The sequence below is a fragment of the Ruegeria sp. BHSC029 genome, assembly GCF_059613085.1.
In genome coordinates this window covers 330,946-386,369 of the sequence record NZ_JBXWRU010000006.1, presented here as the reverse complement: position 1 = coordinate 386,369, position 55,424 = coordinate 330,946, and the positions used below count along the sequence as shown (strand labels likewise).

At 61.6% G+C, this 55,424-nt stretch carries 58 protein-coding genes (2 of these 58 only partly in view); 35 read left to right on the top strand and 23 right to left on the bottom strand.

What is annotated here, in order from left to right:
• Positions 1-590, bottom strand: partial view of a substrate-binding domain-containing protein gene (locus AC2FML_RS16920; RefSeq protein WP_170367770.1) — the 5' portion only. It extends 409 nt beyond the left edge of the window; the window shows 590 of its 999 coding nt (coding positions 1-590); it begins with the start codon at positions 588-590; its stop codon lies off the left edge, out of view.
• Between the two features lie 245 nt (positions 591-835).
• On the opposite strand from AC2FML_RS16920, the gene AC2FML_RS16915 reads away from it, so the two are divergent.
• Together AC2FML_RS16915 and amaB are read left to right on the top strand one after the other, a co-directional pair.
• The gene (locus AC2FML_RS16915; RefSeq protein WP_496783922.1) at positions 836-1,942 is read left to right on the top strand and encodes a saccharopine dehydrogenase family protein; all 1,107 of its coding nucleotides are present in this window, start codon (positions 836-838) and stop codon (positions 1,940-1,942) included.
• A gap of 17 nt (positions 1,943-1,959) precedes the next feature.
• A complete protein-coding gene (amaB, locus tag AC2FML_RS16910; protein WP_437436358.1) occupies positions 1,960-3,459 on the top strand; it encodes an L-piperidine-6-carboxylate dehydrogenase in 1,500 nt (499 codons plus the stop codon).
• A 44-nt stretch (positions 3,460-3,503) separates the two neighbouring features.
• On the opposite strand, the gene AC2FML_RS16905 is transcribed toward amaB, so the two are convergent.
• Entirely contained in the window at positions 3,504-5,081 is a 1,578-nt protein-coding gene (locus AC2FML_RS16905) for a DUF5928 domain-containing protein (protein ID WP_496783921.1), read from the bottom strand.
• A 143-nt stretch (positions 5,082-5,224) separates the two neighbouring features.
• On the opposite strand from AC2FML_RS16905, the gene AC2FML_RS16900 reads away from it, so the two are divergent.
• The gene (locus AC2FML_RS16900; RefSeq protein WP_170359822.1) at positions 5,225-6,043 is read left to right on the top strand and encodes a sulfotransferase family protein; all 819 of its coding nucleotides are present in this window, start codon (positions 5,225-5,227) and stop codon (positions 6,041-6,043) included.
• 199 nt (positions 6,044-6,242) lie between these two features.
• On the opposite strand, the gene ilvD is transcribed toward AC2FML_RS16900, so the two are convergent.
• A complete protein-coding gene (gene ilvD / locus AC2FML_RS16895; protein WP_170342535.1) occupies positions 6,243-8,075 on the bottom strand; it encodes a dihydroxy-acid dehydratase in 1,833 nt (610 codons plus the stop codon).
• 105 nt (positions 8,076-8,180) lie between these two features.
• Between ilvD and AC2FML_RS16890 the strand changes: the two genes are divergently transcribed.
• The 4 genes from AC2FML_RS16890 to AC2FML_RS16875 all read left to right on the top strand — a co-directional run bounded on the left by AC2FML_RS16890 (position 8,181) and on the right by AC2FML_RS16875 (position 11,155).
• Positions 8,181-8,744 carry a helix-turn-helix domain-containing protein gene (locus tag AC2FML_RS16890; RefSeq protein WP_170436370.1) on the top strand — a complete coding sequence of 188 codons (564 nt, stop codon included), beginning with the start codon at positions 8,181-8,183 and terminating at the stop codon, positions 8,742-8,744.
• Positions 8,745-8,766: 22 nt separating this feature from the next.
• Positions 8,767-9,036, top strand: a complete 270-nt coding sequence (locus AC2FML_RS16885) for a CBU_0592 family membrane protein (protein ID WP_496783920.1) — start codon at positions 8,767-8,769, stop codon at positions 9,034-9,036.
• Positions 9,037-9,116: 80 nt separating this feature from the next.
• On the top strand, positions 9,117-9,971 hold the full coding sequence (gene sseA, locus AC2FML_RS16880) for a 3-mercaptopyruvate sulfurtransferase (RefSeq protein ID WP_170372517.1): 855 nt from the start codon (positions 9,117-9,119) through the stop codon (positions 9,969-9,971).
• Entirely contained in the window at positions 9,971-11,155 is a 1,185-nt protein-coding gene (locus AC2FML_RS16875) for an amino acid aminotransferase (RefSeq protein ID WP_496783919.1), read from the top strand. Before sseA ends, AC2FML_RS16875 begins: the two co-directional genes overlap by 1 nt.
• A 67-nt stretch (positions 11,156-11,222) precedes the next feature.
• Here AC2FML_RS16875 and AC2FML_RS16870 read toward each other — a convergent pair whose 3' ends face one another.
• Complete coding sequence (locus AC2FML_RS16870) at positions 11,223-12,551, bottom strand: ammonium transporter (RefSeq protein WP_170359834.1); 1,329 nt, start codon at positions 12,549-12,551, stop codon at positions 11,223-11,225.
• 34 nt (positions 12,552-12,585) lie between these two features.
• Positions 12,586-12,924, bottom strand: coding sequence for a P-II family nitrogen regulator (locus AC2FML_RS16865; RefSeq protein ID WP_093963790.1), 339 nt, complete (start codon positions 12,922-12,924; stop codon positions 12,586-12,588).
• Between the two features lie 255 nt (positions 12,925-13,179).
• Here AC2FML_RS16865 and AC2FML_RS16860 point away from each other — a divergent pair, with 255 nt between their 5' ends.
• Positions 13,180-15,366, top strand: a complete 2,187-nt coding sequence (locus AC2FML_RS16860; RefSeq protein ID WP_496783918.1) for a transglycosylase domain-containing protein — start codon at positions 13,180-13,182, stop codon at positions 15,364-15,366.
• Positions 15,367-15,414: 48 nt separating this feature from the next.
• Here the strand turns inward: AC2FML_RS16860 and leuB are convergent, their stop codons facing one another.
• Positions 15,415-16,518: a 3-isopropylmalate dehydrogenase gene (gene leuB / locus AC2FML_RS16855; RefSeq protein WP_496783917.1), complete on the bottom strand. Its 1,104-nt coding sequence runs from the start codon at positions 16,516-16,518 to the stop codon at positions 15,415-15,417.
• Positions 16,519-16,661: 143 nt separating this feature from the next.
• A complete protein-coding gene (locus AC2FML_RS16850; RefSeq protein WP_170461234.1) occupies positions 16,662-17,555 on the bottom strand; it encodes a LysR family transcriptional regulator in 894 nt (297 codons plus the stop codon).
• 96 nt (positions 17,556-17,651) lie between these two features.
• Here AC2FML_RS16850 and AC2FML_RS16845 point away from each other — a divergent pair, with 96 nt between their 5' ends.
• Positions 17,652-18,563, top strand: a complete 912-nt coding sequence (locus tag AC2FML_RS16845; RefSeq protein WP_496783916.1) for a Rossmann-fold NAD(P)-binding domain-containing protein — start codon at positions 17,652-17,654, stop codon at positions 18,561-18,563.
• On the opposite strand, the gene AC2FML_RS16840 is transcribed toward AC2FML_RS16845, so the two are convergent.
• The 5 genes from AC2FML_RS16840 to leuC form a co-directional block, all read right to left on the bottom strand.
• Positions 18,558-19,604: an endonuclease/exonuclease/phosphatase family protein gene (locus AC2FML_RS16840; RefSeq protein WP_496783915.1), complete on the bottom strand. Its 1,047-nt coding sequence runs from the start codon at positions 19,602-19,604 to the stop codon at positions 18,558-18,560. The genes AC2FML_RS16845 and AC2FML_RS16840 overlap by 6 nt on opposite strands.
• Complete coding sequence (locus tag AC2FML_RS16835; protein ID WP_170359843.1) at positions 19,601-20,431, bottom strand: hypothetical protein; 831 nt, start codon at positions 20,429-20,431, stop codon at positions 19,601-19,603. The genes AC2FML_RS16840 and AC2FML_RS16835 overlap by 4 nt, the downstream gene beginning before the upstream one ends.
• A 332-nt stretch (positions 20,432-20,763) precedes the next feature.
• Entirely contained in the window at positions 20,764-21,369 is a 606-nt protein-coding gene (gene leuD, locus AC2FML_RS16830; protein WP_170343177.1) for a 3-isopropylmalate dehydratase small subunit, read from the bottom strand.
• 43 nt (positions 21,370-21,412) lie between these two features.
• Complete coding sequence (locus tag AC2FML_RS16825; RefSeq protein WP_496783914.1) at positions 21,413-21,961, bottom strand: HdeD family acid-resistance protein; 549 nt, start codon at positions 21,959-21,961, stop codon at positions 21,413-21,415.
• Between the two features lie 38 nt (positions 21,962-21,999).
• A complete protein-coding gene (gene leuC, locus AC2FML_RS16820; protein WP_170373252.1) occupies positions 22,000-23,403 on the bottom strand; it encodes a 3-isopropylmalate dehydratase large subunit in 1,404 nt (467 codons plus the stop codon).
• 266 nt (positions 23,404-23,669) lie between these two features.
• Between leuC and AC2FML_RS16815 the strand changes: the two genes are divergently transcribed.
• The 4 genes from AC2FML_RS16815 (at position 23,670) to AC2FML_RS16800 (ending at position 26,561) form a co-directional block, all read left to right on the top strand.
• A complete protein-coding gene (locus AC2FML_RS16815; RefSeq protein ID WP_496783913.1) occupies positions 23,670-25,031 on the top strand; it encodes a mechanosensitive ion channel family protein in 1,362 nt (453 codons plus the stop codon).
• 164 nt (positions 25,032-25,195) lie between these two features.
• Positions 25,196-25,555 (top strand): ribosome silencing factor, encoded by a 360-nt coding sequence (gene rsfS / locus AC2FML_RS16810; protein ID WP_093963679.1) that lies wholly within the window; start codon positions 25,196-25,198, stop codon positions 25,553-25,555.
• Positions 25,556-25,599: 44 nt separating this feature from the next.
• Positions 25,600-26,070, top strand: coding sequence for a 23S rRNA (pseudouridine(1915)-N(3))-methyltransferase RlmH (gene rlmH, locus AC2FML_RS16805; RefSeq protein WP_170359847.1), 471 nt, complete (start codon positions 25,600-25,602; stop codon positions 26,068-26,070).
• Between the two features lie 5 nt (positions 26,071-26,075).
• Positions 26,076-26,561, top strand: a complete 486-nt coding sequence (locus tag AC2FML_RS16800; RefSeq protein WP_170445207.1) for a flavodoxin family protein — start codon at positions 26,076-26,078, stop codon at positions 26,559-26,561.
• 3 nt (positions 26,562-26,564) lie between these two features.
• Here the strand turns inward: AC2FML_RS16800 and AC2FML_RS16795 are convergent, their stop codons facing one another.
• Both AC2FML_RS16795 and AC2FML_RS16790 read right to left on the bottom strand, forming a co-directional pair.
• On the bottom strand, positions 26,565-26,912 hold the full coding sequence (locus tag AC2FML_RS16795; protein ID WP_149775950.1) for a hypothetical protein: 348 nt from the start codon (positions 26,910-26,912) through the stop codon (positions 26,565-26,567).
• A gap of 35 nt (positions 26,913-26,947) precedes the next feature.
• Complete coding sequence (locus AC2FML_RS16790; protein ID WP_170421054.1) at positions 26,948-27,658, bottom strand: DUF599 domain-containing protein; 711 nt, start codon at positions 27,656-27,658, stop codon at positions 26,948-26,950.
• A gap of 81 nt (positions 27,659-27,739) precedes the next feature.
• Between AC2FML_RS16790 and AC2FML_RS16785 the strand changes: the two genes are divergently transcribed.
• The 6 genes from AC2FML_RS16785 (at position 27,740) to AC2FML_RS16760 (ending at position 33,959) form a co-directional block, all read left to right on the top strand.
• The gene (locus tag AC2FML_RS16785; RefSeq protein ID WP_496734964.1) at positions 27,740-29,188 is read left to right on the top strand and encodes an FAD-linked oxidase C-terminal domain-containing protein; all 1,449 of its coding nucleotides are present in this window, start codon (positions 27,740-27,742) and stop codon (positions 29,186-29,188) included.
• Between the two features lie 25 nt (positions 29,189-29,213).
• Positions 29,214-30,314, top strand: a complete 1,101-nt coding sequence (locus AC2FML_RS16780) for an FAD-binding protein (protein WP_496783912.1) — start codon at positions 29,214-29,216, stop codon at positions 30,312-30,314.
• A 4-nt stretch (positions 30,315-30,318) separates the two neighbouring features.
• A complete protein-coding gene (gene glcF / locus AC2FML_RS16775; protein WP_496734966.1) occupies positions 30,319-31,641 on the top strand; it encodes a glycolate oxidase subunit GlcF in 1,323 nt (440 codons plus the stop codon).
• A 119-nt stretch (positions 31,642-31,760) separates the two neighbouring features.
• Positions 31,761-32,552 carry a trypsin-like serine peptidase gene (locus AC2FML_RS16770; protein ID WP_093963788.1) on the top strand — a complete coding sequence of 264 codons (792 nt, stop codon included), beginning with the start codon at positions 31,761-31,763 and terminating at the stop codon, positions 32,550-32,552.
• Positions 32,549-33,367: a trypsin-like serine peptidase gene (locus tag AC2FML_RS16765; RefSeq protein ID WP_170359854.1), complete on the top strand. Its 819-nt coding sequence runs from the start codon at positions 32,549-32,551 to the stop codon at positions 33,365-33,367. The genes AC2FML_RS16770 and AC2FML_RS16765 overlap by 4 nt, the downstream gene beginning before the upstream one ends.
• 124 nt (positions 33,368-33,491) lie before the next feature.
• Complete coding sequence (locus AC2FML_RS16760; protein WP_170372489.1) at positions 33,492-33,959, top strand: Hsp20 family protein; 468 nt, start codon at positions 33,492-33,494, stop codon at positions 33,957-33,959.
• A 141-nt stretch (positions 33,960-34,100) separates the two neighbouring features.
• On the opposite strand, the gene AC2FML_RS16755 is transcribed toward AC2FML_RS16760, so the two are convergent.
• Complete coding sequence (locus AC2FML_RS16755) at positions 34,101-35,576, bottom strand: NAD-dependent succinate-semialdehyde dehydrogenase (RefSeq protein ID WP_496783911.1); 1,476 nt, start codon at positions 35,574-35,576, stop codon at positions 34,101-34,103.
• 289 nt (positions 35,577-35,865) lie between these two features.
• On the opposite strand from AC2FML_RS16755, the gene AC2FML_RS16750 reads away from it, so the two are divergent.
• The 7 genes from AC2FML_RS16750 to AC2FML_RS16720 all read left to right on the top strand — a co-directional run bounded on the left by AC2FML_RS16750 (position 35,866) and on the right by AC2FML_RS16720 (position 42,844).
• Positions 35,866-36,945 carry a hypothetical protein gene (locus tag AC2FML_RS16750; protein ID WP_496783910.1) on the top strand — a complete coding sequence of 360 codons (1,080 nt, stop codon included), beginning with the start codon at positions 35,866-35,868 and terminating at the stop codon, positions 36,943-36,945.
• A gap of 251 nt (positions 36,946-37,196) precedes the next feature.
• Positions 37,197-38,315, top strand: coding sequence for a hypothetical protein (locus tag AC2FML_RS16745; RefSeq protein ID WP_480633923.1), 1,119 nt, complete (start codon positions 37,197-37,199; stop codon positions 38,313-38,315).
• 21 nt (positions 38,316-38,336) lie between these two features.
• Positions 38,337-40,268 carry an AAA family ATPase gene (locus AC2FML_RS16740; protein WP_496783909.1) on the top strand — a complete coding sequence of 644 codons (1,932 nt, stop codon included), beginning with the start codon at positions 38,337-38,339 and terminating at the stop codon, positions 40,266-40,268.
• 100 nt (positions 40,269-40,368) lie between these two features.
• Positions 40,369-40,587, top strand: a complete 219-nt coding sequence (locus AC2FML_RS16735; protein ID WP_170445238.1) for a hypothetical protein — start codon at positions 40,369-40,371, stop codon at positions 40,585-40,587.
• Positions 40,584-41,921 carry a DUF6638 family protein gene (locus tag AC2FML_RS16730; RefSeq protein ID WP_496783908.1) on the top strand — a complete coding sequence of 446 codons (1,338 nt, stop codon included), beginning with the start codon at positions 40,584-40,586 and terminating at the stop codon, positions 41,919-41,921. The genes AC2FML_RS16735 and AC2FML_RS16730 overlap by 4 nt, the downstream gene beginning before the upstream one ends.
• A gap of 1 nt (position 41,922) precedes the next feature.
• A complete protein-coding gene (locus AC2FML_RS16725) occupies positions 41,923-42,189 on the top strand; it encodes a hypothetical protein (protein ID WP_093963662.1) in 267 nt (88 codons plus the stop codon).
• Positions 42,190-42,199: 10 nt separating this feature from the next.
• Positions 42,200-42,844 (top strand): DUF1523 family protein, encoded by a 645-nt coding sequence (locus tag AC2FML_RS16720; RefSeq protein ID WP_170359868.1) that lies wholly within the window; start codon positions 42,200-42,202, stop codon positions 42,842-42,844.
• 50 nt (positions 42,845-42,894) lie between these two features.
• Here AC2FML_RS16720 and AC2FML_RS16715 read toward each other — a convergent pair whose 3' ends face one another.
• The 6 genes from AC2FML_RS16715 to AC2FML_RS16690 form a co-directional block, all read right to left on the bottom strand.
• On the bottom strand, positions 42,895-43,989 hold the full coding sequence (locus AC2FML_RS16715; protein WP_170359870.1) for a flagellar basal body P-ring protein FlgI: 1,095 nt from the start codon (positions 43,987-43,989) through the stop codon (positions 42,895-42,897).
• Entirely contained in the window at positions 43,986-44,993 is a 1,008-nt protein-coding gene (locus AC2FML_RS16710; protein WP_496783907.1) for a flagellin, read from the bottom strand. The genes AC2FML_RS16715 and AC2FML_RS16710 overlap by 4 nt, the downstream gene beginning before the upstream one ends.
• A 2-nt stretch (positions 44,994-44,995) precedes the next feature.
• Complete coding sequence (flgK, locus tag AC2FML_RS16705; RefSeq protein ID WP_496783942.1) at positions 44,996-46,435, bottom strand: flagellar hook-associated protein FlgK; 1,440 nt, start codon at positions 46,433-46,435, stop codon at positions 44,996-44,998.
• Between the two features lie 38 nt (positions 46,436-46,473).
• Positions 46,474-47,769 carry a flagellar hook protein FlgE gene (locus tag AC2FML_RS16700; protein WP_170343156.1) on the bottom strand — a complete coding sequence of 432 codons (1,296 nt, stop codon included), beginning with the start codon at positions 47,767-47,769 and terminating at the stop codon, positions 46,474-46,476.
• A gap of 97 nt (positions 47,770-47,866) precedes the next feature.
• Positions 47,867-48,706 (bottom strand): flagellar motor protein MotB, encoded by an 840-nt coding sequence (locus AC2FML_RS16695; protein WP_496783906.1) that lies wholly within the window; start codon positions 48,704-48,706, stop codon positions 47,867-47,869.
• Positions 48,707-48,799: 93 nt separating this feature from the next.
• Positions 48,800-50,137, bottom strand: coding sequence for a FliI/YscN family ATPase (locus AC2FML_RS16690; RefSeq protein WP_496783905.1), 1,338 nt, complete (start codon positions 50,135-50,137; stop codon positions 48,800-48,802).
• Positions 50,138-50,224: 87 nt separating this feature from the next.
• On the opposite strand from AC2FML_RS16690, the gene AC2FML_RS16685 reads away from it, so the two are divergent.
• Genes AC2FML_RS16685 through AC2FML_RS16645 form a run of 9 tightly spaced genes read left to right on the top strand, consistent with a single transcriptional unit; the run spans position 50,225 to position 54,788 of the window.
• Positions 50,225-50,614 carry a FlgB family protein gene (locus AC2FML_RS16685; protein ID WP_170391727.1) on the top strand — a complete coding sequence of 130 codons (390 nt, stop codon included), beginning with the start codon at positions 50,225-50,227 and terminating at the stop codon, positions 50,612-50,614.
• A 10-nt stretch (positions 50,615-50,624) separates the two neighbouring features.
• A complete protein-coding gene (gene flgC / locus AC2FML_RS16680; protein WP_170367525.1) occupies positions 50,625-51,011 on the top strand; it encodes a flagellar basal body rod protein FlgC in 387 nt (128 codons plus the stop codon).
• 12 nt (positions 51,012-51,023) lie between these two features.
• Positions 51,024-51,314, top strand: a complete 291-nt coding sequence (gene fliE / locus AC2FML_RS16675; RefSeq protein ID WP_170359884.1) for a flagellar hook-basal body complex protein FliE — start codon at positions 51,024-51,026, stop codon at positions 51,312-51,314.
• Positions 51,315-51,317: 3 nt separating this feature from the next.
• A complete protein-coding gene (locus AC2FML_RS16670) occupies positions 51,318-51,590 on the top strand; it encodes a flagellar biosynthetic protein FliQ (protein WP_093963653.1) in 273 nt (90 codons plus the stop codon).
• Positions 51,590-52,300: a flagellar hook-basal body complex protein gene (locus tag AC2FML_RS16665; RefSeq protein ID WP_170359886.1), complete on the top strand. Its 711-nt coding sequence runs from the start codon at positions 51,590-51,592 to the stop codon at positions 52,298-52,300. The genes AC2FML_RS16670 and AC2FML_RS16665 overlap by 1 nt, the downstream gene beginning before the upstream one ends.
• Before the next feature lie 24 nt (positions 52,301-52,324).
• Entirely contained in the window at positions 52,325-53,110 is a 786-nt protein-coding gene (gene flgG, locus AC2FML_RS16660) for a flagellar basal-body rod protein FlgG (protein ID WP_170343153.1), read from the top strand.
• Positions 53,110-53,526, top strand: coding sequence for a flagellar basal body P-ring formation chaperone FlgA (gene flgA / locus AC2FML_RS16655; protein WP_496783904.1), 417 nt, complete (start codon positions 53,110-53,112; stop codon positions 53,524-53,526). The genes flgG and flgA overlap by 1 nt, the downstream gene beginning before the upstream one ends.
• 2 nt (positions 53,527-53,528) lie before the next feature.
• Positions 53,529-54,257, top strand: coding sequence for a flagellar basal body L-ring protein FlgH (gene flgH, locus AC2FML_RS16650; RefSeq protein WP_496783903.1), 729 nt, complete (start codon positions 53,529-53,531; stop codon positions 54,255-54,257).
• 9 nt (positions 54,258-54,266) lie between these two features.
• Positions 54,267-54,788, top strand: a complete 522-nt coding sequence (locus tag AC2FML_RS16645) for a flagellar basal body-associated FliL family protein (protein ID WP_496783902.1) — start codon at positions 54,267-54,269, stop codon at positions 54,786-54,788.
• 28 nt (positions 54,789-54,816) lie between these two features.
• Here the strand turns inward: AC2FML_RS16645 and AC2FML_RS16640 are convergent, their stop codons facing one another.
• Both AC2FML_RS16640 and flhB read right to left on the bottom strand, forming a co-directional pair.
• Positions 54,817-55,203, bottom strand: coding sequence for a hypothetical protein (locus AC2FML_RS16640; protein ID WP_496783901.1), 387 nt, complete (start codon positions 55,201-55,203; stop codon positions 54,817-54,819).
• Positions 55,200-55,424, bottom strand: the 3' portion of a protein-coding gene (gene flhB / locus AC2FML_RS16635; protein ID WP_496783900.1) for a flagellar type III secretion system protein FlhB. 864 nt of this gene lie beyond the right edge of the window; 225 of the gene's 1,089 nt are visible here — the last part of the coding sequence; the start codon falls outside the window, past its right edge; the stop codon is at positions 55,200-55,202. The genes AC2FML_RS16640 and flhB overlap by 4 nt, the downstream gene beginning before the upstream one ends.

Sequence of the window (55,424 nt, the reverse complement as noted above, 5' to 3'; positions counted from 1 at the left end):
CGTTGCCGGTCCCGTGCCGAGGTCGCATCGATCGGCCCGCCCAGATAGCCCACGCTGGCATAGCCTCGCGAGACCAACTCGCGCGCGGCCATGCGTCCGCATTCCACATTGTCGATGCCCACCACATGCACCTCGGGCGAGGTCGCCGAGCGCCCGAAGGTGTGCACCACCGGCACGCCGGCATCGTGGAACGCCTTGGCAAAGCTGGGCGGCAAGGTCGACGAGGCGACGATCACCGCATCCACCGAATATTGCCGCAGCATGCGCACGGAATTGGCGGGCTCGGTCTCGTCGGTCAGGTTCACGATCAGGGGGCGCAGCCCGCGTTCCTGCAGGGCGCGGGTGAACTGGTCGAAAACCTCAAGAAAGATGGGGTTGTGGAAGTTGTTCGAGATCAGCCCGATCAGCTTGGTCCGCCCCGTCGTCAACGACGAGGCCAGCGCGTTGGGGCTGTAGCCCAGTTCCTTGGCGGCCTTTTCCACCTTGGCGCGGGTCTTGGCCGAGACCGAGGCGCCCGGCGTGAAGGTGCGCGACACCGCCGACCGCGACACCCCGGCCAAGGCCGCAACTTCCTTCAGCGTAACGCCCACTTGCCTGGTCTCCTTCGTGAGGTCGATCGGGTCTGTTGAATGTCGCATCATTGCAAAAATGGTGCAATCGGTTGCAAGGCATTTCCACCCGTGACGTCAGGTTCCAAGACGCTGCGGCCGTGATCCGACATTATGATTCAATTTTCGTCATTATGGCGGAAAAGCCGCCCGTTTCGTCAACTCGATTGCTGTGCCCGGACGGCGGCGCGGTCATACTGGAACCAGAGCAGAGGAGGAGGCGCGCAATGAGTTGGAACATCTGCGTCGTCGGGGCCGGAAAGATCGGACAGATGATCGCCGCCCTGTTGAAGAAATCGCACAATTATACCGTAACCGTGGCCGACCATGACCTGACGGCCTTGTCGGCGTTGAACAGGCAGGGCATCACCACCCGCCAGATCGACGCGGGCGACGAAGCCGGGCTGGCACAGGGGCTTGCGGGGTTCGATGCGGTGATCTCGGCCGCACCGTTTTTCCTGACGTCTGCCATCGCCAAGGCGGCCAAGGCCGCGGGTGCGCATTATTTCGACCTGACCGAGGATGTCGCCGCGACCAACGCCGTGCGCGAACTGGCCCGCGACAGCGGCACCGCCTTCATGCCGCAATGCGGATTGGCCCCGGGTTTCGTCGGCATAGCGGGAGCCGCACTGGCGGCCGACTTCGACACGCTGGACAGCCTGCACATGCGAGTGGGCGCGCTGCCGCTCTATCCGACCAATGCGCTGAAATACAATCTGACCTGGTCCACCGATGGGCTGATCAACGAATACTGCAACCCCTGCGACGCCATCGTGAATGGCGAACGGGTCAAGACCGCGCCGCTCGAGGATTACGAGATCATCGGCCATGACGGTGTGGAATACGAATGCTTCAACACTTCGGGCGGCCTGGGCACCTTGCCCGAGACGCTGGCCGGCAAGGCGCGGGCGGTGTCCTATCGCTCGATCCGCTATCCCGGCCATCGCGACATCCTGAAGCTGCTGTTGACCGATCTGGGCCTGGGCCAGCGCCGCGACCTGTTGAAGGACATCTTTGAAACCGCGCTGCCGCGCACCGATCAGGATGTGGTTCTGGTCTATTGCACGGCCAAGGGCATGATCGACGGGGCCCTGCGCGAGAAATCCCTGATCAACAAATCCTTTGCCCGCACCATCGACGGCCAGGTCTGGAGCGCGATCCAGATCACCACCGCCGCCGGCGTTCTGGGCGTGGTCGACCTGATGCGCACCGGCGCGCTGCCCACCCAAGGCTTTGTCCGGCAAGAGCAGGTCGGGCTGGATGACTTCCTGAACACCGAATTCGGCCAGCTGTACCGCGCTGGCGAAGTGACCCCCCAGAACAAGGCGGCCTGAACATGAAAGACGTAGTCATGACTGCAGAACACACACTCGAAAAACTGGGCCTGACGGCAGCCGAGCTGACCGGCGGGACGCTGGAGGTCCGCTCGCCCATCGACGGGCGCGTGCTGGCGCGGGTGCATGAAACACCCGTTGCCGACATGGATGCGGTCTTGGCCCGCGCCACGGCGGCCTTCAAGGCTTGGCGCACCGTGCCCGCCCCGCGCCGGGGCGAGCTGATCCGCCTGCTGGGCGAGGAATTGCGCGCTGCCAAGGAAGACCTGGGCGCGCTGGTCAGCTGGGAGGCCGGCAAGATCACCTCGGAAGGTCTGGGCGAAGTGCAGGAGATGATCGACATCTGCGATTTTGCCGTGGGCCTGTCGCGCCAGCTGTATGGCCTGACCATCGCCTCGGAACGCCCCGGCCACCGGATGATGGAGACCTGGCACCCGGCCGGTCCGGTCGGCGTGATCTCGGCCTTCAACTTCCCGGTCGCGGTCTGGTCGTGGAACGCGGCGCTGGCGCTGGTCTGCGGCGACCCGGTGATCTGGAAACCGTCCGAGAAAACGCCCCTGACCGCGATGGCCTGTCAGAAGATCTTTGAAAAGGCCGTGGCCCGGTTCGGCGATGCGCCCGACGGGCTGCTGCAACTGCTGATCGGCGGTGCCGATCTGGGCAAGACGCTTGTGGCCAGCGAGGCGGTGCCGATCATTTCGGCTACCGGCTCGACCCGGATGGGCCGCGCGGTCGCACCGATCGTGGCTCAGCGGTTCGGCAAATGCATCCTGGAACTGGGCGGCAACAACGCCATGATCGTGGGCCCCTCGGCCGATCTGGAAATGGCGGTGCGGGCCATCGTGTTTTCGGCCGTGGGCACCGCGGGTCAGCGCTGCACCACGCTGCGGCGGCTGATCGTGCACAACTCGATCCGCGCCGATCTGGTTGCGCGGCTGAAAAAGGCCTATGCCGGTCTGCCCATCGGTGACCCGCTGGCCGAAGGCACGCTGGTCGGGCCGCTGGTGGACGAGGCCTCGGGGCAGGCGATGGAGGCCGCGCTGAAGGCGGCCGAGGCCGAGGGCGGTACCGTCTTTGGCGGCAAGCGCGTCATTGAAGGCGTGCCCGAGGGCGGTGTCTACATGCAGCCCGCGATCGTCGAAATGCCGGGCCAGACCGAGATCGTAAAGACCGAAACCTTTGCGCCGATCCTCTATGTGATGGGCTATGACGGTTTCGACGAGGCGCTCGAGATGCAGAACGACGTGCCGCAGGGCCTGTCGTCTTGCGTGTTCACGCTGAACATGCGCGAGGCGGAACAGTTCCTGTCGCCCGCCGGGTCCGATTGCGGCATCGCCAACGTGAATATCGGCCCCTCGGGCGCCGAGATTGGCGGCGCGTTCGGCGGTGAGAAGGAAACCGGTGGCGGACGCGAAAGCGGCTCGGATGCCTGGAAGGGCTATATGCGGCGCCAGACGAACACCGTGAACTACTCGGCCGAACTGCCGTTGGCGCAGGGCGTGAAGTTCGACATCTGAGAACCCGGCCCGGCGGCCTAGCGCGGCCGGGCCAACACATGCGTTCAGTCCGTGAACAGGTAATCAAGCCGCATGATCGACTGGGCGGTCTCCTCCGAAACCCCAAGGAATTCTGCGATCGCGGCCACGTTCTCAGCCGGGTCAGCGGTTTCGCGCAATCGGAAGAACCTCTCGATCCCGGCACCGCGCAGCTGTTCGGATTCATAGGCCAGATCGCTGCGTATCGTCGGTAACAGGCGTTCGACGGTTGCGGCTGGGCTGTTTTCTCCGGCCAACCCGACCCTGTGGGCGTGGCCGACAAGATACGCGTCCGAATAGGTGCACTCGATTTCAAGCACATGGGTGCGCGCCTTGTCCGAGCAGAAATCCTGTACGATATCCAGACTGGCGGGATCCAGGCAGATCAGCAGCCGGTCGGTGCCGAAGTGATCGTACAGCATCCGGGTGACCGCCCTGCGATGCCGGGATCGTTTGACCAGCGTGGTCTCCAAGCCCCCCAGATCGGGCAGGGGGGCGGCTTCTTCGTTGAACAGGTATTCGATGCAGGGCAGGTTGGTCTCAGAGGCGATCTGGTCGATCAGCCGCTTGGCCACATGCCACTTCTTGCAGACGACCATGTACAGATCGCGATCGGCGCCAAGCGTGTTGGCCGTCTCCCAGAAGCGGGGCGCATACCGGCGTCCCACTCGGCCACGGCCGGTCAGAAATCCGTGCAGATTCCGTCCCTCGTTCGATATCTGGAATTCGACCCCTTCGCTGGCATAGAGCGCACCCAATTTCTGCTTCAGCAACTGCGCCTCGGGGCTGATCTTGCGGGCGAACAGGTAATCTTGGGTCAGCAGCAGGTCGTAGTGATCGTTGTGAAACGTTACCGGCATCCCGTAATCCGAGAACATCAGGAAAGTCAGCGTACGGTTTTCGATTTCGGTTTTCGGGATCAGGTGGCGCACGAGGGTCTGAAAGAACGTCTCGTCCGGAATCCAGGTGGTCGAGAAAAAACGGACCACGTCCCGACGCTGGCGCAGGAAATCCAGGATCATCTCGATTGTCCGGCGGCGCAGGCACCACCACTGGCTGCCGATCATGATCTGGAGATCCTCCGGGATCTCGCGGGTCAGGCCGAGACGTTTCTGGGCCTCGTAGGCGGCATAGAACAGTTTGCTCTGCGTGCGCTCGTTGAAATAGTGACGGTAGATCAGCCGGTCTTCCTTCATGCCGGTCTTGATCCAGTCGCTTTCGAAAAAGTCGTGGCTTTCGATGAAATCCTTGTCGGTTTCATCCAGAAACCGATGCGCATATTCCGCGGTCTTTATCGCCATGCAGTCGCCCGACAGCATGTAGAAATGGGTCGCTCGCGGGAAGGCCTCGACCGCAGCTTGCACCGCGTTCAGTGTTGCCTGCACCAGCGACCATTCCCCCCAGCCACATTTGATCCGCCTGGCCGCGAAGGTCACATTGGGATTGCTTTTCAGGGCCGTCTGGATCCGGTCAAAGTCCTGTGCGGATGCGCTGGCATCGAAATGGATGGCCATGCAGTCCCCTGCGGCCGTCAGCCGTTCGGCCTGTGCGATAATCGCGTCAGGGTCTTTGTGACACAGCAGAATGTAGGCGATCTTGGCCATTGGCGTTGCATGAAGTCCGTTACTGCCCGGTTCCAACCGTGATACTGAGGATGAGCGATTGAATAAACAGAATATTTTTGCTTCTCTGGCGTCAAAAGCTGGCGCATCACCTTGAGACTCGGCCGGCTAAGGAGGCATGGCAGATGGGATTTCCCGGTACATGGATGACCGAAAGCGAAAGCATGGTCTATCGCGTCGTGCCCAAATGCGCCTGCTCGACCATCGGGCAGATCATGTATTACTCCGATCACGGTCGGTTCTTTGACGGCGATATCCACGACGCCAAAGACGGGATGCACAAATGGGCGTTTGACCACAGCCAGGATGTGATCTCGGCCAATGTGCGCGGGCACAAGTCGTTCGCCTTCACCTGCGTGCGCAACCCTTATACGCGGATCCTCAGTTCGTTCTTCGACAAGATCTGCGGCATTCAGCGCAACGGGAAACGGTACCGGGGCAATCTGGTGCCGACGCTGATCTACAATTACGGGATCGAGGTCGGGGGCGAGGACGGCAAGGGCGAATTCGACCAGATTGCCAGTTTCCGCCGGTTTCTTCTGTTTGCCCGCGACACGATCCGTTGGCGGCGGCCAATGGACCCGGACATTCACTGGTCGGCCATGTCGGGGCATGTGTCGACCTTCATCGTGAATGGCGGACGCTATGACCGGGTTTTCTGGACCGAGAAATTCAACGACGGGATGCAAGGCGTGCTGGACGCGCTGGAAACCCCGCATCCCGTGACCCTGTCCGAAATTCCGCGCTTCAACGAATCCGAGGGCCACGGCCCCAAACGTGCGCACCCGGTCGAGGACTATTTCGACGACCTGTCGATGCACCTGGTCTATGAGATCTACAAACAGGATTTCGAACTGTTCAAATACGATTTCGAGAACCCGGCCAACAAGATGCCGACAGGTGAAATCGACCTGGATGAGATTCACGCCAAGCTGGGTGATTGATCCCACAGGCAGGGGCGCTCCCGCCCATCGTCGAGGTCTCTGGCGAGACATCTCCTCTGGTTGGGCCGGGCGCCGCGCACAGCGCGGCGCCCGGCCCAAGACTGAAGGAGGCAGCGGCGCAGCCGATGGGTCCTGTCAGGCGCGGGAGCACTTCGGTTTCAGGCAACGGACCGGCCCGCATGACGCGGGCCGTCAGCGTTCAGACCTGACGCACCGCGCCTTTTGCAGCGCTGGTGGCCAGCTTGGCATAGGCCTTCAGTGCTGTGGACACCTTGCGCTTGCGCGGTGCAGCGGGAACCCAGCCTTTTTCGTCCTGGACTTCCCGGCGGGCTGCCAGCTCTTCGTCGGACACGGCCAGGTGGATCGAGCGGTTTGGGATGTCGATTTCGATCGTGTCCCCGTTCTGCACCAGACCGATCTCACCGCCTTCGGCCGCCTCGGGCGAGACGTGCCCGATCGACAGACCCGAAGTGCCGCCCGAGAAGCGACCGTCGGTCAGCAGCGCGCAGGCTTTGCCCAGACCTTTGGATTTCAGGTACGAGGTCGGGTACAGCATCTCTTGCATACCAGGCCCGCCGCGTGGGCCTTCATACCGGATCACGACCACGTCGCCTTCCTTGACCTTGCCAGTCAGGATGTCGTTCACCGCCTGGTCCTGACTTTCGCAGACATAGGCGGTGCCGGTGAATTTCAGGATGTTCTCATCCACACCTGCGGTCTTCACGATGCAGCCGTCGCGCGCGATGTTGCCGAACAGAACGGCCAGACCGCCATCCTGACTGAACGCATGGTCCTTGGATCGGATCACGCCGTTTGCCCGGTCGGTGTCCAGTTCCTTGTAGCGGTTCGACTGGCTGAACGCCTGGGTCGTGCGCACGCCACCGGGGGCGGCCTTGAACAGATCTTGCGCTTTGGGGTTGTTGGTCACCGTGATGTCCCAGTTGGCGATGGCCTCGGCCATGCTGGCCGAATGCACCGTGCAGCAGTCGTCATGCAGCAGACCGGCGCGGCTCAGCTCGCCCAGGATCGAGAAGATGCCACCCGCGCGATGCACATCCTCCATGTGGACGTTTTCGGTGTTGGGCGCGACCTTGCACAGGCAGGGCACCTTGCGGCTCAGCCGATCCATGTCGGACATGGTGAAATCCACCCCGCCCTCATGCGCGATGGCCAGCAGGTGCAGCACCGTGTTGGTCGAGCCGCCCATGGCGATGTCCAGGCTCATGGCGTTTTCGAAGGCCTCGAAGGTCGCGATCTCGCGCGGGAGGAAGCCTTTTTCGTTCAGCTCATAGTGGCGCTTGGTGATTTCGACGATGCGGCGGCCGGCCTCCAGGAACAGCTCCTTGCGGTCGGCATGGGTGGCTAGCGTCGAGCCATTGCCCGGCAGCGCCAGACCCAGCGCCTCGGCCAGGCAGTTCATCGAGTTCGCGGTGAACATGCCCGAGCACGATCCGCAGGTGGGGCAGGCGTTTTCTTCGATATGTTTGACCTGCTCGTCGGTGTATTTGTCATCGGCGGCGGCGACCATGGCATCGACCAGGTCGATCTTCTTCACATCCAGATCGGCGATGTCGATCTTGCCGGCCTCCATCGGCCCGCCCGAGACGAAGATGGCCGGGATGTTCAGGCGCATCGCTGCCATCAGCATGCCCGGGGTGATCTTGTCGCAGTTCGAGATGCAGACCATCGCATCGGCGCAGTGTGCGTTGACCATGTATTCGACGCTGTCGGCGATGATCTCGCGCGAGGGCAGCGAATACAGCATCCCGTCATGGCCCATGGCGATGCCGTCATCCACGGCGATGGTATTGAACTCTTTGGCCACACCGCCGGCGGCCTCGACCTCGCGGGCGACCATCTGACCCAGATCCTTGAGGTGGACGTGCCCCGGCACGAATTGCGTGAACGAGTTGACGATGGCGATGATCGGTTTGCCGAAATCGTCGTCGCCCATCCCGGTGGCGCGCCACAGGCCGCGGGCACCGGCCATGTTGCGGCCATGGGTCGAAGTTCTGGATCGGTACATTGGCATGATGCTGTTTCCCTTTTGCCCGGTTGCAAAACCAGTGTTGCGTGCGTTATAGCGCACGTAGCACATGTGCGTTATAACGCACAAGGTAAATCGCGGGACTTGGCCATGGACTCGGACGACATCACCCTGAAACTCAGAGACGTCCGGGCGGCATCGGGGCTGAGCCTGGCCAAAGCGGCCGAGTTGACCGGAGTCAGCAAGGCCATGCTGGGCCAGATCGAGCGCGGCGAATCAAGCCCCACCATCGCGACGCTGTGGAAGATCGCCAAGGGGTTCCAGATGCCGCTGAGCGCGCTGATCGGCACCAGCGCCCTGCGCGATCCGGCGGATGCGGCCCGGTTCCGCACCGTGACCTTTCCGGGCAGTCTGAAGGTCAAGATCGTCTTTCCTTTCGACCCGGTTCTGGGGGCCGAGACCTTTCACGTCGAACTGGACCGCAACCAATGCCACGAATCCCCCGCCCATGCCGCCGGCGTAACCGAGGAAGTCTTTGTGCTGAGCGGCGCGCTCGAGGTGCTGCGGAACGGCGAATGGGTGCCGCTGAGCGCGGGCCAGGGGTTGCGCTTTCCGGCCGACCTGCCGCATGGCTATCGCGCCGGGCCCGAGGGCGCGGCGTTTCTGAACATGCATCACTACGGACATCGGCCCGCCACCGCCGCGGCCGGTTGATACGGCAGAAGGAGATGACCCTATGACGGACTTACTGAACGCCCTGACGTTGGCCGATGGCATCGGGTCCTTCGGGGCGCTGATCGTGGTCGCGGCTTATTTCGCCACCCAGATGCGGATGATGAATTCCGACGATCTGGCCTTTCCGGTGGTCAACCTGGTGGGGTCGGTTCTGATCGTCTATTCGCTGCTGCAGAACTTCAACCTGGCCTCGATGCTGATCGAAAGTTTCTGGATCGCCATCAGCGTGATCGGCATCATCCAGCATTTCCGCCTGCGACGGGCGCGATAGGGCCGCAGGGACCCGATCCAGCCTTGAACCCGCACCTTTGCGCGTATAGGGAAATCCCTGCGCGTAAAGGGGAGGCTTTGATGCTGGACGATCCAAAAACCCTGGTTTCCACCGAGTGGCTTGCCGCCCACCTCAAGGACCCGGATCTGAGGATCCTCGATGCCTCGTGGTACCTGCCGCAGCAGGGGCGCGACGCCCGCGCCGAATACGAGGCCGGACATATTCCCGGCGCGCGGTTCTTCGACATCGACGAGATCTCGGACCACCGTTCGGACCTGCCGCACATGGCGCCTCCGGTCGAGAAATTCATGTCGCGCCTGCGGGCCATGGGCGTGGGCGACGGTCATCAGGTCGTGGTCTATGACGGCGCGGGCCTGTTCTCGGCGGCGCGTGTCTGGTGGCTGTTCCGCCTGATGGGGCAAGAGAACATCGCCGTTCTGGACGGCGGCCTGCCCAAATGGGTTGCCGAAGGGCGCGAGATCGAGGATCTGCCCCCCGTCATCCGCGACCGCCACATGACCGTGCGCGTGCAGAACCACCTGGTCCGCGACGTGACCCAGGTCTCAGCCGCCGCCAAGCTGGCCGATCACGAAATCATCGATGCCCGCGCCGCCGACCGTTTTGCCGGATCGCAGCCCGAACCGCGCGAGGGGCTGCGGGCGGGGCACATCCCCGGTTCGCGCAACGTGCCCTTCGGACAGTTGCTGAGTGCCGATGGCACCATGAAATCGCCCGAGGACTGCCGCGCGGTGTTCGAAGCCGCAGGCGTCGATCTGTCGAAACCCGCCATCACCACCTGCGGGTCAGGCGTGACCGCCGCGATCCTCAGCCTTGCGCTCGAGCGCATGGGCAAGAAAGACCATTCGCTTTATGACGGCAGCTGGGCCGAATGGGGCGCCTTCCCGACCCTGCCCGTCGCAACCGGAGACTCCTGATGTTTGAAAACCTCAAGTCGCAGCCAGCCGACAAGATCCTGGCCCTGATGCAGATGTATCGCGAGGACCCGCGCGAGCAGAAGATTGATCTGGGTGTCGGCGTCTACAAAGACGCCAATGGGGTGACCCCAGTGATGCGGGCGGTCAAGGCCGCCGAGCAGCGGATCTGGGAAGAGCAGGACTCAAAGGCCTATACCGGGCTGGCCGGTGATCCGGTCTATGCCGATGCGATGATCAGCCTGATCCTCGGCACCAGCGTGCCGCGCGCCAACATCGCCGCCGTGGCCACCCCGGGCGGCACCGGTGCCTGCCGGCAAGCGTTCGAGCTGATCCGCATGGCCAACCCCTCGGCCCGGGTGTTCGTGTCGAACCCGACCTGGCCGAACCACATCTCGATCCTGAACTATCTGGGCATCGAAACCGTCGCCTACCGCTATTTCGACGAGGAAACCCGTGGCGTCGATTTCGACGGCATGATCGAGGACCTCAAGACTGCCAAGGCGGGCGACGTCGTGTTGCTGCACGGCTGCTGCCACAACCCGACCGGCGCCAACCTGAACATGGTCCAGTGGCAAGAGGTGGTGAACCTGATCAACGACCGTGGTCTAGTGGCGATGATTGACATCGCCTATCAGGGCTTCGGCGACGGTCTGAGCGAGGATGCCCAGGCGACCCGGCTTGTCGCTGCGTCGGTCAAGGAATGCCTGATCGCGGCGTCCTGTTCGAAGAATTTCGGTGTCTACCGCGAGCGGACCGGCCTGCTGATGGCCGTCAGTGCCGATGCGGGCCAGACCGCGTTGAACCAGGGCACGCTGGCGTTTCTGAACCGCCAGAACTACTCGTTCCCGCCGGATCACGGCGCGCGCGTGGTGACCGCGATCCTGATGGATGAGGGTCTGCGCGCCGACTGGATGGCCGAATTGGAAGAGGTGCGCCTGTCGATGCTCGGCTTGCGCCGCCAACTGGCGGACGAACTGCAGCGGCTGAGCGGATCGGACCGGTTCGGCTTCCTGGCCCAGCATCGCGGCATGTTCTCGCGCTTGGGCGCCGCGCCCGAGCTGGTCGAGAAGCTGCGGGTCGAGCACGGCATCTACATGGTCGGCGACAGCCGCATGAACATCGCCGGGTTGAACGAGGCCACCGTGCCGATCCTGGCCAAGGCCATCATCGACGTCGGCGTCTGAGGTAAGGCATTTCAAAAAAGAAACCCGGGCACGAATGCCCGGGTTTTTTGTTTGGATTGAAGGGAGCTCAGCCCTTCGAGAACTCGGGATAGGCTTCCATGCCCAGCTCGCCCATGTCGAGGCCGTTGATCTCTTCTTCCTCGCCAACCCGCAGGCCGACAGTGGCCTTGAGGATCGAGAACAGGATGTAGCTGACCACGAAGACGAAGATCCCGATGGCCGCAAAGCCGATGATCTGGGTCACGAAGGACGCGTCGCCGTTGGTCCAGGCCACGATGAAGGTGCCCCAGAAGCCTGCGATCAGGTGAACCGGGATGGCGCCGACCACGTCGTCGATCTTCATCTTGTCCAGCAGCGGCACGGTGTAGACCACGATCACGCCACCGATGCCGCCGATGATCAGTGCCTGGAATAGCGAGGGTGCCAGCGGTTCGGCGGTGATCGAGACCAGCCCGGCCAGCGCACCGTTCAGCACCATGGTCAGGTCGACCTTGCCGTACATCACCTGGGTCAGGATCAGGGCAGCTACTGCGCCGGCGGCAGCGGCCATGTTGGTGTTGGCGAAGATGCGGCTGATGTCAGCCATGTCGCCGATCGTGCCCATGGCCAACTGCGAGCCGCCATTGAAGCCGAACCAGCCCAGCCACAGGATGAACGTACCCAGGGTGGCAAGCGCCAGGTTCGAGCCGGGGATCGGAACGACCTTGCCGTCCTTGCTGTATTTGCCGATCCGGGGGCCCAGCACGATGGCTCCGGCCAGCGCGGCAAAGCCACCTGCCGCATGCACCAGGGTCGAGCCCGCGAAATCGCTGAAGCCCATTTCGGACAGCCAGCCGCCGCCCCACTGCCACGAGGCTTCGATCGGGTAGATGACACCGGTCAGGACGATCACGAAGATGAAGAAGGGCCACAGCTTGACCCGCTCGGCCATGGTGCCCGACACGATCGAGGCCGTGGTGGCGCAGAACATCAACTGGAAGAAGAAGTCCGAACCGACCGACGCATAGGAAAGATCGGTTTCGACACCATCAAGGCCGACCGGTTCCAGCGAGGTGGGCGAGAAGGCGCCCAGAATGCCGGTTATGGTCCAGCCGTCGCCCGGATACATCAGGTTGAAGCCGACCAGCCAGTACATGATGGCGGCAAAGGAAAACAGGCCGATGTTCTTGACCAACTGCATGGCCACGTTCTTGGAGCGCACCAGACCGGCCTCGAGCATTGCAAAACCCGCGGCCATCCAGAACACTAGGAAGCCGCCCATCAGGAACAGCAGCGAAGTCAGGATGTATTGCGTATGCTGCGCGGTTTCGCCGGATGCGGCGGCCTCCTGCGCCAGGCCCATCTGCGGCAGCGCGACGATCGCGGCGGCTGGGATGAGGGATTTCATCAGGTTCATGTTCAGTCCTCGAATGATTGTCGGTCGCGGCGCCTTACAGCGCCTCTTCGTTGAGTTCCCCGGTCCGCACGCGCAGGGCCTGCTCGACATCGAGGACAAAAATCTTGCCGTCGCCGATCTTGCCGGTCTTGGCGGTTTTGGTGATGGTCTCGACGATCTGGTCGGTCATCGCGGCGGGCACCACGATTTCCAGCTTGATCTTGGGCACGAAGTTCACCGCGTATTCGGCGCCCCGATAGATTTCGGTGTGACCGGATTGCGAGCCGAAGCCCTTGATCTCGGTCACCATCATGCCGCGCACGCCCGCCTCGGTCAGTGCCTCGCGCACCTCCTCGAGCTTGAACGGCTTGATTGTCGCAATGATCAGTTTCACGTCTTTCCCCTCTTCTGTTCCGGTGGGTCCGGCTTTGCACCTGCAGAAAAAGAGCCCGACATGGCCGCGCAAGGAACGATTTCGGCAAAAAGACGCTGGGGAAGAGGGGTAAAGTTGCACATTTTTTGCACAAAAACGGCAAAGTGATTAAAAAATACGCAAGTGTGAGAGGGGAATTCGCGCTATTTCACACCTCTACATGGGCGCGACAGCGCGGTATGGTGCCACAAAAGCAAAAACGGGCAGAGTTTGAGCATGACTGAGTCCAAGCGTCGAAAACCGCTGGTGGCGGACAAACGGTATCCGTCCGGAGGCCGCAAGACCTCGTCTGCCAAGCGGACGGCGAAACCGGCGGGCAAGAAGGCGACGGCGCGCAAGACCACGACCCGAAAGACCAGCCGCAAGCCCTGGGGCAAACGTTCGGGAGGCGGGCAGGGCGGCTTCTTTCGCCGGCTGTTCCGCTGGATAGGGCGCCTGATCTGGGGGCTGACCTGGCGGGTGGGTGCGATAGCCGCTCTGCTGCTGGCGCTTGCCGTTGGGGTTGTGTACTCCACCCTGCCCGAGGTCGATGCCCTGCTGGACGGGCGCGCGCGCGGGTCGGTCACGCTGCTGGACCGGGACGGCAAGGTCTTTGCCTGGCGCGGGGATCAGTTCGGCGGCGTTATCACCACCGACACCGTGTCGCCGCATCTGAAGAATGCGGTTGTCGCGACCGAGGACAAGCGCTTTTACCGTCACTTCGGCGTAAGTCCGCGCGGTATTGCCAGTGCGGTGAAAATCAACCTGTCCGAGGGGCGTGGCCCACTGTCGGGGCATGGCGGTTCGACCATCACCCAGCAGACGGCCAAGCTGCTGTGTCTGGGCGTCCCGTACGACCCGACCGAGTGGGAATCGGAAGCGGCGTACGAGGCCGATTGCCGCCAGGGGTCGCTGTGGCGCAAGGCCAAGGAAGCGATCTACGCGATGGCGATGGAGGTCAAATACTCCAAGGACGAGATCCTTACCATCTATCTGAACCGGGCGTTTCTGGGGGCCGGGGCCCGCGGGTTCGAGGCGGCCAGCCAGCGCTATTTCGGCAAGTCCGCCGCCGAGGTGGACCCGGCCGAGGCGGCGATGCTGGCGGGGCTGCTGGTGGCGCCCACGCGTTATGCGCCCACTAACAACCTGCAACGCTCGCAGGACCGGGCCAAGGTGGTCATCAGCCTGATGGAGGATCAGGGTTACCTGACCACGTCACAGGCAACCGCGGCGCGCAACAACCCGGCCGAGTTGTCCGAGGCCGCCGCCGCCCGTGCTGGCGGGTATTTTGCCGACTGGGTCATGGCCAGCGGCCCCGAGTTCTTTACCCGCAACACCACCGAGGACGTGGTGATCAAGACCACGCTGGACCAGCGGATCCAGCAGGCGGCCGAGGCGGCGCTGAAACAGGTGTTCGACGAAAAGGTCAGCGAAGGCTCGAAAGCGCAGGCCGCGATCGTGGTGATGTCGGCCGATGGTGCGGTCCGGGCCATGGTGGGTGGACGCAAGACCAAGGTGTCGGGCGCGTTCAACCGCGCGACGCAGGCGCTGCGCCAGACCGGGTCCTCGTTCAAACCCTTCGTCTATGCCACCGCGCTGGAACTGGGTTATTCGCCGCTGGCCACGGTGGTGGACGAGCCCTATTGCATCGACATCCCGGGGTCCGGCCAGTGGTGCCCAAAGAATTACACCAACAAGTTCTACGGTCGCGTGACCCTCGCGGATGCGCTCAAGAACTCGCTGAACATCCCGGCCGTCAAGGTGGCCGAGGTTGCTGGGCTGGACAATGTGCGCACCGTTGCCAGCGGGTTCGGCATCGAAAGCGATCTGGCGGCGGGCCCTGCGCTGGCGCTGGGCGCCTCGGAAAGCACGCTGATCGAAATGACTGGCGCCTATGCCGGTATCCTGAATGGTGGCTCGTCCGTGGAACCATACGGCCTGACCGAGTTGAAACTGCTGGGTGACGATGCCCCGATGATGGTGACGACGACCGGGATCGGCGAGCGGGTGATCCGCGACGAAGCTGCCAAGCAACTGACCTGGATGATGGAACGCGTGGTATCCGAGGGAACTGGACAACGCGCCAAGTTGCCGGGATGGCAGGTTGCAGGCAAAACAGGCACGACCCAGGCCGCCCGGGATGCGTGGTTCATCGGCTTTACCGCAGACTATGTGGCCGGTGTCTGGATGGGCTATGACGACAACACACCGTTGTCGGGCGTGACCGGCGGTGGGCTGCCAGCCGAGATTTGGAAGGAAACCATGGTGCGGGTTACCGAAGGTATGACTCCGACCCCTCTGCCGATGTTGGCTCCGGCCGCTCCGGTCCAGACGACTCAGCAATCCCAGCCACGCCGCAGGCAGCAGGGTGGCTTTGCCAAGGCCGTCGACAGTCTGTTGAAGGATCTCTTTGGCGGCAACTAGACCGCAGATGATCAGACGGGCGGCGCTGGGCGCCGCCCGGATCGGTCGTTACAGGCTGGCGTCCAGTGCGGCGACGATCGCATCGCCCATTTCGCTGGTCGAAACCGGCTGAACGCCTTCTTCGGCCAGCAGATCAGCCGTGCGGACACCATCGGCCAGAACCTTTTCGACCGCGGCTTCCAGACGATCGGCCTCGGAGCCTTGGTCAAAGCTGTAGCGCAGCGCCATCGCAAAGCTGAGGATACAGGCGATCGGGTTGGCCTTGCCCTGACCGGCGATGTCGGGGGCCGAGCCGTGGACGGGTTCATACAGCGCCTTGGGTCGGCCATTGGCCATCGGCGCGCCCAGCGAGGCCGAGGGCAGCATGCCCAGCGAGCCGGTCAGCATCGCCGCGCAGTCCGACAGGATATCGCCGAACAGGTTGTCGGTCAGGATCACGTCGAACTGCTTGGGTGCGCGCACCAGCTGCATGGCGCCGTTGTCGGCATACATGTGGCTCAGCTCGACCTCGGGATAGTCCTGGCCCACGCGGGTCACCACCTCGCGCCACAGGATGCCCGATTCCATCACGTTGGCCTTCTCCATCGAGCACAGCTTCTTGTTGCGGCGCATTGCCAGTTCAAAGGCCGAGCGCGCGGCGCGTTCGATCTCAGATTCGGTGTAGCGCTGGGTGTTGATGCCCACGCGCTCGTTGCCTTCCTCGAAGATTCCGCGCGGCTCGCCGAAATAGACGCCCGAAGTCAGTTCGCGGACGATCATGATGTCGAGACCGGCAACCACGTCCTTTTTCAACGACGAGAAATCGGCCAGCGCGTCAAAGCACTGGGCCGGGCGCAGGTTCGAGTACAGGTCCATCTCCTTGCGCAGGCGCAGCAGGCCGCGCTCGGGCTTCACGCTGAAATCCAGATCGTCGTATTTCGGGCCGCCCACGGCGCCCAGCAGAACCGCGTCGACCTCTTGCGCCTTGGCCATCGTCTCGTCCGACAGGGGCTTGCCGTGCACGTCATAGGCGGCACCGCCGACCAGATCCTCGCTCACGTCGAATTCAAGGCCGCGCTTGGCGCCGAACCAGCCGATAATCTTGCGCACTTCGGCCATGACTTCGGGGCCAATTCCGTCTCCGGGCAGGATGAGGAGCGAGGGGTTGGACATGAACGGTCTCCTTGCGTTTTTCAGCATCGGGCCTAGCGTTTGCGGTGCATCTGGTCAATGAGGCGTTCTGGTCAAAATGCGCGGAATCAGGGCCGTACAGCGCGAAAAACGCCGCTGAACATGCGCCGGTCACCCGATCTGGGTCACAGGCTGGCTTTCAGCCCTTCTGCCAGCAGGTCCCAGACCCGGCGAATGCGCGGTGTCTGCCGCATGGCCTGCGGCGCAGCCAGCCAGACCGGCAGAACCGGGATGTCCACATCCAGCGGCAGAATTTCGACCGCAGGATCAGCCTCGGCCACTTGAACCTGGCTGAAACCGATGCCGCAACCCGCACGGATCAACTCCCAATAGGCGCTTTGAAGATCGCAACGGGTGGCAAAGTTTTCCTTGCTGGCAGGCCAACCCTTGGCCTGCATTTTCGAGATGATCAGGTTGTTGGAGTCGAAACCCACCAGGTCATGCTGAAACAACTCTTCGGGGGTGGTTGGCCGACCGGCGCGGTCCAGATACGACCGGGCTGCGCAGAAACACAACGGTACGTCGCCCAGATGCCGGGTCACGATATCGACCTGCTCGGGGCGATACATGCGAACTGCGATATCAGCTTCGCGGAACAGCAGGTTTTCGCTGGTGTCGGTGGCGACCAGTTCCAGCTGGATTGAAGGTTCTTGCCTGCGGATGTCCGCCAGAATGGACGGCAGGATATGGTGCGATGCGAAGACCGAGGCGGTGATGCGGACCGTACCGCCCAGCTGTTGCGACTGCCCGGCGGCGGCCAGGCTCAGCTGGCGCATGGCCGTGTGCATCTGTTGCGCCATCGGCAGCAATTGCTGGCCGGCTGCGCTGAGCTTGAGGCCTCGCGCATGGCGATCGAACAGCGACACGCCCAAATCCGTCTCGAGCGCCTGCACCTGGCGACCAAGCGTCGGCTGACTGCGCCCCAGTTCCCGCGCAGCCGCCGACAACGATCCCGTTTCCGCAACTGCCAGAAAGCTCTGCACCAAAGACCAATCAGAAAGTGCCAAGGTTTTATCCATGCGCAGATGAATACATGCTCTGCGTTTTTCGGCAATTCCCAAAGGTGAGTGAATGGATATCTTTTGTTCAACCGCCAGGGCTGACAGGAGGTTGTGATGACGGGAAAGGTGCTGATCCTGGGATCTTCGGGGCGTTTTGGCCGCAATGCCGCAGACGCGTTTCAAGCGGCCGGATGGACGGTGCGGGGATTTGACCGCGCGAGGGATGATCTGTCCACCGCAGCCCGGGGTGCGGATGTCATCGTGAATGGCTGGAACCCGCCATACACCGAGTGGGCGCGGCAGGTGCCGGATTTGCACGCTCAGGTCATCGGTGCGGCGAAGGCAACCGGGGCGACCGTGATCGTGCCCGGGAACGTCTATGTTTTCGGGGCCGACACGCCCGGGCCGTGGGCGGCAGATACGCCGCATCTTGCAACCAACCCTCTGGGCCAGATTCGGATCCGTATGGAGGAGGCCTATCGGTCGTCGGGTGTGCGCACCGTGATCCTGCGCGCCGGGGATTTCCTTGACACGCAAGCCTCCGGCAATTGGTTCGACCAGATCATGATCAAGCCCCTGGCCAAAGGACGTTTCGTCTATCCCGGTGACCCTGACATTGCCCATGCCTGGGCCTACCTGCCGGATCTGGCCCGCGCTGCGGTTCAGTTGGCCGAGATGCGGCATGACTTGCCGCGCTATTGCGACATTCCTTTTGCCGGATACACGTTGACCGGCCGCCAATTGGCACAGGCCTTGTCGGAAGTGACCGGGGCTCCGGTGCGCCTGAAGCAGATGAACTGGTGGCCAATTGTTCTGGCCCAGCCGTTCTGGAAACTGGCCCCGCATCTGCTTGAGATGCGCTATCTGTGGGACACGCCGCACCGCTTGGATGGCTCGTTCTTCGACTCGTTGATCAGCGATTTCGCATCCACGCCGCTGCACGAGGCATTGAAAACCGCTGTGTCTGACCTGTCGCATGATAGCCCGCGAACCACAGACGTGGATCGAGTTCAGGGCCTGTCATAGGCCCGGCGGCATGTCAGGGTGTGACAAGTCAACCCAAATCAGGCGATGTCGGCTGGCCTTGCGGGCCGCGGCAAGGGGCGCGCCTTTGGCGTCAGTCCAGCGGATGCCGGCGTTTTCAACCACCCAGTCGACCGATGGCAGCAGATAGTCAACACGCCGTTCACCCACCGCCTTCCAGACCACCGTTACAGCCGAGCCTGCGCCATCCACGGGTCGCGGATCCTGCAGGCTGGGGTGCTGTAACAGATCGCGGATGGCTTCATTGCGCCCCTCGCCCAGGTTCGGGTCAAGATTGGCGTCACCGGCAATGATGAAACGACTTTTCGGGGCTGGACCCAGCCCGCCGTCAAGCAACACCGACCACAGCCGGATCTCATCGCGATTGCGCAATCCGTTGCGATCCTCAGGCCCGTCGAAGACAGGAGGGGTGGCGTGAAAGGTCATCAGGTTCAGGCGGCCTTGAGGTGTCTCCACCGGCACGATCCAATGGGCGGTCGACGACAGGCGCTGAACAGCGTGGGCTTGTTCGGACGGGAAAGGCAACCCGCCAAGGGTGGGTAGCGTCGCGCCGGGCAGGTCCTTCCAAAGCAGCGCTGAAAGGTCACGAACCTCATCCTTTGCGATCGGATAACGGGACAGCACGGCCAGCCCGCCATTTCCGGTGAAACGGCCCCATCCCTGGGCGTCTCCGGGTCCGCCCCGTTCTCCGTCTCCGTCCAGATCAAGCGACGTCATCAGCCCCGAGTTGGGCTGACCAGCGAAGAGATGCGGGTAATCCAGCCCTGCCGCGCGCAACCGATCAGCCAGAGCGGACAGGGCCAGGTTGTTATGGTCCCAGTCGATGCCTTGCAGGGCCAGAACATCGGGGGCAGCGGTAGTCAGAACGTCAATCACGGCCTGCACCTGGGGATCATCGCGCCGAATATCACGCAGCAGCAGGCCCGGACCTTTCCGGCCTAGCTCAGCATTGAAGCTGGCAACGCGCACTGGCTCTGCCTGCGCCGCAAACGGCAGCAACAGCAGAACAAGAATACGGATCATGCGGTTTGGGTCGTCTCGGTGGTCGAGTAGGCGCGGCGTTTTTCCACGATCAGCCCGGCAATGCGCAGGGTTGCCATCCCGCGCATGATCATGCTGGCCGGCAGGAAAGCCCACGCGCTCATGGTCCAGATCAACGTCTGCGGATTGGACAACGACAGCGGATCAATGAAATCCGTGAGCAGCTTGATCAGGGCCGGAATCAGGAACGGTAGCAGAACGCCGACCGAGATGTTCAACCGACCGTCGCGCTGCAGGCGAGTCACCACGTCTCCACCCTTGGTGGGGTCGAACAGGGGCAGGTTGGTCCAGACATTGAATGCCCCATTGCCAGTGGGCCATCCACGCAGTTTGACCGCATAGGCAAAGCTGGCGATCGTGACCAAAGCGGCGACATAGGCGACACTTGCCGTGATGCGTACCAACTCGACCAGGGGTTGGCTCGCGTCAGCAGGCAGCATCAACACCACCAGGCGGACAGGTGAATAGGGGAAGTCCACGACATTCGCGACGGCCAGGCCGACCGAATACACGGTGCTGGTCAGTTCCGTCGGCGCATAGGCGTTCTTGCAGATCAAGGTCAGGAACGAGATCATCGACATCAGGCCGACAAAGCGCAGTCTGTTCACGGGCGGCGCATCGCGGAATTCAATAAAGCTGGGAAAGGCCGAGTTGTATTCGGCGAAGGTCAGGATGAATGCGAGGATTGCCAGAAAGACAACGATCTCGGTCCCGTTGGACGTTGATGCGGGCAGATACAATGCGGGTGTCAGCACCAGAAGTGCCACCAACAATCCCCGTATCGCAGCCCCTGTTGTGCGAGCAATCACTATCCGAACCCTTTCCAAACCGGACCAGTCGATTCTTCGCCGACTTGGTTCCAACTTGATGCCCGCCAATCTCGATATTTGGCGGATGCCCCTTTAGCGCCATCATTGGCGATAAGCGGCATTTCGCTCAAGCCGAGGTGCAGAAAACACGTGATTTCGGGCAAAAAGATGGCGAAACTGGTGCGGCTTTGCATCATTCACGTCGCAAATTCGACGTGTAATGGAAATGGTTCTCTACATGTTGTGGTTGCTTTGACTTTAACCCCAAGAATGCGAACGGGGCCGCCTTGGCGACCCCGTCAGGTTGAGTATCCACAGGTTCATCCCCAGAATCACACCCAAGGGCGCGCCTGTCCGGCATGGGATTCGAACGTGTCGATGTGATGATCTTTTTCCATCGTCAGGCCGATATCGTCCAGACCGTTCAACAGGCAATGCTTGCGGTGCGGGTCGATATCAAACTCGATCACGACGCCGTCAGAGGTGACGATCTGCTGATCTTCCAGATGCACGGTCATACGTGCGTTCTCGCCCTTGTGGGCATCCTCCATCAGAATGACGTGGTGGTGTTCTTCGACGACGATGGGCAGGATGCCGTTCTTGAAGCAGTTGTTGAAGAAGATGTCGGCGAAGCTGGTCGAGATGACCACCTTGATACCGAAATCCTTGATCGCCCAAGGCGCGTGTTCCCGAGATGAGCCGCACCCGAAGTTGTCGCCGGCCACCAGAATCTCGGCGTTGCGATAAGCGGGTTTGTTCAGGACGAATTCTTCGTTCTCGCGTCCGTCATCGTGATAGCGCATCTCGTCGAACAGGACGACGCCGAGGCCGGACCGTTTGATCGTTTTCAGATGCACCTTGGGAATGATCATATCGGTATCGATATTGATCAGGGGCATGGGGGCTGCCACACCGTGGACTTTTTCAAACTTTTCCATGTTCACACTCCTGCGGGAGAGGTCAGGCCCCATGCCCCGCGTTTCAAGCTTGTTGAGCTTCTGTAGTTTCGTCTTTGGGCGCGTTCTTGACGAAGAACGCCGCGAAGATCAGGCCGAAGCCGTTAAAGAGCATCTCGATGCCCAGAAGGATACCCAGCAAGCTGAGCGCGAGGCCGACCGAGGCGTTGGCAAAGATATATCCGGCCAAAACCAGCGACAGCGCCCCTGAAATGAGAGTCGGCCAGAAGAACTGTGTTCCGCGCATCTGGAACGACAAGAAAATCCGCGCGATCCCGCCTGCTGCGAAAAGGATCATGACGACAGTTGCCAGCGTCAAAATCCCCTCGAGCGGGTTTTTCAGGAACGACCAGCCGAGGAACACCATGATCAGGCCCATGATAATCGCCAGGATCTTGTGCCCCATGCCTTCGACGGTGAATCCACCAATAACCTGAACGCCCCCGCCAATCAGAAGCATGAAGCCAGCCAGCGTGGTAATCGCGAAAGACGCCACCACGGGCGCGCCCAGAACGATAACCCCGAACACGACGGACAACACGCCCAGTAATAGCAGTTTCAGCCAATCACTCATTTCAGTCTCTCCCTCAAAAATATAGTAATGAGGGCAGCTTACATCAACTCACGCACGTCTGTCAGCTTTCCCGTGATTGCCGCCGCGGCAGCCATTGCCGGGCTCAGAAGATGGGTTCGTCCGCCGCGGCCCTGACGGCCCTCGAAATTGCGGTTCGAGGTGGCGGCGCAACGCTCGCCCGGGGTCAGCTGGTCGGGGTTCATGGCCAGGCACATCGAACAACCCGCAAGGCGCCATTCGAACCCGGCCTGCTTGAAGATTTCGGCGATGCCTTCCTCTTCGGCCTGCGCGCGAACAAGGCCCGAGCCGGGCACGACCATGGCGCGGATGCCGTCCTTGATCTTTTTGCCCTTCAGTATCTCGGCAGCGGCGCGCAGGTCCTCGATCCGGCCGTTGGTGCAGGAGCCGATGAAGACCGTGTCGATCTCGATGTCGCTCAGTTTCTGGCCCGGCTTGAGCCCCATGTATTCGATCGAGCGGCGCGCGGCCTCGACCTTGCCGCCCTCGAAATCCTCGGGGTTGGGCACGGTCGCGGTGATCGGCAGAACGTCTTCGGGGCTGGTGCCCCAGGTAACCACGGGGGCGATTTCTTCGCCGCGGATGGTGACGACCTTGTCCCAATGGGCGTCGTCATCGGAATAGAGCGTCTTCCACCAGGCCAGGGCGGCCTCCCACTGCGCGCCTTTGGGAGCGTGCGGGCGGCCCTTGACGTATTCGAAGGTCTTTTCGTCCGGCGCGATCAGGCCGGCGCGGGCGCCGCCCTCGATGGCCATGTTGCAGACGGTCATGCGGCCTTCCATCGACAGGTCGCGGATCGCTTCGCCGCAATATTCGATCACATAGCCGGTGCCGCCGGCGGTACCGGTTTCGCCGATCACGGCCAGAGTGATGTCCTTGGCGGTCACGCCCGGCTGCAGTTTGCCGGTGATCTCGACCTTCATGTTCTTGGACTTTTTCTGGATCAGAGTCTGGGTGGCCAGAACATGCTCGACCTCGGAGGTGCCGATGCCGTGGGCCAGCGCGCCGAACGCGCCGTGGGTGGCGGTGTGGCTGTCGCCGCAGACCACGGTCATGCCCGGCAGGGTCCAGCCCTGTTCGGGGCCGACGATGTGGACGATGCCCTGACGGATATCATTCACCGGGTAGTAGTGAATGCCGAATTCGCGGGCGTTCTTGTCCAGTGCTTCGACCTGGATGCGCGATTCGGGGTTCTCGATTCCGTTCACGCGGTCGGGCGTGGTGGGCACGTTGTGGTCCGGCACGGCGATGGTCTTTTCCGGCGCGCGCACCTTGCGGCCCGCCATGCGCAGGCCTTCGAAGGCCTGCGGGCTGGTCACTTCGTGCACCAGGTGGCGGTCGATATAAAGCAGGCAGGTGCCATCGTCGGCTTCGTGCACGACATGGGCATCCCAGATCTTGTCATAGAGTGTTTTGGGGGACATCGGTCCTCTCCCGTCTGTATTGAGAAATGCTGGCGAGTGGCTGGGCGCCGATTATAGGCGGGCCAGAACCGTGCGGGCGGCCCCGAAGAACCGTTCACGCAGGCGCGCGCGGTCTTGCAGGTTGGGAGCAGGGGCCTGATGGAATCTCATGCGATCCAGATATATCGCGCCCCCTCGTCAATCAAGGCTCAATCCGCGTCCCACGACAGGTCGGTGGGCCTTGCAAGCCGCCACATTGCTGTTCAATCTGGCGGCAGGAGACGCGCATGGACAATGATTTGATCCCAAGTTCGATTTCAGAACTGTTCGACAACATGGCCGAGGCCTTTCTGTTGCAGCTTGGGAACCTGGTCGAGTTGATCGTGACTCCGGGGTGGCGGCAGTATCAGATCGCCATCATCCTGGGGCTGGTGGCGCTGTCCTTCCTTTTGACACTGCTGACAAAAGGCCGGTGGGAAGCCTGGGCACGGGCGCGCAGTGGATGGCCCAAATGGCGGTTGCGGGTTCTGGTTCAGCTGATGCAGCGGTTGACGCTGGTCTACTTTGTCGTGCTGGCCTGGGGCGTCTATCTGGTGATGCAGCAGGTCACCTGGCCATCGCGCAGTTACATCATCGGTGTTCTGGCAACGCTGGCAACCGCGTGGCTTGCGATCGCGCTGATTTCGCGACTGGTCCGCAACCGGACGATTCGGCGCATCTTCCGCTGGTCGATGTGGATCTACGCCACGCTGGTCGCGCTGAGTCTGACCGATGACGTCGCCGAGTTCCTGGACGGCGTGGCGATTTCGATCGGCAGCCTTCACATCTCGGTATTGGGGATTCTCAAGGCCATTCTGCTGATCGGCACGTTGTTGGTGCTGGCGCGGCTCGGCACCCGGGCGGCGGAACGCGGGCTGAAAAGCAATGACGACATCTCGCCCTCGATGCAGGTGCTGCTGGCCAAGGGGATCCAGGTGGCGCTGTACGGGCTGGTCTTTCTGGTCGGGATCCGGACGCTGGGATTCGACCTGACCGGGATCGCGCTGTTGTCCGGTGCGGTTGGCGTGGGCATCGGCTTCGGCCTGCAGAAGGTCGTGTCGAACCTGATCTCGGGGATCATCATCCTGATGGACCGGTCGATCAAGCCGGGCGACGTGATCTCGCTGGGCGATACGTTCGGTTGGATCAACGCGCTGGGCGCCCGCTACGTCTCGGTCGTTACCCGCGACGGGCGCGAATACCTGATCCCGAACGAGGATCTGATTACCGGGCAGGTGGTGAACTGGTCCCATTCCGACGAGTTCGTCCGCCTCGATCTGACTTTCGGCACCAGCTACGGCGACGACCCGCACAAGGTGCGCGGGTCCGCCGTGCGAACGGTGAAATCAGTCAAACGCGTTCTGAGCGGCGGCAAGCACGAACCGGTCTGCCACATCACCGGGTTCGGCGACAGCAGCGTCGATTACGTGCTGCGGTTCTGGATCCGCGATCCGACGGCCGGCCTGACCAACATTCGCGGCAATGTCTATCTGGCGCTGTGGGATGCATTCCAGGCCGAGGGCATCTCGATCCCCTTCCCGCAGCGCGAAGTGCGCCTGCTGGGGCAGGGTGCCACCGACACCGCTGTGCCACATCTGGACACGGATTGATCAACCCCGTGCTATCAACGGTTGCCGTTCATTGAAATGTTGCAATTGCCTTGCTACCTTAATAGTACCCCGGCGCCGGGGTTACACGGCGCTTTAGCAAGGAGGACCATGTCCTGTCTCTACACACACAGGCGGGTTTGCCCGCCGATGAAGGGGCCGCTGTGATGGCCCGCTCTCAGTCAATCAGCGACAAGCTGCTTGAACGCATCCTTTCCTCACTTTCCGATGACAAGGCCGAAGATGTTGTGCAGATCAACCTGCAGGGCAAGTCTTCGGTGGCCGACTACATGGTCATCGCTTCGGGCCGGTCGACGCGTCAGGTGTCGGCGATGGCGGAAAAGCTGACGGATCGCATCAAGCAGGAATTCGGTTTCACCTCGAAGGTCGAAGGCAAGGATGCCGGCGATTGGGTGCTGATCGATACGGGCGATGTGATCGTCCATATCTTCCGCCCCGAAGTGCGCGAATTCTACCAGCTGGAAAAGATGTGGCTGCCTCAGGGCGGCAGCGCCTCGGCGAACTGAGGCGCCATCCCGGCCCGTATTGAAGGGCCGGCGGCGAGAGCGACATGCGTATCAGCATTTGTGCGGTCGGGCGATTGCGTGCCGGACCGGAGAAGACCCTGCTTGACGACTATCTGACCCGTTTCGACCGGACCGGCCGCGGCCTGGGCTTGGGGCCTGCGCGCGTGATCGAGGTCGAAGACAAGAAAAACGCCGGTATGGGCGCCGAGGCCGCGTTGCTGCGCAAGGCGCTGCCCGCTGGCGCGGTGATCTGCACATTGGACGAGCGGGGAAAGGTGATGTCTTCCCCCGATTTCGCGCGGAAGCTGGCCGGGTGGCGAGACATGGGCCGGCAGGATCTGGCCTTTGTCATCGGTGGCGCCGACGGGATCGACCCGGCGCTGCGGGCCGAGGCCGATTTTTCGATTTCTTTCGGCGCCATGGTCTGGCCGCATATGCTTGTCCGGGTGATGCTGTCGGAACAACTCTATCGTGCCGCGACGATCCTGTCGGGCGGCCCGTATCATCGGGCCTGACCACTGTGGCCCGTCTACTGATCGTCTATCATTCGCGCACCGGCGGCAGCCGGCAGATGGCCGATGCGGCCGCACAGGCGGCCAGCGCCGAGGCCGAGGTCAGCCTGAAACCCGCCGAGCAGGCGGGACCCGACGATTTGCTGGCGGCCGACGGATACATCTTTTGCGCGCCCGAGAACCTCGCGGCGCTGTCAGGCGTCATAAAGGACTTTTTCGACCGCTGCTACTATCCGGTTCTGGGCCGGATCGAGGGGCGGCCCTATGCGCAGATGATCTGCGCCGGGTCCGACGGTCAGAACGCGGCGCGGCAACTGGCGCGCATCGCCACCGGTTGGCGCCTGAAAGAGGTGCAGCCGCCCCGCATCGTCTGCACTCACGCCCAGACGCCCGAGGCGATACTGGCGGAAAAGACCATCCCCGAGGATGAACTGGACAAATGCCGCGAGATCGGCGCGGCACTGGGTGCCGGGCTGTCGCTTGGCGTGTTCTGACGATCAGTCCAGCGTCACAAGCGTGGTGTCTGCGTTCCAGCCGTCGACACTGCAACGGGCCTGGACCTGGACCTGGTTCGCGCCTTCGGGGATCGCGACCCCGCCCAGCGACCGGGTAAAGGGCTGCTCGGTCTCGTGCGGGTGGTGCAGCACCCGCATCCCCAGCTCGGTCCCGTCCATCGCCAGAACGCGCCAGCCATCAGCATAGTGGTCCCACCCGGTATCGGGATGGCGGATGGTCACGTCGAATCGCCAGGTTTCGCCCGTGCGCGTCGCGGTGACATTTTCGACCGTCGGCGGGTCGGCGAGGGCCGGGGCGGCCAGAAACAGGCAGGGGATCAGGTGTCGCATTGCGCCAGTCTAGGATCTGATCGGGCGGGGCGCGATCACGTCTGCGTGTCCGGCGGCAGGCTCAGCAGGATCGCGCGGGAATGCGAGGCAAACTCGCGCCGATAAAGAACCCCCAATGTCAGAAGCGTGCCGATGATCAAAGTGATCGGGCCCAGGATCCAGGCCAGCGAGGCCAGCGCGAAATAGGTGGCGCGCAGGGCACGGTTGAAGCTGCGCGCGGCGGTCACGCAGATCTCGGCCGCCTGCGCCGCGCGGGGATAGGCCTGCGGATCCTCGGGCTCGTTGGGCACCGCCGCCATCAGCACCGCGCAGTAGCCGAACAGCCGGTGCGCCCAAACGTATTTCAGAAAGGCATTCGACAGAAACAGCAGCACGATCAGGATCTTGACCTCCCACACCATGGCCGGTGCGCTGCCGATGGCCAGATCCTTGGCGACGCCCGACAGCCGCTCGGTATTGCCCAGAAGGGCCAGCCCGCCCCCGATGGCGATCATCGTGGTCGAGGCAAAAAACGTACTGCCCTGACGCATCGTGCCCACGACCTGGGCGTCGAACATGCGGGGCTGACGGGTCACCATTTCGCGCATCCAGCAGCGGCGGAATTCGTCCATCATCACCGCGACCGAGCGCTTGCCGGGCGCGGGGTTCTCGATCCGCCATCCGATCCATTGCCAGGCGATCAGCAACAGCAGGACGGCGGCGTAGTCCAGGGGCGAAAACAGCAGGGCGCGTTCGGTCAATGTCATGGCGCGACAGTACGTCCGACGAAGGCAACTTGCCAGATGCAGAAATTGGTAATATTATTTTACCAAACTGGAGGATCCGCCATGGACATGCCACAGCCCAACCCCGACGTTTTGGCCCGCAAGGCCAGCGTTCTTGCCCGTCTGCGGCAGGTTCTTCCCGAAGATGCCGTCATTGCCGATCCGTCCGAAACCCGCGCCTATGAGTGCGACGCCCTGACCGCCTACAAATGCGCGCCGATGATCGCGGTTCTGCCGTCTTCGACGCAGGAGGTCTCGGACATTCTGCGAATCTGCCACGACGAAGGCGTGCCGGTCGTGCCGCGCGGGGCCGGGACCTCGCTGGCTGGTGGGGCGCTGCCCACCGCCGATTGCGTGATCCTGGGCGTGGCCCGCATGAACGAGGTGCTCGAGGTTGACTATGACAACCGCTTCATCCGTGTGCAGACCGGCCGCACCAATTTGAGCGTCACCGGCGCGGTCGAAGAGCAGGATTTCTTCTATGCGCCCGATCCGTCGTCGCAGCTGGCCTGCGCCATCGCGGGCAATATCGCGATGAACTCGGGCGGCGCGCATTGCCTGAAATACGGCGTGACCACCAACAACCTGCTGGGCGTGACGATGGTGCTGATGGATGGCCGCGTGGTCGAGATCGGCGGCGCGCATCTGGATTCCGGCGGGCTGGACCTGTTGGGCGTGGTCTGCGGCTCGGAAGGGCAGCTGGGGGTCGTCACCGAGGCGACGCTGCGCATCCTGCGCAAGCCCGAGGGCGCGCGCCCGGTCCTGATGGGTTTTGATGACAATGCGGTGGCGGGCGAATGCGTCTCGGACATCATCAAATCCGGCATCCTGCCCGTGGCGATCGAGTTCATGGACCGGCTGTGCATCGAGGCCTGCGAGAATTTTGCCCATGCCGGCTATCCGAATTGCGAGGCGCTGCTGATTGTCGAGGTCGAAGGCTCGGACGCCGAGATCGACAGCCAGTTGGCCAAGATCGTCGAGATCGCCAAACGACACAACCCGGTCGAGCTGCGCGAAAGCCAGTCGGCCGAGGAAAGCGCCCGCATCTGGCTGGGCCGGAAATCGGCCTTTGGCGCGATGGGGCAGATCAACGACTATATGTGTCTGGACGGCACGATTCCGGTGTCGGCCCTGCCGGACGTGCTGCGCCGCATCGGTGAATTGAGCAAGGAATTCGGCCTGCCCGTGGGCAACGTGTTCCACGCCGGCGACGGCAACATGCACCCGCTGATCCTGTTCGATGCGAACAAGCCCGGCGATCTGGAAAAGTGCGAGGCCTTCGGGGCCGAGATCCTGAAACTGTGCGTCGATGCCGGCGGCTGCCTGACCGGCGAGCATGGGGTGGGCATCGAAAAACGCGACCTGATGCATCATCAATACGCGCCTCAGGACCTTGAGGCGCAGATGGCCGTCAAGGACGTGTTCGACCCGAAATGGCTGCTGAACCCCGCCAAGGTGTTCCCGCTGGACGCCAGTGCGGCCCGGCGCGTCGTGCCGATGGCGGCGGAATGACTCCCAAGACAGAACGGACCCCGCAATGAGACCTGAATCAGAGTCTGAACTGGCCGAAATCGTGGCCGGCCTGAATGAACCGGTACGCGTTGTCGGTGGCGGCACGCGCGGTGTGACCGGCCCCGACCGGATGCTGAGCACCGAGGGGCTGCGCGGGATCACCCTGTACGAGCCGGGGGCGTTGACGCTTGTGGCGCAGGCCGGAACCCCGCTGGCTGAGATCGAGGCCGCTTTGGAGGCCGAAGGTCAGCAGCTGGCGTTCGAGCCGATGGACCATCGCGCCCTGCTGGGATCCTCGGGCGCGCCCACGATCGGCGGTGTCGTGGCGGCCAACGTCTCGGGGCCGCGCCGGATTCAGGCCGGGGCCTGCCGTGATTTCCTGCTGGGCGTGCGCTTTGTCGACGGGCAGGGGCAGATCATCAAGAATGGCGGGCGGGTGATGAAGAACGTCACCGGCTATGATCTGGTCAAGCTGATGGCCGGGTCCTGGGGCACGCTGGGCGTGCTGACCGAGGTGTCGCTAAAAGTGCTGCCCAAACCCGAGGCCAGCGCGACGCTGGCCGTACCCGCCAAGGACGCCGCGACTGCGGTTCGCATCCTGTCCGAGGCCCTGAAATCACCCTTTGAGGTCACCGGCGCAGCCTATGATCCGCAGCAGCAGCGCGCCTTGATCCGGATCGAGGGGTTTGCTGAATCGGTCTCGTATCGCACCGGGCGTCTGCAGGAGTTGCTTGCCCAGTTCGGCGCAGTTGATCCGGTCGAGCCATCGGACGCCCTGTGGCAGGCGATCCGCGATGCGGCCGATTTAGCCGACACGCCCGGCGAAGTCTGGCGGATTTCGGTCAAACCCGGCGACGCGCCCGAAATCGCCGCGCGGGCCGAGGCTGATCGGACCCTGTTCGACTGGGGCGGCGGGTTGATCTGGGCGCTGGTGCCCGCAGGCACCGACCTGCGCGCGCGCATCGGCGCGTTTTCCGGCCACGCCACGCTGGTGCGGGCCGGGGCCGATACCCTTGCCCGGCTGGGCCGGTTCCAGCCGGAACCGCAGGGAATTGCGTCTCTGACACAGGGGATTCGACAGAAATTCGACCCGCGCGGCGTGTTCAACCCCGGGCTGATGGGATAGGGCGATGCAGACCACATTCACCGAAGACCAGTTGAAAGACCCCGGCACCCGCCGCGCAAACGAGATTTTGCGCAACTGCGTGCATTGCGGGTTCTGCACCGCCACCTGCCCGACCTACCAGGTGTTGGGCGACGAATTGGACAGCCCCCGTGGGCGCATCTACCTGATCAAGGACATGCTGGAAAACGAGCGTGTGCCGGATGAAAAGACCGTCAAGCATATCGACCGCTGCCTGTCCTGCCTGGCCTGCATGACGACCTGCCCGTCGGGCGTGCATTACATGCATCTGGTCGATCACGCCCGCGAATATATCGAAAACCGCTACAAGCGCCCCTTCTCGGACCGGGCGCTGCGGTGGGTTCTGGCACGGATCCTGCCCTATCCGATGCGGTTCCGCTGGGCGCTGATCGGGGCCAAGCTGGGGCGGCCGTTCCGCTTTCTGATGCCCGACGCGCGCCTGCGGGCGATGCTGGACATGGCTCCGAAACACATCCCGCCGGTCAGCCGCAATGACGACCCCCAAAGCTTTGCGCCCAAGGGGCAGGCGATCAAACGCGTGGCCCTGATGACGGGCTGTGCGCAAAAGGCGCTGAACACCGACATCAACGATGCCACGATCCGCCTGCTGACCCGGCTGGGCTGCGAGGTCGTTGTGGCCGAGGGCGCCGGCTGCTGCGGGGCGTTGACCCATCACATGGGCAAAACCCGCGAAAGCCATGCCACCGCCGCCGCCAATATCCGCGCCTGGACCCGCGAGATGGACGGCAAGGGGCTGGATGCAATCGTCATCAACACCTCGGGCTGCGGCACCACGATCAAGGATTACGGGCACATGTTCCGCGACGATCCGCTGGCCGAGGACGCGGCGCGGGTGTCGGGCATTGCCATGGATGTCAGCGAGATCCTGATGCAGCTGGACTTGCCGCAGGGTGACGACAAGGGGTTGACGGTTGCCTATCACGCGGCCTGCTCGCTGCAACACGGGCAGCAGATCAAGACCTATCCCAAGGACCTGCTGAAAAAGGCGGGGTTCACCGTGGTCGAACCCGCCGACAGCCACCTGTGCTGTGGCAGCGCGGGCACCTACAACCTGATGCAGCCCGAGATCTCGGCCAAGCTGAAACAGCGCAAGGTGCGCACGTTGGAGGCCAAGAACCCCGATTTTATCGCGGCCGGGAACATCGGCTGCATGATGCAGATCGGGTCGGGTACCCAACTGCCCATCGTGCATACGGTCGAGCTGTTGGATTGGGCCACGGGCGGGCCTCGGCCCCCTGCGCTGGATCGGGCCGGACAGCCTGCGGATGCGGTGCCGATCCTGCGGTGATCGGGCCTGATGCGCCGACGCATCAGTCTGGTGCGGATTAGGCGCGGTCCGGCTCTGCCCTATTTTCGCCAAACGCCACGCGTAAGTAGATTGGCCGATACCTCATGCCGGAGAACCGCGTGCGTACATGGATCAGGGCGATAGCGTTATGTGTTCTGCCATTGGCAGCCACGGCGCAGGATACTGGGCTGCAAAGCCTTGAAACCTCGGATTCCGGGCGCGAATGGATGGCGGTTGGACGGCTGAACATCGACGGCACCGGCTTCTGCACTGGTGCGTTGATCTCACCCACGCTTGTTCTGACCGCAGCGCATTGTCTGTTCGACCAAGCGACCCGCCAACGAATTGATCCGGGCCAAATCGAGTTTCTGGCGGGGTGGCGACACGGCCGCGCATCGGCCTATCGCACAGCGCGCCAGGCGGTCATTCATCCGGAGTACGAGTATGACCGCGCCGCATCCGTCAGTCGTGTGCGCCACGACGTCGCGCTGATCGAGTTGTGGCAGCCGATCCGAAATACGACCGTGATCCCGTTTGAAACCGGCTACAGGCCGACGCGAGGCGAGGATGTCGGAGTGGTTTCGTACGCCCACAACCGCGCAGAAGCCCCTTCGCTGCAACAGGTCTGCTCGGTCATGGCGCAGCAATCGGGGGTGCTGGTCATGTCCTGTGACGTGGATTTGGGTGCGTCCGGCGCGCCGATCTTCTCGTTCTCAGGGGATCACCCCCGGATCGTATCGGTCGTGTCCGCAAAGGCCGAATTGGAAGGCCGGCGGGTATCGTTGGGAACAGCGCTGGAAGAGTCGCTGGAGGTGCTGCGCACCGAGCTGTCCGCAGGGAATGGATTTGGCGCCTCCGGCAAGACGCTCGAGCCTGGAAAGAACGTCGGCGCAAGGTTTGTCCGGCCATGACCTGCCGTATCGTGACATTGGCCCTGATTTTGGCCGGGATTGCTGCGTCAGCGGTGGCCCAGGACAGTGGCAAGCGCCGGCTGACCGATCGGGACGACCTGTATGGTTGGGAGGCGATCGGGCGGCTGGACATCGGAGACCGCTCGTTCTGCACCGGCACGCTGATCGCGCAGGATCTTGTTCTGACCGCAGCCCATTGTGCGACGGACAAGGCCACCGGTCGGACCTACGCACCCGGCGAAGTCACCTTTCGCGCAGGTTTGAGCGATGGACATGCGCTTGCCGAAGGCACGGTCGTGCAGATCGCCGTCCTTCCCGACTATGACCCCCGGGTTGGCCTGTCACCCGAGATGGTCCGGGTCGATGTCGCCCTGATGCGACTGGATCAACCGATCCCGTATACCGTCGCCAACCCATTTGCGTTGCACAGTGGCCGGGTCGCTGGGGATGAGATCAGCATCGCTTCGTACGGGCGCGGCCGATCCGAGGCAATCACGCGCCAGCGGTCCTGCCGGATTCTGGAGCGGCGCCAAGGTCTGATCACCTTCAATTGCGATGTCACGTTCGGATCCTCCGGTTCGGCCATTCTGGCCCGAAACGGGCCGCGTTGGCAGATCCTTTCTGTGGTTTCGGCGGTTGGTACCGACGGCCGTCGCAAGGTCGGGTTTGGCATGGAACTTGAGGGGATCGTCTCGGACCTCAAGGCCATCATGCGGCGGGATGCGCCGCAGCCAAAGGCCAAGATCCGGCGGCTGCAGGTCGGCTCGGGCAAGTCCAGCTCGGGCGCGAAATTCATCAGCTCCGGCGGGTCTTGAACTCAGCCAGATCCTTTCCCATCTCATGTGTGTCGGGCAGCCAAACCGGGGTCCGACGATGACCAACGCCCGTCCAATCGGAGGGCAAAACTCGTAAATCGCTCTGAACATGAGGATAACGAACATGCGTAGCTTTGATTTTGCACCACTGCACCGTGCAACCGTCGGCTTTGACCAGATTGCCGACATCATGGATCGGGTCATGACCAGCGAAGTGTCACAACCCAGCTATCCCCCGTACAACATCGAAAAAACCGATGCCGATGCGTATCGCATTTCGATCGCAGTCGCCGGCTTTGCCGAAGATGACCTGACGATCGAAGTCAAGGAAAACGCGCTGGTCGTGGCCGGCAAGAAAGCCACCGAAGACACCAAGCGCACCTATCTGCATCGCGGCATCGCCACCCGCGCCTTCGAGCGTCGTTTTGCTCTGGCTGACCACGTCCGCGTGACCGGCGCCAGCCTGGAAAACGGCATGCTGCACATCGACCTGAAGCGCGAGGTGCCCGAAGCGCTGAAACCGCGCCGGATCGAGATCACCTCGACCAAGGCGATCGAACAGGACGTGGTTGACGCCAAGCCCGTGAACTGAGGCCAAGACTGCCCAAGCGGCGATGATCGTCTCCTCCCTCGGTTGTCGCACAACCCCGCGTTCCTCCGGACGCGGGGTTTTTCATGACGGTTGCAAAGAAAAAGGGCGCCCAGAGGCGCCCTTGTCTCATGGTCCGTCCGATCAGACCGCCATGCAGATGTATTTCATCTCGAGATAGTCTTCCATGCCGTGGTGGCTGCCTTCACGGCCAAGGCCGGATTGCTTGACGCCACCAAACGGGCCCAGTTCCGAGCTGATGATGCCGGTGTTGATGCCGACGATGCCGTATTCCAGCGCCTCGGCCACCTTGTACACGCGGCTCAGATCCTTGGCGTAGAAATACGAGGCGAGGCCGAAGATCGTGTCATTGGCCATGGCGATCACCTCGTCCTCGTCCTCGAATTTGAACAGGGGCGCCAGCGGGCCAAAGGTCTCTTCCTGCGCGACCTTCATGTCCTGGGTCACGTCGGTGATGATCGTCGGCTGGAAGAAGGTGCCGCCCAGATCGTGCGGCAGGCCACCGGTCAGGATCGCGCCGCCATTGGCCGTGGCATCGGCGATGTGCTCCTGCACCTTGGCCACCGCCTCGTCGCTGATCAGCGGGCCGGTCGTTGTGCCATCGGACAGGCCGTCGCCGATTTTCAATGCCTCGACCGCGGCCTTGAGCTTGGCGGCAAAGGCGTCATAGACACCGGCCTGCACATAGATGCGGTTGGCACAGACGCAGGTCTGGCCGTTGTTGCGGAATTTGCACAGCATCGCGCCTTCGACGGCGGCATCCAGATCGGCGTCGTCGAACACGATGAACGGCGCGTTGCCGCCGAGCTCCATCGAGCATTTCATGACCTGGTCGGCGGCCTGGCGCAGAAGGATCCGGCCCACCTCGGTCGAGCCGGTAAAGGTCAGCTTGCGCACACCGGGGTTCTCGCAGAACTCCTTGCCGATCTCGCTGGCCTGTGACGAAGGCACCACGTTGAACACGCCCGCCGGAACGCCGGCCTGTTCGGCCAGCAGCGCCAGTACCAGCGCCGACAGGGGCGTTTCGGTGGCCGGGCGCGCGACAAAGGCACAGCCGGCGGCCAGTGCCGGGCCTGCTTTGCGCGTGATCATCGCGTTGGGAAAGTTCCATGGCGTGATCGAGGCCGCCACCCCGATCGGCTGTTTTAGCACCATGATCCGCTTGTCGCGCTGATGGCCGGGGATGGTCTCGCCATAGACCCGCTTGGCCTCTTCACCGAAGAATTCGATGAAGGAGGCGCCATAGGCGATTTCGCCCACCGCCTCGGCCAGGGGTTTTCCCTGTTCGGCAGTCAGGATCTTGCCCAGATCCTCGGCGTTTTCCATCATCAGGTCGAACCAGCGGCGCAGGATCGCGGCGCGCTCCTTGCCGGTCAGCTTGGCCCATTCCTTCTGTGCCGCCTCGGCCTGCGCGATGGCACCGGCCACCTGGGCGCGGCTGACATCCGCGACCTCGGCGATCACGTCGCCGCGGGCCGGATTGGTGACGGTAAAGGTGCCGTTGTCACCATCGACCCACTGCCCGCCGATATAGGCCTTGGTGACCAGAAGGTCGGGGTTCTTCAAAAGCGATTTCAGGTCGGTCGTGGTATCCAGCATGGGTCGGCCTCCGGGCAGGGAAAGAATTTGCGCGTACCCAATCAGGTGGCGCAGAACATGTCTAGGGCCACCCGGGGGCGTCAATCAATCCAGATTTGATCAAAAAACCGATCGGCGTGCGATGCAAGGGCCGGAAAGCATCAAAAGCCAGCCAGCTGTTGGTTTTGACGCCTATCTTTTTCGATAGGGTTTTGCCAAAGTTCCGGTGATTTGAGAGACCCAGGGGGATGTAAATCGTTATAACATTTCCTATCTTGTTGGGTAGATAAGAAAAACAAGGATTGGACAGATGTCGAACCAGCAATTCGAAGCATTGATCGAGGAAACCCAGGCCAAGGTGCGCGAAAGCCAGTCGCAGATCGAAGGGCTGACCTCGCGGATCGAGGCCGCACGCGCCAAGATCGGAACGGCCGAAGCGGATATCGACATCGAAAATGCCACGCTTGAAGACGTGCACGCCCATACCGAGGTGATGAACGCGAACATCGCCGAACTGATCATGGGGCTGGACGACGTCACCAGCGCGTTTTCCAAGGATTTCGACGAGATGCGCTCGAAGACCGGGTGGGAATCGTTCGTGGGCATCTTCTCGAAGGGTAAATCCGAGTCCATGCGCCAAGAACGGATGCGCTCAGCCAATATCGACGACAAACTGCAGGACCTGATCGCGAAATCAGACGTGATCGTGAAGCTGCTGGAAGGACAACTGGCCGTGCTGGAAGAGCAGCGCGTGAAGGTGGAGAACAACCTGACCGTCACGTTGGACGACCGCGAGGCGACCGTGGCCGAACTGGAAGCGTTGCGTACCGAGATTGAGGGCATGGACCCGGCGATCATCACGCTGGAAAACAAGATCAGTGTCGAGCAGAACGCCGCCGCGCGCACCAAGCTCGAAACCGAACTGGCCGAGCTGAACAAGCAGTACAACGCGAAGGTTCAGGACGAGCAGGTCAAGCTGGCCAAGTCCCAGACGCTTGAGCGCTATATCGAAAAGGGCAAGACCTGGGTCGACTCCCTGCAAAATCAGGCGGCGACGCAGATGGTGCTGATCAACAAGCTGCAGACAGACACGCAGCAACGCGTGGTTCTGTATGACGCCCTGACCAAATCGCTGAAAACCGCGCAGCAGCAGGACGTGGCCCACCGCATCAACGAGATCGGCGTGCAGACCGATCAAGAGGCGCAAACCGCCATGGCCGCCATCGGCACAGCGACCAACCAGAAAATGGCCGACATGCTTGAGGCGCATGAGGACCACATGGTCTTTGCCCGCGACGTGCTGGAGAAAAAGGCCAAGGCGGACGAGCGCTTTGCCCGCAGGTTTGCCTCGATTGTCGAGAAGCATGATAAGAATTTGTATGGGGGGTGAGGACTCAATCCGTTCGCCGCTAAAGATGCTAAGTTCAGCGGTGGGCGTTGCGCTCTTTGGGGCGCTTCTCATCCTGTTCGGGTACCTGACCCAATTGATTCCAGCATACCTTGGTCCCGATCTGAGATTGATGATGTTCTTCGTGCCATTGGTCTTCGCGCTCGGCTCATTTGGAGTTTCAGTCGTGTTCGCAGTCTGGGGCGCACTTTGGTTGGCATTCGAGGTATTCCTTCTATTGGTCGATAAGCTAAATGAGTAACCCAACCCAAGACCATGTCGGCCTGACCGATACCTTTGCCTCGCGCCGCTATTTCCGCAAATTCGAGGTGATCACCGTCCACCTCCTGCGCGTGGCCGCGACGATGGAGGCCGAGGGCGCGATCAGCAAGCAAGAGGTGCGGATCGTGTCGCGCTACCTCTCGGGGCTGCTCTACACCTTCCGGGCGCTCAGCATGAAATACCTGCTGGTCGGGCGCGACACGGGGCGGTTCTTTGGCAGCCTCGCCATGGACAAACGCGACAGCGGGTTTCCGGTGGCGGCCGAACTGCTGACCATGGCCAATGACGCGCAGCAGGCGCAGGTACATTTGGCGAATATGCCCTCGGAAGAGGACCTGAAAACCGAGATGGTGCGGACGATCATCAGCGACAGGGAAATCCCCACCAAGCTGCAGTTCGCACTGTCCCAAAGGCTCTATTACGAGGAATTGCTGAAAGGTCAGCTGTTCTGGGCTCGCAATGACCCGGAATGCCATTGGATCGAGACCGAGGGCGAGCGGCGGAAATTCCTGATTCATTGGGCGGTCTATGACAGCCAGATCAACCTGCCGGTCATCTACCTGATGCAGTTGGAGGACAGCGGCAAAACGGCCCTGCCCAAGGACCAGCGTCGCTGGCCCGAAGTGCAGGCGCATCTGATGGCGCAGTCGCTTGGCGGGTTGAAACTGGTGACCATCGCCAAGGGCTTCGATCAGGATTTCGACGACCTGCACCCCAAACACCTGCGCCGCATTCATGTGGGTCCGATGTATTCCTCGGCCTATACCGAGCAATCCGGCCCCCTGCGGCAGGTGTTGGAGGACGCGCAAGCCCCCGAGGGGCAGGATTGGGCTCTGGCCTGGACCACCGAAGAGCTGCACAGCGAAGAGGTCATCGAAGAACGCGCCGGATGGTTCTCGACCGTCGAGCGCGAGGTCTTTGCGTTGGACCCCTTCGGCGGACAGGGGGCCGAGACCGGGGCCACACGCACCCAGCGCTCGATCATTCTTCCCCAGCGTCCGTTCCAGGTTCTGGCCGAACGCAATCCGCCAGGCTTTGCGGATGTGCGCAAGTTTGTGGTCAGCAAGTCCGGGCAGGTGTTGCGATATTGATAATACAAAGGCGATTTTGAAATGAGTTTGACGTCAGACCAGATGGAATTGCGCGAAGACGATATTCGCAAGCACTATCCTGCCGCCACCGCGTTGCTGAACGGGTTCGAGCATGCGCCGCGCATAGCCAAACCCGCCGAGGCCGCCGTCGAACGGTCACCGGGTGTGTCGACGGGACGGCGGTTCCGGTCGACCACGCCGGGGTTGGTAACCCGCCGCACTGCGCGGGCCGATGGGGTGCATCTGGTCGAACGGATAGAGGCCGCGGATGACGGCGACGCGCTGGTGTCCCCACCGCAGGCGACCACACAGCAGGCGATCCGCCGGGCGATTGCCATCGCTCTTGCCTTGGCCGAAACCTATGCGGACCAGACCCCGCTGGCCGATCTGAAACGCGCCAATCTGGCCGGAGATCTTGCCGCCGCGCGCAAGACCGAATTCTCGGATCTGCTGACCGCCGAAGCGTTGATCACCTTGCACACCTTCGGCAATGCGTTGGCCTATTTGATGTCCTCGCATCTGGGTGAGACCACGGTCGAAATCGGTGAAATCGATGAGGTCCTGACAGACAACGGCCAACTCGCCCTGCACGGTGCCCTTTGGGAGCTGGATCAGGTTCTGGCCAAGCACGCGCCCGATGATGCCCATCTGATCGCGGCCACCAGTGCCTATGCAGAGCAACTGATGGAAAAAGCTGCTCTGCGCGCGCAAACGGCTGGCCATCTGGCGCCGTTCCAGAACGCCGCCTGGCATATCGAGGCCGACGAACTGACGATCCGGGGATTTGAGCCCGCGTCGAAGGCCAAATCCACCACGCTCACCATGACGTTCAAGAAACCGAACGAGGTGGTGGGCAACCATATCGCCAAATATCAGGCCATGAAGCTGGCCAAAATGCTGATGGCTTATGATTTTGACCGTCGCCTGAACCCGTTCGCGGAGCTTGGCGGTTTTATCTTTACCTTCATGGGCGACGGCAAACCGGGCACCGGCAAGACCACTCTGATCCAGATGATGGCCGGGCTGATCAATGATTATTGCCAGAATGCAGGCTATCCGTTCCGCTATCAGAACCTGAGCACCGACAATATCGACAGCTATCAGGGCAAATCCGGCCAGAACGCCAAGGCGTTCATCAACACGATCATTGACCCCTCGGTCATCGGTTTTGGCACGATCGACGATATCGATCAGCTGGCCGGCAAACGCGGCGACCGGCAGTCGTCAGCCGGTCAGCTGGAAATCACCGCCGTGCTGATGGAGAGCTTTGCGGGCGCCAACACCGTCGTGCGCGGCAACTGCACCTTTGGCATGTTCTCGAACTACCCCGAGAATGTGGACGACGCCCTGCGCCAGCGGGCCGGTGCGCGGTTTCTGGTGGATGGGCCGCAAACGCGCGAGGATTACATCGACATCCTGCACCTGCTGATGGGCCGTAACCACGACATACCCTTAGGTGAACACGAAGCCTATGCTGCGCAGGAAATCAAGAAAGCCGTCGCTGCCAGTTTCGAAAGCCATTCCCGCCCGCATGAGGATGCATTGTTGCAGGTCTATGACCGGGTGTCGGGCGATATCGGCCAGATGGACACGATCGCCAAGCTGGGCACCTATCTCAAGGCGATCCAACAGGCGGATGAGCGCTTCACCGGTCGCGCGATCAAGAACATCACCGACGCGGTCAAGGTCCGCGCGATGGATTTCGAACTGCCCGACGAATGGATGGAAAACCCCGACCTGTTCCTGTTCCGCGACTACGACACCAAGAAGGCGATGATCGAGGACCTGCGCCAGCCGATCACGGTCGAAATGGTGATCCAGGAAATCAACCGCTACGCCGACAGCGAATTCCGCTATGCCGACAAGAGCGATGAGGTCGCTATCGAAAACGCCGTCCGTGAGATGGGCCGGATGGAAGAGGCCAAGCGGCGGTATCTGGAGGGGAAGGGGTGAAGAAGGGAGTTGCGAGCTCGGCATCGAATGCCGGGAACACGATAGAGAAGAACGGATTGACATGTTTTGTCTGAGATTACATCAGGCACAAGGATATTTCTTGCCCGCTGAAACATCTTTTCAGCTCAATTTTCTGAGAAAACCAGTCGTTCCCCGGAGTGCCAGTTTCATTGCAAGCACCTTGCAGCAAATCAAAAAAGTACTGCCTAATCTATCTCAAGCTCAACAAATTCGAGCTCAAGACCTTGGATTGGATTTTGCGGCCGACGATTGGTCTGCACTATTGAAGCAAAGCGATATATGGGATGAAGAGCAATGATCCGCCTCATCGAAAAAGGCCTGATGTTCGGCAACCTTGTCCACATCTCCAGCCCGGCTCTGGTCGAGCGATATAACCGCGCGCTGCAGCATCTGGCGGGCAAGACCACGGCGCTGACGGATTTCCATGTCGATATCTCGGGCTATTCGCCGGAGGTGGGGATTGAGCTGGAGGATGAGCTTTACCTCAACCCCAACGGGGTCAACCGGCAGTTCATTCTGCTGACGACCGAACAGAAACGCGCGCCGCTGCTGAACGTCAAATTCTCGACCTCGCGCGATATCCTACGCGAATTCATCGAGATGAACGAGGCGCAGTTGTTCGCCCTGACCGCCACCGATGCGGTGGCCGGAGAGCTGGTGAACTCGGTCTTCAAACTCACGACGCCGCGCGACCTGCTGAACCTGCGCAATATTGAAATCGAGGCCGACACCGTGGGCGGCACCCTGCGCAAAGCCGAGCAGCTGGCAGGCATGGTCGAGCGGTTCAAGACCGAGGAAGACGCCTGGTTCGATGATGTGCTGATCGCGAAAATGATCGAAACCGCTAAGGAAACCGGCGACGTCACCCGCAACCCTGTCCGGCTGCGCCACACGGTGTTTGAACAGCGCAACTTCTGGACGGCGCATTTCGGCGGCATGTATCTGTTCCCGGATCTGGATCACCCGGCGGCGATCTGCATGGGTGAAAGGCCAGAGGATTTGCCGATCAAATATGTCTTTGATCCGTCGCAGCGAAACCAGATTGCCAAATTTCTGAATTACAACGATCTGGTCGAGCCGATCGTCAAGGCCCGCGGCGTGGATGCCGCCGCGATCCTGCAACAGAAGATGGACTTTCTGACCGTTGACGCCGCCGCGGATGCGGGCATTGATCTGACCGGGCTGGACCGCAGCGACATGCGGCGTTTGGCGCGCAATCACGCGGATCGCTTGCCCGAAGCCTATCATGGCCTCGCGCAATTGTTGCGCTGGGCGACAGATGGCGGGCCTTGGCCGCGTATCACCTCGGATCATCCGGCCTATTTCTATTCGCTGCGCGCCGCCAATACCCCGAACCGCGATCTTGTGAATATGCTGCTGGCCGAACTTGCCCCGCTGGACCCGCGCCAGATGTTCATTTGCCACAAGGAACTGTTCTACCGCACCTATGGTGGCTGGGCAGAGCCGAAAAAGGCCTATGTGGCCGAGTTTCTTGCCCGTGAATATCAAGTGGACAAGGCCGGGGCCCGCGCCGCACTGTTCGGGCATGAACCCGACATGAGCGGCGAAGACCGGGTCAGCGAGGCGGTGATCGCACGGGTCGGCCCTTGGGGCGCGGTAAGGAAAGAGTGATATGTTCGGAGCAATGCGCCTGTTTCTCGGTTTGCTTGTCGTTCAGACGATTGCCTACTTTGCCTTGTCACTTTACTCGCGTCGCGTCCGGCGGCAAAAGCTTGAGACGTGGTGGGAAGAGAAGGGCAAGACCGGCAACAAGGAAGCCTTTGTCGAACGCGGATTGCATGTCTATGACAATTCGTTCCGTCGCAAACTGATCCTGGGTGTTTATATCGTGCCTTGGGTGGCGATCGCCGCGCTGATCTATGTCGTGAACTACATGTGAGGTTTTGGGAATGGTCTACATCAAATGGGCGTTCATCCTGATTTTCTGGATCACGCTGGGTGCGATCCTGCAATACTCGCTGCCGCAGCACGACATTGTCCGCATCGTAAACACCTACGAAGAGCGGCAGGATCTGACGGATTGGACCCGCGTTTTCTGGTCTGAGCCCGATGATCAGTCGACCAGCCTTTCGAACCGCGATGTGCAGTTCATCCAAGCCGTGCGGGCGAACGGCAAGCCGATCGTCTATCGGAACGAAGATACCAGCTGGGGTTGGCCACCCTATTTCAAGTTCGATACCGCCAACCTTTACACCGAAGCCAACGACGCGATCTCGGACAAGGATGATCCGGATTGGGTTGTCGTGACCCACTACGGCTGGCGCAACGAGTTTCTGTCGATCTTCCCGAATGCCATCTTCATCAAACATGTCGAAGGACCGGACGTTCGCATCATTCCCTGGTTCAACATTATTTTCCTGACCGTGTTTTTTGCCATCGTCTGGGCGCTTTGGGTGCGTTGGCGCAGGTTCCGCGAAGCCCGCATCGACCCCATGCTTGAAAGCGTCGAGGATGGTCTCTACGCCGCTGGGGATGCGATCGACGAACGAAGATCCAGTTTCCGGCGCTGGCTGGACAGTTGGAAGTCAAAATAGACCAGAACCGGAAACCAGTTTGACCATCGGCTACCCGGCTAGGCGTCTCGCTATCTGACGACAAACTCGGCATGAAGGGCCCCGGCGGCTTTGATGGTTTTGAGGATGTCGATCATATCCCGCGGGGACACGCCCAACGCGTTCAGGCCGGCAACCACCTGCGACAGCGTCGTTGCTTCTGGGATTTCTGCCAACCCGGTGCCGGGGTCCTCCTCAATCCCTGCGATGGTTCGCGGCACAACAACGGTCTCCCCTCTGGCAAAGGGGTTGGGCTGAACGGCGATCGGAGATTCCTCTACCCGAAGTGTCAGGTTGCCTTGAGAAACCGCGACACGTGAGATTCGGACCTCCTGCCCCATGACGATCGTGCCGGAGCGTTGATCTACAACCACGCGAGCCTTGGTTTCGGGTTCAATCAGGATGTTTTCGATCCGGCCGATCGCATGCGCGGTGGAAGGAGCCCGCGTTTCCGGGATGCTCAATTCCACCGTGCCCGAGTCGCGCATGACCGCAACGGCGCGATTGAACTCGCGATTGATGGCCGCTTCGATCCGACCGGCGGTCGTAAAGTCCGGCTCGCGCAGGGCCAACCGCAATTGGGAAAGACCTGACAATTCAAAGTCGATCTCCTGCTCGACCCGGGCCCCGGCGGGGATGACACCGGATGTCGGGACTCCTTGAACAACCGATGCAGCGTCGCCCTCGGCGACTGCACCACCTGCCAGAACGGTGCCCTGCGCAACTGCGTAGATCTGCCCATCCGCGGCGTTCAACGGTGTCATGACGAGCGTGCCGCCCAGCAGGCTTTTGGAATCTCCGATCGCCGAAACGGTCACATCGATCTGCCCGCCCACCCTCGCAAAGGGCGGAAGGGTGGCGGTGACAAGAACGGCGGCGACGTTCTTGGGGCGAAAGTCCTCGCCAGTGACGTTTACACCCAACCGTTCCAGTATGTTCGACATGATTTCTTCGGTGAACGGAGAATTGCGCAGCCCGTCACCGGTTCCGTTCAGTCCAACGACAAGGCCATATCCCACGAGGTCATTGCCGCGCACACCGTCAAAATTCACTAGATCCTTGAGCCGGACAGCCCCGGAAACCGCCACCGAAGGCAGCATGATCAGAAGGAAGGCCAGAAGTCTCATCTCAGGAAATTCACCAATGATAGGGTCGAGTTGCGGACAGTGACCGAATAGAGGCTTTCGAGCTGGAACTGCACGGTCTGCAGGTGTGCCGCAGTTTCGTAGGGATCGGCGGCGACAAGTTCGTTGTGCGCGTATTCAAAACTGGTCCTGGCCGCCTCATTTCGTGTTTCGGCCTGTTCGATGCGGGCTTGCACCGCTCCGATCTGAGCGCGCATCGTCACGACGTCATCTTTGGTGTTGGCCAGAGCCACGCCCAGATCGGTAAACAAGGCAGTCTGCAGGTCTGGTGGCCATCCCAGCGCGCCCTCCGTCGCCAAGGCCGCAAGCGCGACATCGCGCAATCCATCCCGAAGTTTCGGATCATTGGCCGTAAACGGCATGTTCACCCGCTCGGTCTCCGAAATCTGCATTGGTGCGAGGGTCGTGTTGGACCCGTTGTACATGACTGCCTCGAATCCGGCAGGGTCATTGAACCAATCGTCGGCCGCCTGGCGAATATCGGTCAGGGTTGTCAGCCCTGCCAATTCGGTTCGCAGAGCAGCCAGTAGCGTGTCCGTCGACTTCAACGGAGAGGTGTCCGTGGCGGTTCCCGCGAACAAGCTGCGGCCACCGACCCGCGTGTTCAGTGAAGAAATCATCGTGTCCAGTTCGTTGCGCGCCTGAGCCGAGGCCTGAGCATGCGAAGTCGCTTGGTTGGACGTCCCAAACGCGAGCAGAGAAGCCGAAACCTCGCCGATCGAGGTCTCAAATGTCTCGAGGCTGATCTGAGTGGCATCAGCAAACAGATTTGCCTCGGCGGTCGCCGTAGAGAAGGCGTCCAGCTGTGCAATTTTTCGATCCAGGTCCATCAGATGCGAGTAATCGCCACTGAGACGCCCAGAAATGTCAGCGGTTTGACCCGTAGACATTTCATAGGACAGGGTTTCGATCTGCGTTTTGATCTCGGTGCTGCGCGCACGCAAGGTCAGACCGCGGGCCAGATCACCAATCGAGTTCAAGGTCATGGTTACATCCTCAGCAGCAAATCCATCAATTCGTCGACAACGGTGACGATCCGCGCATTGGCGGCATAGGCCTGTTCAATCTGCATCATGCGCTGCAATTCGGTGTCACTGTCCACGCCTTGCTCGGCCACTAACTGTTCCATTTGGAGTTGCGCGTTGGATGCGTAGCTTTGGCGTGATTGAGCGGTATGGGCAGCTGTGCCAGCTTTGGACAAAAGCGACACCGACACTTCACTGGCCCGCAGGGCCCCTGTGCCGAAAGCCGGGGCAGGGCGCGGCGTGGTCAATACGGCGCCAAAAGCCTGCAGCTGGGTTGCCTCACCGGGGTCGTTCGGTCCAACGGCCCCCAACCCCGCGCGCAGTTTCCAACTGTCGCCGCCGGCATCTGGATCGACAATCGGGTTGAGCTCAAGACGGGACGCGAGCCCCGCCGGCGCCGTGGCATCGAAACGGGCGCCGGCATCGGTGAACAAGCCTGGATCAGTCGGCATCGCGGTCGGATCCAGGCCGGCAGTTTCGAACCGTTCGATCAGATCGCGCGCGACTGCGTCCAGGTCCGCATGCGCGTCGATGGCCAACACGTCGCGAATGTCAAACTGGGCTGCCAGAGCGCCGCCGCGGATCTGTGCGGAATCACCGGATGTGCGGACTGGCCGTCCATTGAGTTCGAGCCCGGACAGCAGTCCGTTTCCTACGGTCATGTGCGGTTTGGTATTACCGGTGACCGAGAACGCGAACTCTGCGGCTGATCCTTCTAGAAGTATCAGCCCACCGTCGGAGTACAGCGAGACGCGGTTGTTGTCGCGCGCCACGACATTGACCGGAACCAGCTGGTTGACTTGGTCAATGAGAACCTGGCGTTGATCCAGCAACCCATTGATATCGCCGCCCGCGTTCTCAACAGCCGGGATCTTGGCATTCAACGCTTCGATATCTTTCAGGTTTGTATTCAGTGTTTCGACATACGTCCCGATTGTTCGGTCCGCGTCAGAACGCATCTTGCTGAGGCCGTCGGACGCCTTATTCAAATCGGCAACCAGATCCCCAGCTGCGCGCGCCGCCAGATCCAGACGCTCGACCGAGCCGGGATTGCTTGCGGCCGTGATCAAGCTGTTCTCGAATGCGCTCAAAGATACCGCGATCGATCTGCCGTCATCGGGGGTACCGACCAATGCTTCGAATTGCGAGTAAAACTCCGAGATTGCCGAGGCCGCCGCGTTATCCGCCGTTGCCGCGCGCAGGTTCGCCATCAGAACAGGATCTTGATGGCGGGTGATTCCCACGACCCTGACGCCGTTGCCGGAAATAGAGTTGGTGGTCAGCTCCAACGTCCGCTTGGCGTAGCCGGGCGTCAGCGCATTGGCTATGTTGCCCGAGACGACGGCGGCGCCGCGGCTTGCCGCGCCCAGCCCACCCAGCGCGTTATTCAGGGCCGTTGACATGCTCATGAGGCCGTTCCTTTCCGCTTTGCAGGTTCAGATCAGCGCTTGATGTTGGTTGTTTCCTGCAACATCTCGTCGACTGTCTGGATCACCTTTGCGCTTGACGAATAGGCGCGCTGGGTTTGGATCATCGACGTCAGTTCAGTTGCAACGTCGGTCGTCGACTCTTCGCGCGCGAAGGAAATCAATTCGCCCGTCGGACCTTCGCCGGCATCCCACAGGAAATAAGTTCCACTGTCGCGAGACGGCGCATATGTCTGGCTGTCGAGTGCGGTCAGCCCATTCGGGTTGGGGACGTCCGCCAGCGGTATCTGGTACATCCGACGGGTGACGCCCGTGTCATACAGCGCGTAGACGTATCCGTTTTCATCGACCTGAACGCTGGACATGGTCCCGACTGCGGATCCGTCCCGGGTGATCGAAACCGGCGCAAACGTGTCGGACAGTTGAGTGATTCCATCGCTGTCACCGATCAGACCGATATTGACCTCCATCGGGCCGCCGGCGACGTTGACGACAAAGCTGCCGGTGGTCGGATCATAGGTGCCACCGGACACGGTGGTCACACTTGCAAGGGTACCGCCTGCGGTTCTGCTGTCCGTAAATGTCAGCGTATATTCACCGATCACGGCACCGCCCGAAGCGGAGTCGCGCAAGATCATCGTCCATTCGTTGCTGGACCCGGCGGCCGGCACCGTCGGGACAAGCTCGATATCGACATTCTCGGGTTTGCCCAAATTGTCGAAATATTCGACGGACAAGGGCTGCGTGTCACCAGGTGCGCCGGCATCGGTGGCCGTGGCGGGCAGGTTCATGCGCAGGTTCATTGCGGTGGTCGGCGAGCCGGACAATTGATTGACGCTGAGTTGAACCGGCTGCAACGCTGCGGGTGTGTCGCGCGAAACGTTGGGAATGGACCCATCGGCGTTGGCGGGCCAGCCCAGCAGCACAAGTCCGGACTCGGTAACCAGATACCCTTCCGCATTGGTTCGGAAGGATCCGGTGGTGGTCAGAAGCATTTCGTTTGAATCGGTTCCAATCTGGGAACTTGGGCGAACCGGCAGCATGCCCCGGCCGCGCACGGCCAGGTCGGTTGAGTTGTTGGTGGTAACCAGCGAGCCACGCTGATCGATCAGTCGCTGGCTGGTGGTCCGGACGCCGCCCGCCGAATAGCTTCCGCCCTGGCCCGACGTCACCATCGAATGAAAATCCGTCTCAACCCGCTTGTAACCGTAGGTCGAAGAGTTGGCGATATTGTCCGATATGGTCGCCAACCTGTTCGCGTTGGCCTTCAAGCTGGCCACACCGGCATTCAGCGAAGAGGAAATTGTCATCGGCACGCCCTTCTGTTGCGTAAATCGTTCCCGCAACAGCTAACGCGCTGGGCCTTAACAGCGCGCTAACAAGTAAAATGCCAGATATCCTCCGATCTCAGGGATTGCGTAGAAACACGATCTCGATCCGGTTGTTGCGGGCCGCCATCGGGTTTTTCACCTCCAGCTTGCGATCGGCATGACCCGTGACCCGTTCAAGCCGTTTGGCGCCGACCCCCTTGTCCTGAAGCATCTGCCGTACCACCTGCGCGCGCGAAGTCGACAGATCCCACGACGGATTTCGGGCCAGAACCACCGGAGAGGAATGCACGTGACCCTCGACCGAGATGGAATTCATCACCATGTCCGATGAACGTGCAACCAGCAGTACCAGTGCACGCATCATCTGCGTTGGAGAATCGGAACCTCTCTCGAACAGCGGCTCATCTTCGGTATCGAACAGCTCGACGATCAGACCCTCGTCCGTCACTCGAGTGACAATATGCTTCAAGGCCTTTTTGGACACCATGCTTTCGCCTGACCGCCCCAGCAGCCGCGCCTCGAGCGACGAGAAGTCTTCGAACGCGCCGCGCCCGCCGCCATCGGCATCCACACCGGTCGAACCCCGCGCGCGCTTGGCCTCGGTCGGGTTCTTGTTCGTCGCTCCCGAGCCGTCCATCACCATGGTTTTCTCCGAGAACATATTGTCGCCCCCAAAGGCCCCGTCGCCCCCGCCGGAAACGGGATTGATCGGAATTGTCGGAGAGAAGTAGTCCGCCAAACCCTTGCGTTGCTTTTCTGTCGTTGCGTTCAGCAGCCACATCAACATGAAGAACGCCATCATGGCCGTCACGAAGTCCGCATACGCGACCTTCCAGGCGCCGCCGTGATGGCCATCGCCACCCGAAACGCGCTTCTTCTTGATGATGATCGGCGCCGCATTTGATTGCGCACCCATCTAAACCACCCTTTTTCACCCACCCATTGGATTAACAGCGCGGGGATTAAGGGCGGCTTAATATCTAAAACTGTTCAGACCTTTGCCGACCCATCATTGGACCATCCCGGCGTTGGCCCGGCGCAGGATGACCGAAAGGCGGTTGAAACTGTTCTGGACTCCGTCCGGATCGAGTTTGCCGAAAAAGCCATCAAGCTCGTCATGGATGCGAACCGCCTGATCCAGGAGCGGGTCCGTGCCCGGCGTGTACAGACCCGCCTTGATCATCACTTCGGACTGCTCGTAGCTTCCGACCAACCGGCGGGCTTCGGTGATCAGCTTGTTTTCCTCGGGTGTCGCCGCAGCCGGTAAAGAGCGCGAGACCGAACGGCTGAGCGCGATGGCTGGAAAGCGCCCTCGCTCGGCGATCTCGCGACTTAGCACGATATGCCCGTCAAGAACGCCGCGCAGGATGTCGGCCACCGGTTCATCCATGTCCGAACCCGCGACCAGAACGCTGAACACGGCGGTGATGTCGCCCTGATCGGCGGTTCCCGGGCCGGCGCGTTCACAAAGGCCGGCGATCATCGGTGTGACCGAAGGCGGAAAACCCCGCAGGGACGGGGCCTCACCCATGGCGACGGCGATCTCGCGATGCGCCTCGGCGAACCGGGTGACAGAGTCGCACAGGAACAGAACGCTCAGACCCTGATCCCGCAAAAACTCGGCCGCTGTCATCGCAGACCAGGCGCAGCGCCGGCGGGCCAGAGCTGATTGGTCGGACGTGGCCGCAACCACGATCGAGCGCCCCATACCTTCGGCGCCCAACGCGGTCTCGACGAATTCATTCACTTCGCGCCCGCGTTCGCCCACCAGCGCGACGACCACTGCATCGGCTTGCATGGATCTGGCCAGCGTTGCCAGCAAACTTGATTTTCCCACACCCGACCCCGCAAAAAGGCCGACACGCTGCCCTTGGACGATCGGAAGCAGGGTGTTCAAAATCGCCAACCCGGTGGCCATACGGTCTCCCAGCGGTTTGCGGTCGACGGCCCGGGGGGGCGCGGACATCACGTTGCGGGCCTGCGTCCCGGGAAGAAGTGGTTTGCCGTCCAGCGGTTTGCCGAACGGATCGACCACGCGACCAAGCCAATGCAAACCGGGTGCAAAAACCGGAGTCGGCTCAAGATAGACCCTGTCCCCCAGGCGAACGCCGTCAGGGGCTGCGCCAGGCAGCATGTGAACGGCTTCGGCCTCGACCTGCAACACTTCGCCAGCCAAGGGCTGGTCGTCGCGTCGCCGCAAAATCAGATGGTCGCCGATGCGCGCGTGTTCCGCCAGCCCTTCGACCTCGATCACCCCACCGGAAACACCCGCGACCAGACCCATGTGCCGCACTGGAGAAAGCCGTTCGAACTGGTACTTCAGAATCGAGGGATCGAGGTCGGACATGGCGTCGGCTCCAATTGGTTTCTGAAAACGGTTTCTAAAGGAATCGGGGTTAAGCCTTGATTGAAATTGATCGAGGGAGAAGCCCCGATGTTCTCGGACCTGAACGTCTTTAAAGTTGCGTACGCCCTGGCAACCCACGCCGGACAACGGCAGGCCGTCATCTCGCGCAACATGGCCAATGCGGATACGCCCGGCTACCTGGCTCGCGATATTGAGCCTTTCGCGGAAGCCTTTGAAAAATCCAGTGCCACCAGCGCAATGAGCGCGACCCGCGAAGGTCATTTGAACGGTGTCGGGCCGGGGGGGATGACTTGGGCCGAACATATGCGCGGCGGCGCCGTCGATCCCAATGGCAATGGTGTTTCGCTTGAAGAAGAAATGCTGAATGCGGTCGAGGTCAAGCGACAGCATGACCGCGCGCTGGCCATCTACAAGTCCTCGATCGGGATCCTGCGTACCAGTCTGGGCAAGGCGTGAGGAGGCCGTCATGAGCGATTTCTCCAAGTCCCTTGCCGTCACCGCCAGCGCGCTGCGGGCGGAGGCTGCGCGCCTGCGCCATGTTTCGGAAAACATCTCGAACGCGGATACTCCGGGTTACCGGCGCAAATCGGTTCCTTTCGAGACGGTGCAGAAGGACGGCACTGATCTGGTTCAGGCCGGTCGGGTCAGGCTGGACCGGCGGGCGTTGCCCCGGATCTATGATCCCAGTCACCCGATGGCGGACGCCAGCGGATACTACGCAGGGTCCAATGTCGATCTTATGGTCGAGATCGCCGACGCGCGTGAAGCGCAACGCAGTTACGAAGCAAACCTCAAGATGTTCGACCAGACCCGACAGATGTCGGCCAGCCTCATGGAATTGTTGAGAAAATAAAGGAAAGCCAGAATGGATATCCGATCGATCACCGCGGCTCAGAGCTATGCGCATGCCCGCCCGGCCACCCAAGCGGATCCGGGAACAAGTGGCGCGGCACAAGGGCTGCGCGCAACTTTTCAGGACTTTGCGGAAACCCTGAAACACAGCGAAGAGGTCGCCAATGCGGCCATGATTGGTCAGGCCGACCCACATGCCCTCGTGCAGGCACTGGCTCAGACCGAACTTGCGGTCGAAACAGCGGTTGTGGTGCGCAATAAGGTCGTTGAGGCCTACCAGGAAATTCTCCGGATGCCGGTCTGAACGATGCTCAGCGAAGGTCTGTTCTATGACGTCGTACGTCAGGCCCTTTGGATTGCCGTGATCACGTCAGTTCCGATTCTGACGGTCGCGCTGGTCACCGGTTTGGCCGTGGGCCTGTTCCAGGCCTTGACATCCATCCAGGAGATGACCCTGACCTTCGTTCCCAAGTTGGTGGCCATCGTCATCGTGTTCTGGGTCTCGATGGGCTTCATGACGCAGACGCTGGTCACATTCTTCACCTCGACACTGGTTCCGCTGATTGCAGGAGGTCGCTGATGGATACAGCCTACGTCACCCTGTCCCGTCAAACCGGGCTGATGAACGAAATGCGTCTGGTCGCGAACAATATCGCCAATGCGCACACGACGGGTTACCGCCAGCAGGGTTTGGTGTTTTCCGAGTTTGTGAGGGACCTTCCCGGCAGCCCCTCTCTGTCCATGAGCCGTGCTCAGGCGCGCAACACGTCTTTTGCACAGGGCGTGTTGACGGAAACCGGTGGGCAATTCGATTTTGCAATCGAAGGCAGTGGGTTTTTCTTGGTTGAAACTCCGTCCGGCAACCGTCTGACCCGGGCGGGTAGCTTTTCACCGGACGCCAATGGCGATCTGGTTACGATGGATGGGCACCGTGTGCTGGACAGCAACGGGGCCCCAGTATTCATCCCACCGGACGCAGCAACAATTGATGTGGGCGGCGACGGGACGCTCAGCGTGAATGGACAGGCTTTGGGGCAGATCGGGGTGGTTCAGCCCGCTGAAGGCACCGAGTTGGCGCGGGAAGGCAGCACCCTGTTCAAACCGGAAGGCGAGGTCGAGCCGGTCGAGCGACCGGTGGTTCTCAACCGGTTTCTGGAGGGTTCGAACGTCAACGCCATCGGCCAAGTGGGCCGGCTGATCGAAATCCAGCGTGCCTACGAACTGGGGCAGAGTTTTCTGGACGCCGAAGATGAAAGGGTCCGCGGCGCCTTGAAGACCTTGATGCGCTGATCTGAAACTGCAGGAGAAACCGAAATGCGAGCCCTGAAAATTGCCGCGACTGGAATGGCGGCGCAACAAATGCGGGTCGAGACGATCTCGAACAACCTGGCGAACATGTCGACCACGGGCTACAACGCCCGGCGGGCTGAATTTGCGGATCTGCACTATCAGCAGATGGCTCGCGCCGGCACGGTGAACGCCGCGGACGGGACTGTCCTGCCGACGGGAATACAGCTTGGTCTGGGTGTTCGTCCCGCGGCCGTGACCGTCGAGTTGGCCCAAGGCGCGTTGTCCGCGACGGGCAGTGACCTGGACATCGCGATCGAAGGGCGCGGATATCTCGAGGTGGTTCTGCCAAACGGCCAGTCGGCCTATACCCGTGACGGCAGTCTGAAGCGATCGGCCGAAGGCCTCATCGTCACGTCGGACGGGTTTGCGGTCGCCCCCGAAATAACCATCCCGGACGACGCGCGGTCGATTTCCATTAACGCGTCCGGCGAGGTCTACGCCTATTTTGACGACACCGCGGAAGGGCAACTGCTGGGGGAATTCACGCTGGCCAGCTTTTCCAATGCCAAGGGCCTCGAGGCCATCGGCAGCAACCTGTTCAAGGAAACCGAGGCTTCGGGCGCTCCGATCGTGGGCACCCCAGGCGAGGACGGGCTCGGAATGCTGCGTCAAGGCTATTTGGAAGACAGCTCGGTTGATGCGGTACGTGAGGTGACCGATCTGATCGAGGCGCAGCGCGGCTATGAAATGAATGCCAAGGTGATTTCGGCCGTCGACCAGATGATGGGCGCGACGACACAGGTGCGCTGATGCGGGTCGTGGGCTTCATATCCCTGTGGCTTCTTCCGGTTGTCGCCTTTGCTGACATAGTCGTGCCAACCAGAACGATCCGGGCCAAGGAGATCATTGGATCCGCTGATCTTCAGTTGAAATCCGGTGAGGCACCCGGCGCGGTAAATGATCCTGCAGACCTGATCGGGCAGGAAGCCAAGACCGCTCTGTATCCCGGTCGGCCAATTCTGATGGCAAGTGTCGGCCCTCCCGCCCTGGTCGATCGGAACGATCTGGTGACGCTTGTCTTCGTGAAAGGCGGACTGTCCATCGCGGTCGAAGGGCGCGCGCTGGGCCGCGGAGCCGCCGGTGATCGCATCCGAGTCATGAACCTGTCGTCACGAACGACGGTAACCGGAAAAATCCGTTCCGACGGCCAAATCGAGGTATTTTGATCATGAAACTGTCCAGATCCCTGTTGCTGGCCATCCTGTCCCTTTCCGCCTGCGGGCGTTTGGACCATCTGGGCAAACCGCCCAGCCTGTCGCCAACTACGGAAACTCCGGAACACGTGGCGATGTTGTGGCCGGGTTTGCCGTTGCACACTCAATCTCAGCGCGCCGTGGACGGCGCGTCTCTGTGGAGTGGGGGTCAGCAGTCTCTGCTGGGTGATCAGCGCGCCATCAAGAAGGGCGATATTCTGACTGTCGTGATCGAGCTTGATGAAAAGGCCGAAATCTCGAACGATACAAACCGGTCGCGCGGCAGCTCGGAAGATCTCAAGGTTCCCGGCCTCTTGGGATTGCCCCAGCGCGCAGCGAAACACCTGCCAGATGGTGCGTCACTGGACGAGGCGGTTTCGACCGATTCCGCGTCAGTCAGCAAGGGCAAGGGGTCGGTGAAACGCAAGGAAAAGCTGACACTGCGCGTCGCCGCAACGGTGATCGATGTCCTGCCGAACGGCGTCCTGTCGATTTCCGGAACACAGGAACTGAGGGTGAATTTCGAACTTCGCGAGCTGCTGGTGTCTGGCTATGTGCGTCCGCAGGACATCTCGCGCCAGAACGAGATTACCTACGACAAGATTGCGTCTGCACGGGTGTCCTATGGCGGCCGCGGCCAGATCACGGATGTTCAGCAGCCACGATACGGGCAACAGGTGCTGGACGCGCTGTTGCCGTTCTAAGGTGTTCAAATGATGAAGAAACTGCTCCCCGTTCTCTTTTTGATTGCAGGTCTCGGGGCCGGCGCTGCGGCTGGGCTATTTTTGACACCGGGACCAGCGGAAACCGTGGCCGATGCCAAAGCACCGGAGCCTCACGCCGAGGAGACCGCCAAGGCAGACAAGGCGAACAAAACCTCCGGCCATAGTGAGACATCGGGCAAGGCTGGTCCCTATGAGTATCTCAAGTTGACCAAACAGTTCGTCGTTCCGGTCGTCGAAGAAAACGAAATCTCTGCTCTGGTGACTATGTCGCTGAGCCTGGAAACCCGGCCGGGCATCTCGGAGGAGTTCTACAAAATCGAACCGAAACTGCGGGACGGGTTTCTTCAAGTGCTGTTTGATCACGCGAATATTGGTGGGTTCGACGGCGAATTCACGCAATCGGACAATCTTGAGGTGCTGCGAAAGTCTCTGTTGGAGGTTGCCCGAAAGGACCTTGGCGATGACGTGTCTCGTGTTTTGATCATGAGCGTGAGCCGCCAGGACATCTGACTCCAAAGGACCGGCTTCGGCTTTCGTTTTACTGGTTTATCAGTTTCCTGGCGCGTGCAATACGCAGCGCGGTTTCTTGATCGCGCTGCAACGACTCAACCGCCTGCTTGCGGCCGAATGCTCGGCGAAGGTCCTCCATCATTGCCAGTTTCCGGGATCTGACGCGCGCCAATTCAGTGTTTAGGTCACGCCGGGTTCTGGACTCCCACCCGTGCCACGAGACGTCCGCGCCAGCGATCTGGTACCCAGGGGTTTGCGCGGCGTCCGACGCCGTTTGGGCGACCTGAGCGTTCAGCGCGCTGATCTGTGCCTGAATGCGGCTTTCGGCCTCAAGTATCGGTTTCAGTTTCTGAAACTCTCTTTCGAAAGAAGCCGCCGTGACCGCCGCTAGATCCCTTAGCTTCGCGCGCGTCATCCGACCGCTCCCTTCGCGCGTTTTCGCATGGCTTCGGCAAATCGGATGGCCGCAGCGACCGGGCGATACAGGTCTTCCGTTATCTCCTTTCCGATCTCGACGGTCGCATGCAGGGCCCGCGCCGTCGGCGGATCCGAGTGAATCGGAACTCCTGACTCCATCGCCGTTCGGCGGATTGTCGCGGCAACTTCGTCAATGCCCTTTGCGACGCAGACGGGTGC

Excerpts from the sequence above, each read along its gene's own strand:
- AC2FML_RS16915 (WP_496783922.1), top strand. The coding sequence starts at position 836 with ATGAGTTGGAACATCTGCGTCGTCGGGGCCGGAAAGATCGGACAGATG.
- amaB (WP_437436358.1), top strand. The coding sequence starts at position 1,960 with ATGACTGCAGAACACACACTCGAAAAACTGGGCCTGACGGCAGCCGAG.
- AC2FML_RS16905 (WP_496783921.1), bottom strand. The coding sequence starts at position 5,081 with ATGGCCAAGATCGCCTACATTCTGCTGTGTCACAAAGACCCTGACGCG.
- AC2FML_RS16900 (WP_170359822.1), top strand. The coding sequence starts at position 5,225 with ATGGGATTTCCCGGTACATGGATGACCGAAAGCGAAAGCATGGTCTAT.
- ilvD (WP_170342535.1), bottom strand. The coding sequence starts at position 8,075 with ATGCCAATGTACCGATCCAGAACTTCGACCCATGGCCGCAACATGGCC.
- AC2FML_RS16890 (WP_170436370.1), top strand. The coding sequence starts at position 8,181 with ATGGACTCGGACGACATCACCCTGAAACTCAGAGACGTCCGGGCGGCA.
- AC2FML_RS16885 (WP_496783920.1), top strand. The coding sequence starts at position 8,767 with ATGACGGACTTACTGAACGCCCTGACGTTGGCCGATGGCATCGGGTCC.
- sseA (WP_170372517.1), top strand. The coding sequence starts at position 9,117 with ATGCTGGACGATCCAAAAACCCTGGTTTCCACCGAGTGGCTTGCCGCC.
- AC2FML_RS16875 (WP_496783919.1), top strand. The coding sequence starts at position 9,971 with ATGTTTGAAAACCTCAAGTCGCAGCCAGCCGACAAGATCCTGGCCCTG.
- AC2FML_RS16870 (WP_170359834.1), bottom strand. The coding sequence starts at position 12,551 with ATGAACCTGATGAAATCCCTCATCCCAGCCGCCGCGATCGTCGCGCTG.
- AC2FML_RS16860 (WP_496783918.1), top strand. The coding sequence starts at position 13,180 with ATGACTGAGTCCAAGCGTCGAAAACCGCTGGTGGCGGACAAACGGTAT.
- leuB (WP_496783917.1), bottom strand. The coding sequence starts at position 16,518 with ATGTCCAACCCCTCGCTCCTCATCCTGCCCGGAGACGGAATTGGCCCC.
- AC2FML_RS16850 (WP_170461234.1), bottom strand. The coding sequence starts at position 17,555 with ATGGATAAAACCTTGGCACTTTCTGATTGGTCTTTGGTGCAGAGCTTT.
- AC2FML_RS16845 (WP_496783916.1), top strand. The coding sequence starts at position 17,652 with ATGACGGGAAAGGTGCTGATCCTGGGATCTTCGGGGCGTTTTGGCCGC.
- AC2FML_RS16840 (WP_496783915.1), bottom strand. The coding sequence starts at position 19,604 with ATGATCCGTATTCTTGTTCTGCTGTTGCTGCCGTTTGCGGCGCAGGCA.
- leuD (WP_170343177.1), bottom strand. The coding sequence starts at position 21,369 with ATGGAAAAGTTTGAAAAAGTCCACGGTGTGGCAGCCCCCATGCCCCTG.
- AC2FML_RS16825 (WP_496783914.1), bottom strand. The coding sequence starts at position 21,961 with ATGAGTGATTGGCTGAAACTGCTATTACTGGGCGTGTTGTCCGTCGTG.
- leuC (WP_170373252.1), bottom strand. The coding sequence starts at position 23,403 with ATGTCCCCCAAAACACTCTATGACAAGATCTGGGATGCCCATGTCGTG.
- AC2FML_RS16815 (WP_496783913.1), top strand. The coding sequence starts at position 23,670 with ATGGACAATGATTTGATCCCAAGTTCGATTTCAGAACTGTTCGACAAC.
- rsfS (WP_093963679.1), top strand. The coding sequence starts at position 25,196 with ATGGCCCGCTCTCAGTCAATCAGCGACAAGCTGCTTGAACGCATCCTT.
- rlmH (WP_170359847.1), top strand. The coding sequence starts at position 25,600 with ATGCGTATCAGCATTTGTGCGGTCGGGCGATTGCGTGCCGGACCGGAG.
- AC2FML_RS16795 (WP_149775950.1), bottom strand. The coding sequence starts at position 26,912 with ATGCGACACCTGATCCCCTGCCTGTTTCTGGCCGCCCCGGCCCTCGCC.
- AC2FML_RS16790 (WP_170421054.1), bottom strand. The coding sequence starts at position 27,658 with ATGACATTGACCGAACGCGCCCTGCTGTTTTCGCCCCTGGACTACGCC.
- AC2FML_RS16785 (WP_496734964.1), top strand. The coding sequence starts at position 27,740 with ATGGACATGCCACAGCCCAACCCCGACGTTTTGGCCCGCAAGGCCAGC.
- AC2FML_RS16780 (WP_496783912.1), top strand. The coding sequence starts at position 29,214 with ATGAGACCTGAATCAGAGTCTGAACTGGCCGAAATCGTGGCCGGCCTG.
- glcF (WP_496734966.1), top strand. The coding sequence starts at position 30,319 with ATGCAGACCACATTCACCGAAGACCAGTTGAAAGACCCCGGCACCCGC.
- AC2FML_RS16765 (WP_170359854.1), top strand. The coding sequence starts at position 32,549 with ATGACCTGCCGTATCGTGACATTGGCCCTGATTTTGGCCGGGATTGCT.
- AC2FML_RS16760 (WP_170372489.1), top strand. The coding sequence starts at position 33,492 with ATGCGTAGCTTTGATTTTGCACCACTGCACCGTGCAACCGTCGGCTTT.
- AC2FML_RS16755 (WP_496783911.1), bottom strand. The coding sequence starts at position 35,576 with ATGCTGGATACCACGACCGACCTGAAATCGCTTTTGAAGAACCCCGAC.
- AC2FML_RS16750 (WP_496783910.1), top strand. The coding sequence starts at position 35,866 with ATGTCGAACCAGCAATTCGAAGCATTGATCGAGGAAACCCAGGCCAAG.
- AC2FML_RS16745 (WP_480633923.1), top strand. The coding sequence starts at position 37,197 with ATGAGTAACCCAACCCAAGACCATGTCGGCCTGACCGATACCTTTGCC.
- AC2FML_RS16740 (WP_496783909.1), top strand. The coding sequence starts at position 38,337 with ATGAGTTTGACGTCAGACCAGATGGAATTGCGCGAAGACGATATTCGC.
- AC2FML_RS16730 (WP_496783908.1), top strand. The coding sequence starts at position 40,584 with ATGATCCGCCTCATCGAAAAAGGCCTGATGTTCGGCAACCTTGTCCAC.
- AC2FML_RS16725 (WP_093963662.1), top strand. The coding sequence starts at position 41,923 with ATGTTCGGAGCAATGCGCCTGTTTCTCGGTTTGCTTGTCGTTCAGACG.
- AC2FML_RS16720 (WP_170359868.1), top strand. The coding sequence starts at position 42,200 with ATGGTCTACATCAAATGGGCGTTCATCCTGATTTTCTGGATCACGCTG.
- AC2FML_RS16715 (WP_170359870.1), bottom strand. The coding sequence starts at position 43,989 with ATGAGACTTCTGGCCTTCCTTCTGATCATGCTGCCTTCGGTGGCGGTT.
- AC2FML_RS16710 (WP_496783907.1), bottom strand. The coding sequence starts at position 44,993 with ATGACCTTGAACTCGATTGGTGATCTGGCCCGCGGTCTGACCTTGCGT.
- flgK (WP_496783942.1), bottom strand. The coding sequence starts at position 46,435 with ATGTCAACGGCCCTGAATAACGCGCTGGGTGGGCTGGGCGCGGCAAGC.
- AC2FML_RS16700 (WP_170343156.1), bottom strand. The coding sequence starts at position 47,769 with ATGACAATTTCCTCTTCGCTGAATGCCGGTGTGGCCAGCTTGAAGGCC.
- AC2FML_RS16695 (WP_496783906.1), bottom strand. The coding sequence starts at position 48,706 with ATGGGTGCGCAATCAAATGCGGCGCCGATCATCATCAAGAAGAAGCGC.
- AC2FML_RS16690 (WP_496783905.1), bottom strand. The coding sequence starts at position 50,137 with ATGTCCGACCTCGATCCCTCGATTCTGAAGTACCAGTTCGAACGGCTT.
- AC2FML_RS16685 (WP_170391727.1), top strand. The coding sequence starts at position 50,225 with ATGTTCTCGGACCTGAACGTCTTTAAAGTTGCGTACGCCCTGGCAACC.
- flgC (WP_170367525.1), top strand. The coding sequence starts at position 50,625 with ATGAGCGATTTCTCCAAGTCCCTTGCCGTCACCGCCAGCGCGCTGCGG.
- fliE (WP_170359884.1), top strand. The coding sequence starts at position 51,024 with ATGGATATCCGATCGATCACCGCGGCTCAGAGCTATGCGCATGCCCGC.
- AC2FML_RS16670 (WP_093963653.1), top strand. The coding sequence starts at position 51,318 with ATGCTCAGCGAAGGTCTGTTCTATGACGTCGTACGTCAGGCCCTTTGG.
- AC2FML_RS16665 (WP_170359886.1), top strand. The coding sequence starts at position 51,590 with ATGGATACAGCCTACGTCACCCTGTCCCGTCAAACCGGGCTGATGAAC.
- flgG (WP_170343153.1), top strand. The coding sequence starts at position 52,325 with ATGCGAGCCCTGAAAATTGCCGCGACTGGAATGGCGGCGCAACAAATG.
- flgA (WP_496783904.1), top strand. The coding sequence starts at position 53,110 with ATGCGGGTCGTGGGCTTCATATCCCTGTGGCTTCTTCCGGTTGTCGCC.
- flgH (WP_496783903.1), top strand. The coding sequence starts at position 53,529 with ATGAAACTGTCCAGATCCCTGTTGCTGGCCATCCTGTCCCTTTCCGCC.
- AC2FML_RS16645 (WP_496783902.1), top strand. The coding sequence starts at position 54,267 with ATGATGAAGAAACTGCTCCCCGTTCTCTTTTTGATTGCAGGTCTCGGG.
- AC2FML_RS16640 (WP_496783901.1), bottom strand. The coding sequence starts at position 55,203 with ATGACGCGCGCGAAGCTAAGGGATCTAGCGGCGGTCACGGCGGCTTCT.